This window comes from Streptomyces sp. NPDC059080 (assembly GCF_042739975.1).
Lineage (GTDB): Bacteria > Actinomycetota > Actinomycetes > Streptomycetales > Streptomycetaceae > Streptomyces > Streptomyces benahoarensis.
Map to the genome: position 1 here is coordinate 30,158 of NZ_JBHYGX010000028.1, position 46,187 is coordinate 76,344.

At 71.5% G+C, this 46,187-nt stretch carries 40 protein-coding genes and 1 riboswitch; of the genes, 10 read left to right on the forward strand and 30 right to left on the reverse strand.

The genetic code is table 11. The features are described from left to right. Nucleotides 1–169: 169 nt before the first annotated feature. The 11 genes from gatB to mnmA form a co-directional block, all read right to left on the reverse strand. A complete protein-coding gene (gene gatB / locus ACFWWQ_RS21090; protein ID WP_384598310.1) occupies nt 170–1,678 on the reverse strand; it encodes an Asp-tRNA(Asn)/Glu-tRNA(Gln) amidotransferase subunit GatB in 1,509 nt (502 codons plus the stop codon). 16 nt (nt 1,679–1,694) lie between these two features. Continuing rightward, complete coding sequence (locus tag ACFWWQ_RS21095) at nt 1,695–1,937, reverse strand: hypothetical protein (RefSeq protein ID WP_384598312.1); 243 nt, start codon at nt 1,935–1,937, stop codon at nt 1,695–1,697. Then, nucleotides 1,934–3,427 carry an Asp-tRNA(Asn)/Glu-tRNA(Gln) amidotransferase subunit GatA gene (gatA, locus tag ACFWWQ_RS21100; RefSeq protein ID WP_384598314.1) on the reverse strand — a complete coding sequence of 498 codons (1,494 nt, stop codon included), beginning with the start codon at nt 3,425–3,427 and terminating at the stop codon, nt 1,934–1,936. Before gatA ends, ACFWWQ_RS21095 begins: the two co-directional genes overlap by 4 nt. Before the next feature lie 98 nt (nt 3,428–3,525). Next, nucleotides 3,526–3,822 carry an Asp-tRNA(Asn)/Glu-tRNA(Gln) amidotransferase subunit GatC gene (gene gatC / locus ACFWWQ_RS21105; protein WP_030258164.1) on the reverse strand — a complete coding sequence of 99 codons (297 nt, stop codon included), beginning with the start codon at nt 3,820–3,822 and terminating at the stop codon, nt 3,526–3,528. Nucleotides 3,823–4,255: 433 nt separating this feature from the next. Continuing rightward, complete coding sequence (locus tag ACFWWQ_RS21110; RefSeq protein WP_384598316.1) at nt 4,256–6,364, reverse strand: putative bifunctional diguanylate cyclase/phosphodiesterase; 2,109 nt, start codon at nt 6,362–6,364, stop codon at nt 4,256–4,258. A 157-nt stretch (nt 6,365–6,521) separates the two neighbouring features. Beyond that, the gene (gene ligA, locus ACFWWQ_RS21115) at nt 6,522–8,738 is read right to left on the reverse strand and encodes an NAD-dependent DNA ligase LigA (protein ID WP_384598318.1); all 2,217 of its coding nucleotides are present in this window, start codon (nt 8,736–8,738) and stop codon (nt 6,522–6,524) included. 32 nt (nt 8,739–8,770) lie between these two features. Further along, entirely contained in the window at nt 8,771–9,820 is a 1,050-nt protein-coding gene (locus ACFWWQ_RS21120; protein ID WP_384598320.1) for a methionine synthase, read from the reverse strand. A gap of 108 nt (nt 9,821–9,928) precedes the next feature. After that, nucleotides 9,929–10,618 (reverse strand): SDR family oxidoreductase, encoded by a 690-nt coding sequence (locus ACFWWQ_RS21125; RefSeq protein WP_384598322.1) that lies wholly within the window; start codon nt 10,616–10,618, stop codon nt 9,929–9,931. Nucleotides 10,619–10,723: 105 nt separating this feature from the next. Beyond that, the gene (locus tag ACFWWQ_RS21130) at nt 10,724–11,266 is read right to left on the reverse strand and encodes a TIGR00730 family Rossman fold protein (protein ID WP_384598324.1); all 543 of its coding nucleotides are present in this window, start codon (nt 11,264–11,266) and stop codon (nt 10,724–10,726) included. Nucleotides 11,267–11,400: 134 nt separating this feature from the next. Beyond that, nucleotides 11,401–12,777, reverse strand: a complete 1,377-nt coding sequence (gene gdhA, locus ACFWWQ_RS21135) for an NADP-specific glutamate dehydrogenase (protein WP_384598326.1) — start codon at nt 12,775–12,777, stop codon at nt 11,401–11,403. Between the two features lie 236 nt (nt 12,778–13,013). Continuing rightward, nucleotides 13,014–14,141: a tRNA 2-thiouridine(34) synthase MnmA gene (mnmA, locus tag ACFWWQ_RS21140; protein ID WP_384598328.1), complete on the reverse strand. Its 1,128-nt coding sequence runs from the start codon at nt 14,139–14,141 to the stop codon at nt 13,014–13,016. A gap of 54 nt (nt 14,142–14,195) precedes the next feature. Between mnmA and ACFWWQ_RS21145 the strand changes: the two genes are divergently transcribed. After that, nucleotides 14,196–14,858 carry an N-acetylmuramoyl-L-alanine amidase gene (locus ACFWWQ_RS21145; protein WP_384598331.1) on the forward strand — a complete coding sequence of 221 codons (663 nt, stop codon included), beginning with the start codon at nt 14,196–14,198 and terminating at the stop codon, nt 14,856–14,858. 15 nt (nt 14,859–14,873) lie between these two features. Here ACFWWQ_RS21145 and ACFWWQ_RS21150 read toward each other — a convergent pair whose 3' ends face one another. Together ACFWWQ_RS21150 and ACFWWQ_RS21155 are read right to left on the reverse strand one after the other, a co-directional pair. Beyond that, the gene (locus ACFWWQ_RS21150) at nt 14,874–16,043 is read right to left on the reverse strand and encodes a cysteine desulfurase family protein (RefSeq protein WP_384598333.1); all 1,170 of its coding nucleotides are present in this window, start codon (nt 16,041–16,043) and stop codon (nt 14,874–14,876) included. Nucleotides 16,044–16,320: 277 nt separating this feature from the next. Continuing rightward, nucleotides 16,321–17,169, reverse strand: coding sequence for a thioesterase family protein (locus tag ACFWWQ_RS21155; protein ID WP_384598335.1), 849 nt, complete (start codon nt 17,167–17,169; stop codon nt 16,321–16,323). Between the two features lie 95 nt (nt 17,170–17,264). Here ACFWWQ_RS21155 and ACFWWQ_RS21160 point away from each other — a divergent pair, with 95 nt between their 5' ends. Beyond that, complete coding sequence (locus ACFWWQ_RS21160) at nt 17,265–17,894, forward strand: trimeric intracellular cation channel family protein (protein WP_384598337.1); 630 nt, start codon at nt 17,265–17,267, stop codon at nt 17,892–17,894. Between the two features lie 44 nt (nt 17,895–17,938). On the opposite strand, the gene ACFWWQ_RS21165 is transcribed toward ACFWWQ_RS21160, so the two are convergent. Beyond that, nucleotides 17,939–19,378: a M1 family metallopeptidase gene (locus tag ACFWWQ_RS21165; protein WP_384598339.1), complete on the reverse strand. Its 1,440-nt coding sequence runs from the start codon at nt 19,376–19,378 to the stop codon at nt 17,939–17,941. An 850-nt stretch (nt 19,379–20,228) separates the two neighbouring features. Here ACFWWQ_RS21165 and ACFWWQ_RS21170 point away from each other — a divergent pair. The 5 genes from ACFWWQ_RS21170 to ACFWWQ_RS21190 all read left to right on the forward strand — a co-directional run bounded on the left by ACFWWQ_RS21170 (nt 20,229) and on the right by ACFWWQ_RS21190 (nt 25,471). Then, nucleotides 20,229–21,491, forward strand: coding sequence for an IS701 family transposase (locus ACFWWQ_RS21170; RefSeq protein ID WP_384598341.1), 1,263 nt, complete (start codon nt 20,229–20,231; stop codon nt 21,489–21,491). A gap of 237 nt (nt 21,492–21,728) precedes the next feature. After that, nucleotides 21,729–22,817 carry a 50S ribosomal protein L11 methyltransferase gene (locus ACFWWQ_RS21175; protein ID WP_384598343.1) on the forward strand — a complete coding sequence of 363 codons (1,089 nt, stop codon included), beginning with the start codon at nt 21,729–21,731 and terminating at the stop codon, nt 22,815–22,817. Nucleotides 22,818–22,856: 39 nt separating this feature from the next. After that, a complete protein-coding gene (locus tag ACFWWQ_RS21180) occupies nt 22,857–24,281 on the forward strand; it encodes an iron-containing redox enzyme family protein (RefSeq protein WP_384598345.1) in 1,425 nt (474 codons plus the stop codon). Further along, nucleotides 24,269–24,598, forward strand: a complete 330-nt coding sequence (locus ACFWWQ_RS21185; RefSeq protein WP_384598347.1) for a Rieske 2Fe-2S domain-containing protein — start codon at nt 24,269–24,271, stop codon at nt 24,596–24,598. Before ACFWWQ_RS21180 ends, ACFWWQ_RS21185 begins: the two co-directional genes overlap by 13 nt. A 114-nt stretch (nt 24,599–24,712) precedes the next feature. Beyond that, nucleotides 24,713–25,471, forward strand: a complete 759-nt coding sequence (locus ACFWWQ_RS21190) for a LysE family translocator (RefSeq protein WP_384598349.1) — start codon at nt 24,713–24,715, stop codon at nt 25,469–25,471. A 68-nt stretch (nt 25,472–25,539) separates the two neighbouring features. Here the strand turns inward: ACFWWQ_RS21190 and ACFWWQ_RS21195 are convergent, their stop codons facing one another. The 16 genes from ACFWWQ_RS21195 to ACFWWQ_RS21270 all read right to left on the reverse strand — a co-directional run bounded on the left by ACFWWQ_RS21195 (nt 25,540) and on the right by ACFWWQ_RS21270 (nt 42,509). Further along, nucleotides 25,540–26,085: a methylated-DNA--[protein]-cysteine S-methyltransferase gene (locus tag ACFWWQ_RS21195; RefSeq protein ID WP_384598351.1), complete on the reverse strand. Its 546-nt coding sequence runs from the start codon at nt 26,083–26,085 to the stop codon at nt 25,540–25,542. A gap of 150 nt (nt 26,086–26,235) precedes the next feature. Beyond that, entirely contained in the window at nt 26,236–27,114 is an 879-nt protein-coding gene (locus ACFWWQ_RS21200; protein ID WP_384598353.1) for an MGMT family protein, read from the reverse strand. Then, nucleotides 27,111–27,689 (reverse strand): RNA polymerase sigma factor, encoded by a 579-nt coding sequence (locus ACFWWQ_RS21205; protein WP_384598355.1) that lies wholly within the window; start codon nt 27,687–27,689, stop codon nt 27,111–27,113. Before ACFWWQ_RS21205 ends, ACFWWQ_RS21200 begins: the two co-directional genes overlap by 4 nt. 85 nt (nt 27,690–27,774) lie before the next feature. Next, nucleotides 27,775–28,515, reverse strand: a complete 741-nt coding sequence (locus ACFWWQ_RS21210; RefSeq protein WP_384598357.1) for an MOSC domain-containing protein — start codon at nt 28,513–28,515, stop codon at nt 27,775–27,777. Nucleotides 28,516–28,517: 2 nt separating this feature from the next. Then, complete coding sequence (locus ACFWWQ_RS21215; RefSeq protein WP_384598359.1) at nt 28,518–29,426, reverse strand: alpha/beta fold hydrolase; 909 nt, start codon at nt 29,424–29,426, stop codon at nt 28,518–28,520. Nucleotides 29,427–29,510: 84 nt separating this feature from the next. After that, nucleotides 29,511–30,794: an ATP-grasp domain-containing protein gene (locus tag ACFWWQ_RS21220; protein WP_384598361.1), complete on the reverse strand. Its 1,284-nt coding sequence runs from the start codon at nt 30,792–30,794 to the stop codon at nt 29,511–29,513. Next, a complete protein-coding gene (locus tag ACFWWQ_RS21225; protein WP_384598363.1) occupies nt 30,784–31,728 on the reverse strand; it encodes an alpha/beta hydrolase in 945 nt (314 codons plus the stop codon). The genes ACFWWQ_RS21220 and ACFWWQ_RS21225 overlap by 11 nt, the downstream gene beginning before the upstream one ends. A 75-nt stretch (nt 31,729–31,803) precedes the next feature. Then, nucleotides 31,804–33,171 (reverse strand): MFS transporter, encoded by a 1,368-nt coding sequence (locus ACFWWQ_RS21230; RefSeq protein WP_384598365.1) that lies wholly within the window; start codon nt 33,169–33,171, stop codon nt 31,804–31,806. A 221-nt stretch (nt 33,172–33,392) separates the two neighbouring features. Then, nucleotides 33,393–34,436, reverse strand: coding sequence for an ABC transporter ATP-binding protein (locus ACFWWQ_RS21235; RefSeq protein WP_384598386.1), 1,044 nt, complete (start codon nt 34,434–34,436; stop codon nt 33,393–33,395). A 179-nt stretch (nt 34,437–34,615) separates the two neighbouring features. Next, nucleotides 34,616–35,719 (reverse strand): ABC transporter ATP-binding protein, encoded by a 1,104-nt coding sequence (locus ACFWWQ_RS21240; protein WP_384598366.1) that lies wholly within the window; start codon nt 35,717–35,719, stop codon nt 34,616–34,618. Further along, on the reverse strand, nt 35,716–36,726 hold the full coding sequence (locus ACFWWQ_RS21245) for an ABC transporter permease (RefSeq protein ID WP_384598368.1): 1,011 nt from the start codon (nt 36,724–36,726) through the stop codon (nt 35,716–35,718). Before ACFWWQ_RS21245 ends, ACFWWQ_RS21240 begins: the two co-directional genes overlap by 4 nt. A 76-nt stretch (nt 36,727–36,802) precedes the next feature. After that, a complete protein-coding gene (locus ACFWWQ_RS21250) occupies nt 36,803–38,551 on the reverse strand; it encodes an ABC transporter substrate-binding protein (protein ID WP_384598370.1) in 1,749 nt (582 codons plus the stop codon). 95 nt (nt 38,552–38,646) lie between these two features. Next, entirely contained in the window at nt 38,647–39,648 is a 1,002-nt protein-coding gene (locus tag ACFWWQ_RS21255) for an ABC transporter permease (RefSeq protein ID WP_384598372.1), read from the reverse strand. Between the two features lie 408 nt (nt 39,649–40,056). Then, entirely contained in the window at nt 40,057–40,842 is a 786-nt protein-coding gene (locus ACFWWQ_RS21260; RefSeq protein ID WP_384598374.1) for an enhanced serine sensitivity protein SseB C-terminal domain-containing protein, read from the reverse strand. A 58-nt stretch (nt 40,843–40,900) separates the two neighbouring features. Beyond that, a complete protein-coding gene (locus tag ACFWWQ_RS21265) occupies nt 40,901–41,707 on the reverse strand; it encodes an enhanced serine sensitivity protein SseB (RefSeq protein ID WP_384598376.1) in 807 nt (268 codons plus the stop codon). Between the two features lie 43 nt (nt 41,708–41,750). Then, entirely contained in the window at nt 41,751–42,509 is a 759-nt protein-coding gene (locus tag ACFWWQ_RS21270) for an AAA family ATPase (protein WP_384598378.1), read from the reverse strand. Nucleotides 42,510–42,931: 422 nt separating this feature from the next. Continuing rightward, a riboswitch (glycine riboswitch) is annotated at nt 42,932–43,026 on the forward strand. A 146-nt stretch (nt 43,027–43,172) separates the two neighbouring features. Between ACFWWQ_RS21270 and gcvT the strand changes: the two genes are divergently transcribed. The 3 genes from gcvT to glyA all read left to right on the forward strand — a co-directional run bounded on the left by gcvT (nt 43,173) and on the right by glyA (nt 46,160). Next, entirely contained in the window at nt 43,173–44,300 is a 1,128-nt protein-coding gene (gcvT, locus tag ACFWWQ_RS21275) for a glycine cleavage system aminomethyltransferase GcvT (RefSeq protein ID WP_384598380.1), read from the forward strand. Nucleotides 44,301–44,454: 154 nt separating this feature from the next. After that, complete coding sequence (gcvH, locus tag ACFWWQ_RS21280) at nt 44,455–44,832, forward strand: glycine cleavage system protein GcvH (RefSeq protein ID WP_384598382.1); 378 nt, start codon at nt 44,455–44,457, stop codon at nt 44,830–44,832. Nucleotides 44,833–44,900: 68 nt separating this feature from the next. After that, nucleotides 44,901–46,160 (forward strand): serine hydroxymethyltransferase, encoded by a 1,260-nt coding sequence (gene glyA, locus ACFWWQ_RS21285; RefSeq protein ID WP_384598384.1) that lies wholly within the window; start codon nt 44,901–44,903, stop codon nt 46,158–46,160. Nucleotides 46,161–46,187 lie beyond the last annotated feature (27 nt).

The window sequence follows — 46,187 nt, forward strand, 5'->3', positions numbered from 1 at the left end:
TGGTGGTTTTTTTTTTTATAATATACATTCTGTGGCTGGGCGGGCGTTCGCCCCGCTGGGCCTGGGGGCCGGGGCCCCCGCGCCCGGGGGGGGGGGGGGGGCCCCCCCGCCGCTCGTGTGCCGGGAAGACGTCAGCCCTCGACGCCCCGCTTCTCCGGGCTGTGTCCGATCATTCGCTCACGGCAAGCCGTTCGAGAATCAACTCCCGGACGCGGGCCGCGTCGGCCTGGCCGCGGGTGGCCTTCATGACCGCGCCGACCAGCGCGCCCGCCGCGGCAACCTTGCCGCCGCGGATCTTGTCGGCGATGGCGGCGTTGCCCGCGATCGCCTCGTCGACGGCGGCGCCCAGCGCGCCCTCGTCGGAGACGACCTTCAGGCCGCGCTTCTCGACGACGGTGTCCGGGTCGCCCTCACCGGCGAGCACACCCTCAATGGTCTGCCGGGCCAGCTTGTCGTTGAGGGAACCCTCGTCGACCAGCGCGGCGACCCGGGCGACCTGCACCGGAGTGATCGCCAGCGCGGCCAGCTCCACGCCGTCCTCGTTGGCGCGGCGGGCCAGCTCGCCCATCCACCACTTACGGGCGGCTGCCGCACCGGCACCCGCCTCGATGGTGGCGACGATCAGATCGACCGCACCGGCGTTGAGGATCGACTGCATGTCGTGGGCGGAGACGCCCCACTCCTCGCGCAGCCGGTTGCGGCGGATCCGCGGCAGCTCGGGCAGGGCCGCCCGCAGCTCCTCAACCCACGCGCGCGCGGGGGCGACCGGCACCAGGTCCGGCTCGGGGAAGTAGCGGTAGTCCTCGGCGTTGTCCTTGATGCGGCCGGCCGTCGTCGAGCCGTCCTCCTCGTGGAAGTGCCGGGTCTCCTGGAGGATGGTGCCGCCGGAGGAGAGGACCGCGGCGTGCCGCTGGATCTCGAAGCGCGCCGCCCGCTCCACGGAGCGCAGCGAGTTGACGTTCTTCGTCTCCGAGCGGGTGCCGAACGTCTCGGTGCCGTTCGGGCGCAGCGAGAGGTTGACGTCGCAGCGCATCTGGCCCATCTCCATGCGCGCCTCGGAGACGCCCAGGGCCTTGATCAGCTCACGCAGCTCGGCGACGTACGCCTTGGCGACCTCGGGGGCCCGCTCTCCGGCGCCCTCGATCGGCTTGGTGACGATCTCGATGAGGGGGATACCGGCGCGGTTGTAGTCGAGCAGGGAGTGGGACGCGCCGTGGATACGGCCGGTGGCGCCGCCGACGTGCGTCGACTTGCCGGTGTCCTCCTCCATGTGAGCGCGCTCGATCTGGACGCGGAAGACCTCGCCGTCCTCCAGCTGTACGTCGAGGTAGCCGTCGTAGGCGATCGGCTCGTCGTACTGGGAGGTCTGGAAGTTCTTCGGCATGTCCGGATAGAAGTAGTTCTTCCGGGCGAAGCGGCACCACTCGGCGATGGAGCAGTTCAGCGCCAGGCCGATCTTGATCGCCGACTCGACACCGATCGCGTTGACGACCGGGAGGGAGCCGGGCAGGCCCAGGCAGATGGGGCAGGTCTGCGCGTTGGCGTCGGCACCCAGCGTGGTGGCGCACCCGCAGAACATCTTGGTCTTGGTGCCGAGCTCGACATGGACCTCCAGGCCCATGACGGGGTCGTAGGACGCGAGGGCGTCCTCGTACGGCACCAGGTCAGTGACTGTCACGGTGAAACTTTCCCTCTCAGCCCAGCAGGACGTCGTCGTCGCCCAGGCGCTTCAGTTCGCGGTAGAGGATCGCCAGGCCGGTGACGATCGCCGCGGCGGAGACGCCGGCGTCGATCAGCCGCAGCGTGTCGTGCTCGTTGCGGGCCTCCCTGGCCTGCTTGAACACGCCGAAGGCGCCGAACGCGGTGGTGCCGATCGACAGGTACACGCCGGACTTCGACTTCTTGAAGTTCTTGGCCTTCTTGCCGATGTTGCTCACAGTGACGGTGCCTCCTCGAGCAGCGGGTGGCCCCACTTTTCCACGAAGGCGGCCTCGACGGCGGCTCCGACCTTGTACAGCCGGTCGTCCTTCATGGCGGGGGCGATGATCTGCAGTCCGACGGGCAGGCCGTCCTCGGGCGCCAGGCCACAGGGCAGCGACATGGCGGCGTTGCCGGCGAGGTTCGTCGGGATGGTGCACAGGTCGGCGAGGTACATCGCCATCGGGTCGTCGGCCCGCTCACCGATCGGGAAGGCGGTGGTGGGCGTCGTCGGCGAGACGATGACGTCGACCTTCTCGAAGGACGTCGCGAAGTCCTGGGTGATCAGCGTGCGGACCTTCTGCGCCGAGCCGTAGTAGGCGTCGTAGTAGCCGGAGCTGAGCGCGTAGGTGCCGAGGATGACGCGGCGCTTGACCTCGTCGCCGAAACCGGCCTCACGGGTGAGGGCGGTGACCTCCTCGGCGGACTTCGTGCCGTCGTCGCCGACGCGCAGGCCGTAGCGCATGGCGTCGAACCGGGCGAGGTTCGAGGAGCACTCGGACGGCGCGATCAGGTAGTACGCGGAGAGCGCCAGGTCGAAGGAGGGGCAGTCCAGCTCGACGATCTCGGCGCCGAGGCTCTTCAGCAGCTCGACGGACTCCTCGAACCGCTGCACCACACCGGCCTGGTAGCCCTCGCCGCGGAACTGCTTGACGACGCCGACGCGCATGCCCTGCACGCTGCCGTTGCGGGCCGCCTCGACGACCGGCGGGACCGGCGCGTCGATGGAGGTGGAATCCAGCTCGTCGTGGCCGGCGATCGCCTCGTGCAGCAGCGCCGCGTCCAGGACCGTACGGGCGCAGGGGCCGCCCTGGTCGAGGGAGGAGGAGAAGGCGACCATGCCGTAGCGGGAGACCGCGCCGTAGGTGGGCTTGACGCCGACCGTGCCGGTGACGGCGGCGGGCTGGCGGATGGAGCCGCCGGTGTCCGTGCCGATGGCGAGCGGCGCTTGGAAGGAGGCGAGGGCGGCGGAGGAGCCGCCGCCGGAGCCGCCGGGGATCTTGGTGAGGTCCCAGGGGTTGCCGGTCGGGCCGTAGGCGCTGTTCTCGGTGGAGGACCCCATGGCGAACTCGTCCATGTTGGTCTTGCCGAGGATGACGACGTCGGCGTCCTTGAGGCGCTGGGTCAGCGTCGCGTCGTACGGCGGGATCCAGCCTTCGAGGATCTTGGAGCCGACGGTGGTGGGCATCGTCCGCGTGGTGAAGATGTCCTTCAGCGCGAGCGGGACACCGGCCAGCGGGCCGAGCTTCTCGCCGCGGGCGCGCTTCTCGTCGACGGCGCGGGCCTGGGCCAGCGCGCCCTCGCGGTCGACGTGGAGGTAGGCGTGCACCTTCTCGTCGACGGCCTCGATACGGGCCAGATGGGCCTCGGTCACCTCGACGGCGGTGACCTCGCCGGAGGCGATCTTCGCCGCGGTCTCGGCGGCGGTGAGCTTGATCAGGTCTGCCATGGCCGTTGCTTCTTCGTTCGCTTCTCCGCCCGCGCGGCGCAGAGGTGCGGCTTTCGTGGTCGAGTGCGGCCCGGTGGCCGTGCGTGCGTCGCTCACGGTCACTCCTCCCCCAGGATCTGCGGCACCTTGAAACGCTGCTGCTCCTGGGCGGGGGCACCGGAGAGCGCCTGCTCGGGAGTGAGCGACGGACGGACCTCGTCCGCCCGCATGACGTTGGTCAGGGGCAGCGGGTGGGAGGTCGGCGGTACGTCTTGATCGGCGACCTCGGAGACGCGGGCGACCGCGCCGATGATGTCGTCGAGCTGTCCGGCGAAGTGGTCGAGCTCTTCGTCCTTCAGCTCCAGACGTGCCAGCCGGGCGAGGTGGGCGACCTCCTCGCGCGTGATGCCAGGCATGCAGCGTTCCTCTGCTGGTTCTCGGAGTTCTACGTGAACGTGGAAGTGTCGGAGATCTACGTGAATCTGTACGGCCCAATCCTATGGCCCCGGCGTACGGAGCCGCGCCGGCGTTCCTGCGGGGCGGACGGGCGGCACCGGCGGGGCGGCCCGGGTGCCCTCGGCGGGCGGGTGCTCCGGTGCGGTACGGGCTCGGCGCGGGCTCGGCCCGATACGGGCCCGGTGCCGCAGTGGCCCGGTGCCGCAGTGGCCCGGGGTCAGCGGTTCCCGGCGGGCGGGGCGTCGGGGTCACCGGGCGGGGTGGCTTCGGCGGGTGCGGCGGGCGGGGGTGGTTCACCGGGTGCGGCAGGTTCGCCGGACGCATCCGGCGAAGGCCGGTCGGTGTGGTCGGTGTGGTCGGAGCGGGGAGGTGGGACGGCCGGTGGCCGGGTCCTCAGTTCAGGACCTGTCCCGAAGGGCGGTCTGCCGTCTTCTCCGCCGCCAGGGCGGCCTTCTCCGATTCACGGTGCCAACCGCTCTTGCCACGGGCGCGCAGCCAGGCGGTGGTCTCGTCCGGTGGCATCGCCGCCGCCACCAGCCAGCCCTGCACGGCGTCGCACCCGAGGTCGCGCAGGCGCTCCCAGGTCTCGTCGTCCTCCACGCCCTCGGCGACGACCAGCAGCCCGAGGGAGTGGGCGAGGTCGAGGGTGCAGCGGACGATCTCGGCGTCCTCGTTGTCGACCGCGAGCCGGGCCACGAAGGAACGGTCGATCTTCAGCTCGCTGACCGGCAGCCGCCGCAGATGGACCAGGGAGGAGTAGCCGGTGCCGAAGTCGTCGAGGGACATCTTGACACCGTGCCCGGTCAGCCCGGCGAGGGTGTCGGCCGCCCGCTGCGGGTCCTCCAGCAGCACATGCTCGGTGATCTCCAACTGGAGGGCTCCGGGAGGTACGCGGTGCCGGGCGAGGCGGGCGGCGACCGCGCCCGCGAAGCCCGGGGAGTGCACATCGCGCGGCGAGACGTTGACCGCGACCGGCACCTCCAGGCCCATCGCCCGCCACCGCGCCACCTGGGCGAGCGCGGTCTCCAGTACGTACTCCGTCAGCCGGGGCATCAGGCCGGAGGTCTCGGCGATGGCGATGAACTCGTCGGGAGGCACCCGCCCGCGGTCCGGGTGCACCCACCGCACCAGCGCCTCCAGGCCGGCGACATGGCCGTCGAAGCCGACCTTCGGCTGGTAGTGCAGCTCGACGTCCCCGGCGTCGAGGGCGCGGCGCAGATCGCCGAGGAGGCCGAGGCGGTCAGGGGTGTTGCCGTCGCGCTGGGCCTCGTAGACCTCGACGCCGCTGCGGTCCCGCTTGGCCTGGTACATCGCGACGTCGGCGCGGCGCAGCAATCCCTCGGCGTCCAGGGCGTGGTCCGGGAAGACGGCGACCCCCGCGCTCGCTTCGAGTACGAGGGTCAGACCGTCGAGGTCGAGGGGGGAGCCCAGCGCGGCGACGAGGTTGCGGGCCACCCGCTGGGCGCTGGTGAGCGAATCGGCCGTGGGGAGCAGTACGGCGAACTCGTCCCCGCCCAGACGGGCCGCCTCGGCGCCGCGCGGGAGGGCGTCGCGCAGCCGGTCGGCGATCTGTAGCAGCAGGCGGTCACCGGCGAGATGCCCGAGGGTGTCGTTCACCGAACGGAAGCGGTCGAGATCGATCAGGACCAGGGCGCACCGGGCCTCGATCCGCTCGGCCTCGTCCAGCGCGGACCAGGTGCGCTCCAACAGCCACTGGCGGTTGGGGAGTCCGGTGAGCGGATCGCGCAGCTGCTCCTCGGCGCGGGCGCGGGCGATCCAGAGGGTGGAGTCGAGGGCGATGAGCGGGACGGCGTAGAGCGGCAGCAGCAGCGGGGCGTGGTCGGCGGTGACGGCGATCAGCGGGGCGATGCCGAACAGGGCGACGCCGACGAGCATCTGACGGGTCAGCGCGGTCCGGGTGACGGTGGGCAGGCCGCCGCCGCGCGGCAGCAGGGTGCACCACAACAGGCCGCGGGTGACGAGGAGATAGCAGGCGGCGGCCGCGACGACCTGTGGGAGGACGGAGAGGTCCCAGGCTTCGGGCCGCCAGGGGTGGCGGACCGCCGCCGTGCTGCCGAGGGCCGTGCTGCCGAGGGCGGCGGCCCCCACGCCCAGCAGGTCGACCGCGCCGTGCAGAACGGCCTGCCGCCAGCGGTGGCGGCGGGCCGCACCGACGAGGACGACGACGGCGAGGCTGACCAGGACGGCGGGCATCCAGCCGTAGAGGAGGACGACGGCGAGGGCGAGGGCGGCGCCGGAGCCGGTGCCGCCCCACCAGCGGTCGCGGCCGAGGGCGACGAGGTGGCCGACGATGATGCCGGTGAGGACGGCGAGCGACCAGCCGACGGTGCCGGAGGGGAAGAGCTCCCGCCGCTCGCCCAGCGTCCAGATCACCCCGGTCAGGAGGGTGAGGCTCGCGAGGACCGTGAAGGCGGCGGGCAGCGCGGGCACGACAAGCCGGCGGAGCCGCGACGCCGGAGCGGCGCTGTCGGTCGGTTTCATTCCGATCCCTCTCACAGCCGGCTGTGCCCGCGCCACGGCAGGCGCACCCCTCAACAGTAGGACGCGAAGGGCCCCTACGGGCAGCGATCGGCAGCGGTTGCCCGAATGCGACCCGGCCATCCCGATCACTCTGGTATGCGCCGAAGGGGCTGGCCTGTCACTCCTCCTCGGGCGGCGTGACTGCCACCTCACGTGCCGCGTCGGGCCCTTGTTCCAGCAGCACCGCGAAGCCGTCGTCGTCCAGAACGGGCACCTTCAGCTGCATCGCCTTGTCGTACTTGGAACCGGGGTTGTCACCCACGACGACGAATCCGGTCTTCTTGGAAACGGAACCAGTCACCTTCGCCCCGAGACTCTGCAGGGCCTCTTTCGCGCCATCTCTGGTGTGGGACGCCAGGGTGCCGGTGACGACGACGGTGACGCCTTCCAGCGGGCGCGGGCCCTCGTCGGCCTGCTGCTCCTCCTCCATACGGACACCGGCCGCGCGCCAGCTCTCGATGATCTGGCGGTGCCAGTCCACCTCGAACCAGCGCTTGAGGGAGGCGGCGATGGTGGGCCCGACGCCCTCCACGGCGGCCAGCTCCGCCTCGTCGGCCTCGCGGATGCGGTCGATGGAGCGGAATTCGCGGGCCAGCGCCTCGGCGGCCACCGGGCCGACATGACGGATCGACAGGCCGGTGATGATCCGGGCCAGCGGACGCTCCTTGGCGGCCTGGATGTTCTCCAGCATGGCCAGGGCGTTCTTCTTCGGCTCGCCTTTCTGGTTGGCGAAGAACGTCACGATCTTCTCTTCGCCGGTCTTCGGATCCCGCTTGGGCAGACCGGAATCCGGGTCCAGGACAAAGGACTTGATGGGCAGCAGCTGCTCGATGGAGAGGCCGAAAAGGTCGCCCTCGTCCTTCAGCGGCGGCTCGGCGGGCTCCAGCGGCTGACTGAGCGCGGTGGCGGCGACATAGCCGAAGTTCTCGATGTCCAGGCATTTGCGCCCGGCGAGGTAGAAGAGCCGCTCGCGGATCTGCGCAGGGCAGGAGCGGGCGTTGGGACACCGCAGGTCGATGTCGCCCTCCTTGGCCGGCTGCAGCGGCGTACCGCACTCGGGGCAGTTGGCGGGCATCACGAACTCCCGCTCGCCGCCGTCGCGCAGATCGACCACCGGTCCGAGGATCTCCGGGATGACGTCGCCCGCCTTGCGGATGACGACGGTGTCGCCGATGAGGACGCCCTTGGCCTTGACGACGTCCTGGTTGTGGAGCGTGGCGAACTCGACCTCGGACCCGGCGACGGTGACCGGCTCGACGACGGCGTACGGCGTGACGCGGCCGGTACGCCCGACGCCGACTCGGATGTCGACGAGCTTGGTGTTGACCTCCTCCGGCGGGTACTTCCAGGCGATGGCCCAGCGCGGGGCGCGGGAGGTGGAGCCCAGCCGTCCCTGGAGCGGGATCTCGTCGAGCTTGACGACCACGCCGTCGATCTCGTGCGCGACAGCGGTGCGGCGGACCTCGGGGTCGGCGTGGCGGGCGATGAACTCGCGGACGGCGGCGAGGGAGTCGACGACGCGGTTGTGCGCGGCGGTGGGCAGGCCCCATTCGCGCAGCAGGTCGTAGGCGTGCGACTGGCAGTCGATGGCGAAGCCCTGCCGGGCGCCGACGCCGTGGACAACCATGTGCAGCGGCCGGGTGGCGGTGACCTTGGGGTCCTTCTGGCGGAGCGAACCGGCGGCGGCGTTGCGCGGGTTGGCGAACGGGGGCTTGCCGTCGGCGACGAGGCGTTCGTTGAGCTCCAGGAACTTCTCCATGGGGAAGTACACCTCCCCGCGGACCTCGACCAGCTCCGGGATCCGCTCGCCGGTGAGGCGGTGCGGAATCTCGGTGATGGTGCGGACGTTGGGCGTGATGTCCTCGCCGGTGCGGCCGTCGCCGCGGGTGGCGGCGCGGGTGAGGCGGCCGTGCTCGTAGGTGAGGTTGACGGCGAGGCCGTCCACCTTCAGCTCGCACAGGAAGTGGTATCCGGCGCTCTTCGGGTCGCCGCCCAGCTCCCCGGCGATCCGCTCGGCCCAGGCGGCCAACTCCTCGTCGTCGAAGGCGTTGTCGAGGGAGAGCATCCGCTCGCGGTGCTCGACCTCGGTGAACTCCGTGGCGTACGCACCGGCGACCTTCTGGGTCGGGGAATCCGGGGTGCGCAGCCCGGGGTGTGCCTCCTCCATCGCCTCCAGGGAGCGCAGCAGCCGGTCGAACTCCGCGTCGCTGATGACCGGAGCGTCCTTCACGTAGTACCGGAAGCGGTGCTCCTCGATCTGCTCAGCGAGCTGCGCGTGCTCCTCCCGCGCCGCCGCGGGCACCTCCGATGCCACTGCGTGCTGTTCGCCAGCCACCGTCTTGTCCTCCCGTGGTCCGTGAGTGGTCGTCACTCAGGGTTGTCTGCGAGCGAGGTCGCGGCCCGGACGCAGTGGGCGAGCACGGAGCGGGCGTATGCGGGCGAAGCGCCCGCGAGCCCGCACGACGGGGTGACGACCACGGACTCGGCGAGAGTCCCCGGCGTCAGCCCCAGCCTGCGCCACAGCGTCCTGACACCCATGACGCTACCGGCAGGGTCTGACAATCGGCCGTCCACGCCGGGCACCACCCCGGCGAAGAGAGCGATGCCGCCCTCCACCGTCTCGCCGATCGCCTCCTCCTCACGCTCGGTGAGCAGGGAGAAATCGAACGAGATGCCCGCGGCACCGGCCCGGCGCAGCAGCGCGAACGGGACGGCGGGCGCGCACGAATGGACGACGACGGGGACGCCGTCCGCCGCGTCGACGACGGCCCGCAGCGCGGCCTCGACGTCGGCACGGTCGACGGCCGGGTGGGTGCGGTAACCGCTGGCGGACTTCACCCGGCCCTGAAGGACGGCGGTGAGCGACGGCTCGTCGAGCTGGAGCACGGGCCGCGCGCCGGGCACCCGGCGCCGGAGGTCCGCCAGATGGCCGCGTACCCCTTCGGCCAGGGAGGCGGTCAGGTCGCGGCAGGCACCGCGGTCGCTGACGGCGGCCTCGCCGCCGCGCAGCTCCAGGGCGGCGGCGAGGGTCCACGGCCCGACGGCGGAGACCTTCAGCGGACCCTCGTACCCCTGGGTGAACTCCTCCAGGGCGTCGAGGTCCTCGCCGAGCCAGGCGCGGGCGCGGCGGGTGTCGCGCCCGGGGCGGTCGCTGATCCGCCAGCCGCTGGGCTCCACATGGGCGTACAGCTCGACGAGGAGGCCGCAGGTCCGGCCGATCATGTCGGCTCCGGGGCCGCGGGCGGGCAGCTCCGGGAGGTGCGGGAAGTTTTCCAACGAGCCGGTGACGGTCCTGACCGCCTCACGCGCGTCGCCGCCGGGCATCGAGCCCACGGCGGTCGCCGTCCCCGCGCCCCAGGGGCGCGCGCCGCCCCGCCCGTCCGTACCACTGCGCTCACTCGTGCTGTTCTCGCTCACCCCGGAAGCGTATGACGCGGCGCGTCACCCGGTGGCGGGCGGCCCGCCCGGGGCGCACGGGGCGCACGGGGCCGCCCGGAGGCTCGTGCGTTCCCCGGGGCGCGGTGCTCAGCGCCCCGGGCGGACCGAGAGGTCGTTGATCTCGGCGTCCCGCGGCAGGTCGACGGCGGTGAGGATGGCCGTCGCGACCGACTCGGGGTCGATCCAGCGCGACGGGTCGTACTCCTTGCCCTCCTGCTGGTGCGTGCTGGCCTGCATCGGCGTGGCCGTCCGGCCGGGGTAGACGGAGGTGACCCGCACGCCGTTGCCGTGCTCCTCGCCGCGCAGCGCGTCGGCCAGCGCCTTCAGGCCGTGCTTGCTGGCCGCGTACGCGCCCCACTCGGGGTTGGCGCGCAGCCCGGCGCCGGAGTTGACGAAGACGACGTGCCCCTTGGCGACGCGGACCAGCGGCAGCAGCAGCCGGGTCAGTTCGGCGGGCGAGACGAGGTTGGCGGCGAGCTGCCGCTGCCACGCCTTGGCGCCGAGGTCACCGATCGCGCCCAGCTCGATGACGCCGGCGATGTGCATCAGCGAGTCGAGCCGTTCGGGCAGCGGCTGCTTGCCCAGCGCCCAGTCCAGCTTCTCCGGGGTGGCGAGGTCGCCCACCAGCGTCCGGGCGCCCGGGTACCGCGCGGCCAGCTCCTTGGCCCGCCCGACGTCCCGGGCCAGCAGCCACAGGTCCTCCCCGCGCTCCGCCAGCCGCCGTGCGACCGCCGCTCCGATGCCCGACCCTGCGCCCGTGATCAAGTGCGTACCCATACCCCGATCCTAACGAGCCGCCGCGGGCACTCCGCCCATACCCCTGCAGGGGCCGCATAGCGCCGGACAGCCGGTGACCTGGGCGTATGGCGCGAGCGGGCCCGGTCAGGCGGTGCTGCCCGCCTGCTCCTCCAGGTACGCCAGGGCGCCCACGCCGTCCTCGGCGAAGAAGACCAGTTCGGTCAGGGGCAGCGGCAGGAAGCCCTCGGCCTCCATGCGCTGGAACTGTGCCTTGAGGCCGTCGTAGAAGCCCGCGGTGTTCAGCAGGACGACCGGCTTGGTGTGCATCCCGTGCTTGCGCAGCTCCAGGATTTCGGTGGCCTCGTCGAGCGTGCCGGTGCCGCCGACCATGATCACGATGGCGTCGGCCCGCTCCAGCAGCTGCGCCTTCCGTTCGGCGAGATCCCGGGTGACAACCATCTCGTCCGCGCCGGAGCGCGCCTTGTGCGCCAGGAACTCCACGGAGACGCCGATCAGCCGTCCGCCGGTCTCCTGCACACCGTCCGCCATGACCTGCATCAGGCCGGTGTCGGAACCGCCCCACACCAGGGAGTGGCCGCCCTTGCCGATCAGCTCGGCGAACTGCCGGGCGGGGGTGACGTAACGGTCGTCGAGGTCGGCGGCGGAGCAGAAGACGCAGATGTTCATACGCGCCAGCTTACGAGCCGGGGTGCGGCGCCCCTCGGGCGGCCGCGCCGGGGTGGCGCGGAGGTGCCGTGCCGGGCGGGCGGGCGACCGGCACCGTCGGCCCCGCACGTCGTTGGGCGGGGCCGCCGGGCGCGTCAGATCAGGCCCTGATCGAGCATCGCGTCCGCGACCCGCTCGAAGCCCGCGATGTTCGCGCCCGCGACATAGTCGCCCGGCAGACCGAAGCGCTCGGCCGTCTCGTAGCAGGTGTCGTGGATGTGCCGCATGATCGCGGCGAGTTCACCCTCGGCCCGCTCGAAGCTCCACGCCTCGCGCGCGGAGTTCTGCCGCATCTCCAGCGCGCTGGTGGCGACGCCGCCCGCGTTGGCGGCCTTGCCCGGCCCGAACGCGACACCGGCGTCCTTCAGCAGCGTCACCGCATCCGGGGTCGTCGGCATGTTCGCGCCCTCCGAGACGGCCTTGACGCCGTTGCGGATCAACGTCCGGGCGGCGTCCGCGTCCAGCTCGTTCTGGGTGGCCGACGGCAGCGCGACGTCACAGGGGACGTCCCACACCCGGCCGCCCGGAACGTACCGGGCCGAACTGCCGCGCCGCTCCGCGTACTCGGAGATGCGGCCGCGCTCGATCTCCTTGATCTCCTGGAGCAGCGGCAGGTCGATGCCCTTCTCGTCGACGACATAGCCGCCGGAGTCCGAGCAGGTCATGACGTGTGCGCCCAGCGCCTGGGCCTTCTCGATGGTGTAGATGGCGACATTGCCGGAGCCGGAGACGGTGACCTGACGGCCGTCCAGCTCCTCGCCGCGACGCTTCAGCATCTCCTCGGTGAAGAGGACGTTGCCGTACCCGGTGGCCTCCGTACGGGCCTTGGAGCCGCCCCAGCCGAGGCCCTTGCCGGTGAGTACCCCGGCCTCCCAGCGGTTGGTGATCCGCCGGTACTGGCCGAAGAGGTAGCCGATCTCGCGGCCGCCGACACCGATGTCACCGGCCGGTACATCGGTGTGCTCGCCCAGATGCCGGTACAGCTCCGTCATGAACGACTGGCAGAACCGCATGACCTCGGCGTCGGACCTGCCGTGCGGATCGAAGTCGCTGCCCCCCTTGCCGCCGCCGATATGGAGGCCGGTGAGGGAATTCTTGAAGATCTGCTCGAAACCGAGGAACTTCACGATCCCGAGATTGACCGAGGAATGAAACCGCAGTCCGCCCTTGTACGGACCGAGTGCGCTGTTGAATTCCACCCGGAAGCCCCGGTTGACGCGGGTCGCCCCGGAATCGTCCTGCCACGGCACCCGGAAGATGATCTGCCGCTCGGGCTCGCAGATCCGCTCCACGATCCTGGCCTCGGCGAACTCCGGCCGCGCCGCGAGCACCGGGGCCAGCGTCTCCAGCACCTCCAGCGCCGCCTGGTGGAATTCCGGCTCCCCGGGATTCCGCCGGACCAGCTCCGCGTGCAGGGCCTCGTGCCACCCCGGATGCACTCCGGAGCGGCCCTCGGACTGAACAATCGACATACTTTCGGACCCCTTCCTGACCGACGAAAAGCCGCCCGCGCCCCGATTCCTGACGAAATCGAAAGGGGCGGCGGCTTACTGAACGTCCTGTCGCAGCACCGAGACTATTTGCCGCAGGGCCCCGCATCGAGAGCACTGTGGGGAAAACCTCATCCGCACCGCGGAATCCGGCCGCGTCCGGCGGAGGGGAAAGCCCCGGCACGGAACCTTCCCCTCCGGGACCGGGCGCGGAACTCCTACGCCTCTGCCGCCGTCCGGCGCCGGGTCGTGGCGATGGTGGCGGAGCCGACGACGCGGGTGTCGTCGTAGAGGACGACGGCCTGGCCGGGGGCGACGCCGCGGACCGGTTCGGCGAAGGTGACGTGCAGCTCCTCGCCGTCGATCAGCTCGGCGCGCACCTCCGTCTCGCCGCCGTGGGCGCGCAGCTGGGCGGTGTACGTGGCCGGGCCGTCGGCCGGCGGGCGGCCGCACCAGCGGGGACGTATCGCGGTGAGGGCGGTGACGTCGAGGGAGGCGGCGGGGCCGACGGTGACGGTGTTGTCGACCGGGGAGATGTCGAGGACGTAGCGCGGCTTGCCGTCGGGGGCGGGGGTGCCGATGCGCAGGCCCTTGCGCTGGCCGATGGTGAAGCCGTAGGCGCCGTCGTGGCTCCCGAGGCGGTTGCCGGACTCGTCGACGACGGCGCCCTCGGCGGTGCCCAGGCGCTTGGCGAGGAAACCCTGGGTGTCGCCGTCGGCGATGAAACAGATGTCGTGGCTGTCCGGCTTCTTGGCGACGAACAGGCCGCGCCGGGCGGCCTCCTCGCGGATCTCCGCCTTGGTGGTGCGGGTGTCGCCCAGCGGGAACATCGCGTGCGCCAGCTGCCGGTCGTCGAGCACCCCGAGGACGTACGACTGGTCCTTGGCCATGTCGGAGGCGCGGTGCAGCTCGCGGCTGCCGTCCTCGCGCAGCACGACGGTGGCGTAGTGGCCGGTGCAGACGGCGTCGAAGCCGAGGGCGAGGGCCTTGTCGAGCAGCGCGGCGAACTTGATCTTCTCGTTGCAGCGCAGGCAGGGGTTGGGGGTGCGGCCGGCCTCGTACTCGGCGACGAAGTCCTCGACGACGTCCTCGCGGAAGCGCTCGGCGAGATCCCAGACGTAGAACGGGATGCCGATGACGTCGGCGGCGCGGCGGGCGTCGTGGGAGTCCTCGATGGTGCAGCAGCCGCGGGCGCCGGTCCGGAACGATTTCGGGTTCTCGGACAGCGCGAGGTGCACGCCGGTCACGTCGTGTCCGGCCTCGGCGGCGCGGGCGGCGGCGACGGCGGAGTCGACACCGCCGGACATGGCGGCGAGTACGCGCAGGCGGCGGGGTGCGTCAGTCATAACTTCTCCAGAGTAGACGGAACCACCGACAGGCCCGTACGCGTTGTCCAGCTCATGGGGAAGACGGAACGGCCGGGGTCCGGCATCAGCAGGCGGGGGGCGCTGTGGATCGGCGGCGCCGCGGTGGTGGCCGTCGGCTCCGGCATCGTCGCGTCCCGTGACGGGCTGCTGCCGGGCGCCCCGAAGCCGCGGACGCCCGGCGCCGTCGACCAGCCGGGCGCGGAGTGGGTGGCGGCGTCCCCGGCGAACTGGCGGCGGGCCGACCGCCCGGACGACTACCCCATAGACCGCGTGGTGATCCATGTCGTCCAGGGCAGTTACACGACGGCGCTGAAGGTCTTCCAGGACCCGCTGCACAGCGCCGCCTCGCACTACGTGGTGCGCAAGGACGGCCATATCGCACAGGTCGTCCGGGAGCTGGACGTGGCGTTCCACGCGGGCAACCGCGCGTACAACGAGCGGAGCGTCGGCATCGAGCACGAGGGTTTCGTGGACCGCCCGGAGGGCTTCACGACGGCGATGTACGCCGCCTCGGCGCGGCTGACGGCCGCGATATGCCGCCGCTACGGGTTCCCCGCCGACCGGGGACACATAGTGGGGCACTCCGAGGTGCCGGGCGCCGACCACACCGACCCGGGGCCGCACTGGGACTGGGACGGCTATCTGCGGCTGGTCCGCGCGGAGCTGCGGAAGACCCCGCCCAAGGGCGCCGCGTAACGGGGCGGCCTCCGGTCAGCTCAGTCCGGCCTGCCGGGCCCGTTCGACCACCGGGCCGATGGCCTCGGCGAGCGCCGCGACATCCTCGGCGGTCGAGGTGTGGCCCAGGGAGAAGCGGAGCGTGCCGCGGGCCAGCTCGGGCGAGGTGCCGGTGGCGAGCACCACATGGCTGGGCTGGGCGACCCCGGCGGTACAGGCGGAGCCGGTGGAGCAGGCGATGCCCCGGGCGTCCAGGAGGAGGAGCAGGGAGTCACCCTCGCAGCCGGGGAAGGAGAAGTGCGCGTTGGCGGGGAGCCGTCCGGCCGGGTCCGGGTCGCCGCCGAGGACGGCGTCGGGGGCGGCGGCGCGTACCGCCTTGATCAGGTCGTCACGGAGGCCGCCGATCTCGCGGGCGAACTCCTCGCGGTGCGCGACGGCGTGGTGGGCGGCGGCGGCGAAGGCCACGATCGCGGGGGTGTCGAGGGTGCCGGAGCGGACCTGGCGCTCCTGGCCGCCGCCGTGCAGCACGGGCACGGGCGCCCACTCCCGGCCCAGCAGCAGCGCGCCGATGCCGTACGGGCCGCCGATCTTGTGGCCGGAGACGGTCATGGCGGCGAGTCCGGAGGCGGCGAAGTCGACCTCGGTCTGGCCGACCGCCTGCACCGCGTCGGCGTGCAGCGGGATACCGAACTCCCGGGCGACGGCGGCGAGTTCGGCGACCGGCTGGAGGGTGCCGATCTCGTTGTTGGCCCACATGACGGTGGCCAGCGCGACATCGGCGGGGTTACGGACGACGGCCTCGCGCAGCACGTCGGGGTGCACCCGCCCGTACGAGTCGACGGGCAGCCACTCCACGCGGGCGCCCTCGTGGGTGGCGAGCCATTCCACGGCGTCCAGGACGGCGTGGTGCTCGACGGGACTGGCCAGGACGCGGGTGCGGGCCGGGTCGGCGTCCCGGCGGGACCAGTACAGGCCCTTGACCGCGAGGTTGTCGGCCTCCGTGCCGCCGGCTGTGAAGACGATCTCGCTGGGGCGGGCGCCGAGGGCGGCGGCGAGGGATTCGCGCGCCTCCTCGACGGTGCGCCGGGACCGCCGTCCGGCGGCGTGCAGCGAGGACGCGTTACCGGTGACGGTCAGCTGAGCGGTCATCGCCTGCACCGCTTCGGGGAGCATCGGCGTGGTGGCGGCGTGGTCGAGGTAAACCATGGTGCCCCGATTCTACGGGCGGCCGTCCGGGCCCCCGGGGGCGCATGTCCGGCGCGCGGGGGCGCCGCCGCGCCGCACCGCCCGCGTGCCCGCCGGCGGGCCTCTCGACGCCTCCGTAAGGAGTCATCAGCTGGCGGTCATGACATCAGCAGGCGGAGTTCCTGGCGGCGGGGAGCGCGCCCCGGGACGTGAGCCGCCTCGCCCCGGGCCGGACGGTCGGCCGGTCCGCCGACGCGACGCTGCCGGGCATCGCGACGCCGCGCCCCGGCCCGGACGCTCAGCCCCCCAGCGGCGCCCGGGCCAGCTGGCGGGACTGGGCGACGAGGCGGTCGGCGGAGTCCCAGACCTCGGCGTCCTCCTCCAGGAAGCCGCCGGCGAGGTTGCGGGTGGTGATGGCGACGCGCAGCGGGCCCGGTGCCGGGCGGCAGCGGATGTGGCAGGTCAGCTCGACGGTCGGCACCCAACCGGAGAGGCCCAGGTCGAAGGCGGTGGGCGGCATCGCGTCGACGGTCAGCAACAGGGAGAGCGGGTCCGGGTCGCGGCCGTCGGCGAGGCCGAACCAGCCGCGCATCTCGCCCTTGCCGGAAGGCGCGCCGACGGCCCATCCCGAAGTGGCCGGGTCGAGCCGGATGTCGAGCCGGTCGGCGATGGCGGTACTGCCCGGTATCGCCGATCCGCCGCCGGGTGCGCTGTCGGTGCCCAGGCAGTGCTCATACGGGGGCAGCTCCGGGGGCTTGGCGCTGGTGCGGACGTCGTCGGGGAGCGCGGCGAGGTCGCCGTAGGAGGCGAGCACCCGCATCCGCTCGACCTCGGTGCCGTCCGGCGCGGTCTGGACGAGGGTGGCGGTGCCGGTCGACATGGTGCGGCCGGTGCGGACCACTTCGGTGCGGAGGGTGGCGGGCCCGGGGACGGACGCCGTCAGGTAGTGCGCGGTGACCGAGAACGGGTCGGGGTGCGGCAGGGCGTCGCCGAGCGCGCGGCCCATGAGGGCGAGGAGGTAGCCGCCGTTGACGGCCTGAATGATCGTCCAGCCCGCGGAGAGCTGTGCGTCGTAGCGCCCCGGGGCGCGGCGCACCACGGCCGTATCCCGGTCGAACTCACTGTTGCCAAGGGTCACCTGTGCCATGGCCGGAACGCTACACCGAAAAGTTACCGACCGGTAGTGTCGGTTTACGGCGCCCTGTGGGGAGCCGCACCGCCCCGGCCTGGGATGATCCCGGCATGCTGCACGTGCTCTACCTGTTCGGTGTCGCCGCGTTCGCCGCGAGCGGCGTGCTCGCCGCGTACCGCGCGAACATGGACCCCTTCGGCGGTCTGGTGCTCGCCTTCGCCGCCTCGATCTCCGGCGGCACGCTGCGCGATCTGATCCTCAACCGGTACCCGCTCTACTGGACGCACGACTGGGTCCTGCTGACGTTGATCATCTGCGTCGGCGTGGCCACCATGGTCTATCTCCGCTTCTGGAGCCTGCCGCGGAAGTCCCTGCTGGTCGTGGACGCGGTCGGGCTCGCCGTCGTCACCGTGATCGGGGCGCGCGCCGCCATCGACGCGGGCGCCACCCCGCTCGCGGTGATCATCCTGGCGGTGCTGACGGGCGTGGCCGGTGAGGTCATCCGCGATGTGCTCTGCGGGGAGTTCCCGCCGCTGCTGCTGCGCGAGGACGTCTACGCCATCGCCGCGCTGGCCGGCGCCACCCTCCTGCTGGCCCTGCACCATCTCGGCATCGGCGGCACCGCGGCCACCGCCGCCTCCGCCGGACTGGTCTTCGCGCTGCGGATGGGCGCGGTCTACTTCGGACTGCACCTGCCCCGACCGCACCGGCCGGCGCACCACGAGGGCGCGGACGACTGACGCGGCCGGGGCGGCGGCCTCACGGCCTGGGTATCAACAGGCCGTTACAGCTTCGGCAGCGGCGGACGGGAGCCGGTGTTCAGCCAGGCGTCGAAGAGGTCGCCCAGCCGCTGGCCGGAGATCTTCTCGGCCAGCGCGATGAACTGCGAGGTCTCGGCGTTGCCGTAGCGGTGGGCCGCGGTCCAGGCGGGCAGCAGCGCGAAGAACGCGGTGTCACCGATGCGTTCGCGCAGCGCCTGGAGGGTCATCGCGCCCCGGTCGTAGACCGCATCGGAGAACATCGTGTCCCGCTGCGGATCGGCGACCTTGATCTTCCAGAACGGGTCGTCCGCGGGATGTGCGGCGTACGCCTCGCGGAACGCGTCGTGAGCGCTCTTCGTGCCCTTGTGCTCGCCCCACAGCCACTGCGCGTAGCTCGCGAAGCCCTCGTTGAGCCAGATGTGCTGCCAGTCCTTGACGGAGACGGAGTCGCCGAACCACTGGTGGGCCAGCTCGTGGACGATGGTGGACTCGTTGCGGACCGCCGAGTAGGCGGGCTTGGACTGCACCTCCAGGGAGAAGCCCGCCTGCGGCATGTCGTCGACGATGGCGCCGGTCTCCTCGAAGGGGTACGGCCCGAACACCTTCGACCAGTAGTCCGTGGCCTCCGCCGTGACGCCGTAGACGTCGACCTTCCCGGCGGGCAGCGTCGGGTCGGTGGCGACGTAGATGGGCGTGCCGCCGGGCGTGGTGCCGGTGCGGACGTCGAACTTCCCGATCGTGGCGGTGGCCAGATAGGTCGCCATCGGGCGGCTCTCCCGCCAGTGGGCGTACGAGCGGCCGCCGCGCTCGCCGGAGTCGATCAGCCGCCCATTGGAGACGCCGGTCAGCCCCTTGGGCGCGTCGATGCGGATGTCGTACGTCGCCTTGTCGCCGGGATGGTCGCTGGAGGGGAACCACGTGGACGCGGCGTTCGGCTCGCACGCCACGAAGACGCCGTCCTTCGTCTTCATCCAGCCGTAGTCGGAGCCGAAGATGATCGGCCCGCCGAGCGGCTGGGGCACGCCGCTGTAGGTGACGGTCACCCGGAACGTCCGGCCGTCGCGCAGCATCCGCGCCGGCCGGACGGTGAGTTCGTCACCGGATCTGGTGAACCGCGCCGGGCGGCCGTCGACCCGGACGGCGGCGACATCGAGTTTCTGCAGGTCGAGGTCGAAGGCGCTGAGGTTCTGGGTGGCGCGGGCGGTGAGCGTGGTGCGGCCGTCGAGGCGTCCGGAGGAGGGGTGGTAGCTGACGCCCAGGTCGTAGTGGAGGGCGTCGTAGCCGCCGTTGCCGAGGTTCGGGAAGTAGGTGTCGCCCGCGCCGGGCGCGCCGGGAGTGCCGACGGGTGCGGCGGCGACGCTGCCGGGGGCGGCGGCCACGCCACAGACCGTGGCGGCGACGGTGCAGGCGGCGGCCAGGGAGAGCAGCCGGGGGCGGCGGAGCGCGGATACGGAGAGTGCCATGGTGAGCCCATCTCTTCGAACACACGGATGCGGGATTCGTACGGGGCACAGCGGGCCGACTCTGCACGCCGCCGCGGCTCCCGGCGCGGGACTTTGCCAACTCGTCACGCGGGCCCGGGACTTCCCGCCATCCGGGCACGGGCGGCCCGGCCGCACACGGCGCGCCCCTGGCAGGCGGCCCTGGCAGACGCCCCTGGCAGGCAGCCCGGCCATGGTGGCCGATCGGCGCCGTACGCGAACACGCCGCGGTGGGCGCCGCGTTGCGGGGCGCGGCGGCCCACCGGGGCGTACACGGGCGCGACGTGCGGGTTCGCCGCTACGGGACGGAGCCGCGGTCCGGGTGGCGGCTTCGCCCGAAGAGGGAGAAACACCGCCGGGGCACGAAGGGTTGCACGGCGCCCCGGAAAGAGATGCAGACCGGCCAGAATTCAGCCAGGATAATTGGATCACCAGAGGGAGAAGGATCGTCAATTTTACTGTTTCTTTAGTTGTCTGAATGAGCCCGGCGCCTGTTAATCTGACGTCCGTCATCCCAAGACCGCGGAGAGGGGCAAGCGGCATGATCAACTCACCGGGCGCCCGCCCCTGTCATATGGATGACGATCCTCCGGAGCCGTACTGACCCACGCGACGGAACCCTCGATTACGTCGCGAAATACGGAATCCGTTCTCCGATGCCCTCCCCGGCATTTCCTTTACCGCCACCATTCCGGGCAGGTCTTTTCCGGTCCGGAATGTGCTGACGCGCGGTTTTTCCACCGCTGAACAGGTACCACCCGTGCGCCGCCCGGCCGCACACCTCCCGCAGCATCACGAGTTCCCGCTCGCCCTACGCAACGGAGGAACGCCTGTGCCCCCGCTCGCCTCACCGCTCGCTCCCGCCCTGCCTTCGCCCGGCGCGGCGCCCTTGCCCCGGCCCCCTTTAGCCACCGCTTCAGCCACCGCGCCCGAGACCGGCGCCTCCGTCGCCGTACCGCAGCTCCCGGAGGCGGAGCGGACACCGCCCGGCGACGCCGACGCGTTCGACGCCCGGCTCGACGCGGCGCTGGACGCGCTCGGCACCCGCATCGGCCCCCTCTTCGCCCGCCCCGAACCGCGCGCCCAGGCCATGCGGTACGTCCGTGCGCTGCTCGGCGGCACCGGCGCCGGGAACAGCTGGCGGCTCGCCCACCGCGTCGGCGACGGCTCGCCCTGGCGCATGCAGCGGCTGCTCACCCGGGCCCGCTGGGAGCTGGACGCCTTCCAGGACGCGGTCCGCGGCCAGGTGCTGGAACACCTCGGGCACCCCGACGGCGTGCTGACGCTCGGCCAGATCGACACCGTCAAGAAGGGCGACAAGTCGGTGGCCGTCGCCCGCCAGTACGCCACCGCCGCCCGCCGCGTCGAGAACTGCCAGACCACGCTGCTCGCCTCCTACACGTCGCCGCTGGGCACCGTCGTCCTCGACCGTGAGCTGTATCTGCCGCCCTCCTGGGCCGAGGACGCCCAGCGCTGCCACCAGGCGGGGGTGCCCGCCGACCGCACCGCCCACCGGCCCCGGACGGAGCTGGCGCAGCGCCTCGTGGAGCGGGCCCACGCCGCCCGGGTCCCGTTCGCCTGGGTCAGCGGCGATCTGACGCGCGGCCAGGACGCGGGGCTGCGCGGCTGGCTGGAGCAGCGGGCGACCGGCTATGTCCTGCCCGTCTCCGCCGGGTACCCGGTCCGCACCGTCGGCGGCCCGGCGCTGCCCGCCGGGGTGCTGGCCCGCAGCGCCGCGGGGTCCGGTGTGCCCGACGCCCTCTCACCGTCCTGGGAGTGGTCGGCGGTGCCGCTCGGCGCGGCCGGGCCCGGCGGCCTCGTCCGTCTGCTGCTGACCCGCCGCCACCCGGGGACCGGACGCACCGGCCACCATCTGGTGTACGCGCCGCAGAACACCGCCGTGCCCGTGCTCGCCGCCGTCGCGCGCGGCGGGTGGCACACACTGCGCGCCGCGCCCGGGGCGTGCGAGAGCGTGCAGTTCACCCGTACCGAGGTCCGGACGTGGACCGCGTGGTACCGCCACACCGCGCTCGCCCTGGCGGCGCTCGGTGTTTACGCAGCCGCGGGCGCGCCGCACGGAAAAGTACCGCAGTAGCTTCCCCGTATCGCAGGGTGCACCGCATTCCATTGCGTGACGCGAGCGGAGTCTGCTTTTCTGAGAACGTGACGGTCGGCGGTATTTTCCCGCCGCACCGCATCACCACGGTGGGGAAAGGAGATGCCTTCCGCTCCCCCTCACCGGTAATCCCTGTATGTCGTTCGCACCGAAATCCTTCTCGGGTTGATTCCGACGCCGGTAAGACCCCTCACATGGGAGTGTGCGTAGACCATCATGGTAACGACCACCAACACGCCGACCGACGGATTTCCGCCCGGCGTATCCCTCGCGAACGCACCGTCGCCGATCAGGGGGGAATCCCCGGAGCTGCGCCTCGCTCTGGCCTCGCTGCAGGCCCAGGCGCAGACGCTGAACGAGCTGATCCGGACCACCGTCGACGCGCTGGCCTCCCCCCAGGCTGCGCCGGTGCCGGGCACCCGCGCCTTCGCCGAGATCGCCCGCCGCACCGTGCCCCGCTGGCACTTCGCCATGCTCAACGACACCGCGCGCAACGAGGCGCTGGCCACCGCCGTGCGCCGCGCGATCCCGCCGGGCGCCACCGTCCTGGACATCGGCTCCGGCACGGGGCTGCTGGCCATGGCCGCCGTCCGGGCGGGCGCCGCGCACGTCTACACCTGCGAGGGCAATCCGCTGCTCGCCGAGATCGCCCGGCAGATCATCGCCGAGCACGGCATGTCCGGCTCCATCACCGTGTTCACGAAGTTCTCCACCGCCATCGAGGTCGGACGGGACCTGCCGCGCCGGGCCGATGTGCTGATCTCCGAGATCGTCGACTGCGGGCTGATCGGCGAGGGGCTGCTGCCCACCGTGCGCCACGCCCGCGAACATCTGCTGGCCCCCGGCGGCGTGATGATGCCGGTCTCCGCCCGCCTCCACGGCCAACTGGTCGACAGCCCGGCCATGGTCAACCTCAACCGGGTCCACGAGGCGCACGGCTTCGACGTGTCGCTGATGGAGACCGTCGCCACCCGCGGCCACTTCCCGGTACGGATGCACACCTGGCCGCACCGGCTGCTCTCCGACCCGTTCGAGATGGCCGCGTTCGACCTGGCGCACGATCCGCTGCTGCCGGGCAGCCGCCGCCTGACGGTCCCGGTCACCACGGACGGCCGGGCGCACGGTCTGCTGTCGTGGTTCTCGCTGAAGCTGTACGACGGCCTCGACCTGTGCAATGCGCCGGACAATCCGGAATCGCACTGGATGCAGGCGCTGCTCCTCTTCGACAAACCGGCATCCGTCACCGCGGGCGAAAGCCTCGACGTGGAACTGCGGTGGACGGAAACCCAGCTCACCGTCGTCTGAACCGCACCGTCAATCTTCGGACCAGAAAGGCACCGTGACATGAGCCACGCGCCGAATGCGTACGTTCCTTTCGAGCTGCACGGCCAGGAACTCCGCGATGCGGTCGTCCGGTACGCGAGCAATCCGATCTACCTCGACAACGAGGAGTGGCAGAACAACGACAACCCGTACCGCCGCCAGCTGCGCCCGCAGGTCCTGCCGCATCTGGATTACGATGCCGTGCCCGGCCGCGAGAACATTCTCGACTACAGCAGTCTGGCCGTGCAGCGGGTCCTCACCAGCGTCTACGAGGCGGATCTGGTATTCCTCCCCAAGTCCGGCCTGAAGGACGGCAAACAGGAGGACTTCCAGCAGTTCTACAGCCCCAGCAACCGCGCCCTCGGCGAGGCGATACGACCGGCGCTGGAGAAGTACGCGTTCGGTTTCCTCGACGACGAGGTCGAGATCTCCGGAAAGTGGACGAAGGAGAGTTTCCACGCCTACATCGAGTCGCTGGGCGCGGACGATCCGGCCGAGGCGTCCCTCACGGAGAAGGCGATCCTCTCCTCCACCGACCGCGAGCGCGCCGCCCGGATGTGGCTGATCCAGTTCGCCCCGGACTTCCTCTCCGAGGCGTCGCCGATGATCCGCAACGTCCTCGGGCACTACGGCGCCACCCAGTCCGAATGGTTCAAAATCATCATCGACGAGTACGGCTACGGCGTCCATGACACCAAGCACAGCCGCCTCTTCGAGCGGACGCTGGAGTCGGCGGGGCTCGCATCCGACATCCACCGGTACTGGCAGTACTACCTCAACAGCAGCCTGCTGATGAACAACTACTTCCACTACCTGGGGAAGAACCACGAACTGTTCTTCCGCTACGTCGGCGCCCTCTACTACACCGAGGCAACGCTCGTCGACTTCTGCCGCCGCGCGGCTTCCGTCCTCACCTCGGTATTCGGTGACAAGGCCGATGTGGAGTACTTCACCGAGCACGTCCACATCGACCAGCACCACGGCCGGATGGCCCTGGAGAAGCTGATCGACCCGCTCATCGAGGAACACGGCGAGCACATCATCCCGGAAATCGTCCGCGGTATCGAGGAGTACCGCGTCATCCAGGCGGTCTCCGACGACGATTTCGCCACCCAGATCGCCTGGATGGACAAGGGGCCGGAATTCAAGAAGCTGCACGCGCCGGTGTGGGAGGCGATCGAGAGCGGCAAGGTCACCGCACCCGTCGCCGATATCGTCGAACCGTACGGCGAACTCTCCAACACCCACTGCCATGACGGCGACGAGCTGTGCCACATCGTCTCCGGCACCATGAAATTCGTCAGCGGATTCGACTCGCACCAGATCCTCGAAGCCGGTGAGGGAACCGTCATCCAGAAGAACCGGCTGCACGGCGCCATCATCGAATCCGAGGAATGCGTCTACCAGATCCACTCCGTGGGGGACTACAAGAAGTGCTTGTCCTGACGTTCGCGGCCACCGGCCGCGGGAATTGCGTGGAGGTCGACGGCACACCGTACGTGTACGTGCGGACCGCGTCGGGATCCTTCGTCATGCGTGCCGACTGCCCGCACCGCGGCGGCCCGCTCCATCTGGCCGCCGAGGGGCCCGAGGGCAAGTCCCTGATCTGCCCCTGGCACGAGCGGCGCACCGCCACGGTGCGGATGCGGCAGCGGATTCCCGCCGTCCGCACGGGGCGGACGGTGCGGGCCGTCCTCCCCCATCCGCCGCAGGCCGAGGTATCGCACCAGCACCGCCCGCTGTCACCGGCGCTGGCCTGCTGATCCGGCGGCGCGCCCCGCGCCGCCGACCGGCCGGTGCCGTGCCCGGACTCCCCATGGTCCCGGGCACGGCACCGGCCTGACCGCGCCCGCCCGCGCACGAGCCAAGGAGCGGCAGTGCCCGGCCTTCTCTTCCTCAGCACCTCCCTGCTGGTCATCGCCACCCCGGGCCCCGATGCCGCGCTGGTGACCCAGCTGGTACTGCACACCGGCGCACGGCGCCCGGCGGCGGTCACCGCCGTCGGCATGATCACGGCCGGTGCGCTGCACGGCGTGCTGGCGCTGACCGGCGTCGCCCTGTTGCTGCGCACGGATCCCCGGCTGCTGACCGCGCTCCAGTGGTGCGGGGCGGTGGTGATGCTCGTCTGGGGGCTGAGGGCGGTCCGGGCGGCGGTACGGGGGCCGGGGGCGGCGGACGTCGGCGCCGGCCAGGAGGCCGGAACCAGACCGGGAGCGGGCGCCGGGGCCGAGGCCGGGCCCGGCTCCGGCGCCCCCGGGCGCGGGCTCGGCTCCACTTCCGGGCTCGGCTCCCGCTCCCCCGCTCCGCCCGCCGCCCGCGCCGCACGCCGCTACTTCTGGACAGGGATGCTCTGCACCGGCGGCAATCCGAAGGTGGGACTGTTCCTGCTCGCGTATCTCCCGCAGTTCGTGCCGCCCGGTGCGCCCTGGGCGCTGAGCATGGGCGTGCTGACCGGCGTCTACCTGGCCCTCGCGGCGCTCTGGCTGGCCTGTGTGATCTCGGCGGTGCATCTGCTGCACGGGCTGGCCCGCTCCCGGCGGCGCGCACCGCGGGTACCGGGGCGCGGACTGCGGCTCGTCGACGGCGTGGTGGGCGTGGTCTTCATCAGCCTCGCGATCAGGCTGGCATGGCACTGAGGGGACGGCTGCGGAAGCGGGTCACGACAGGGACCGGTGGCGGGGCCGCACCGCGTCGAAGGGTCGGCTCAGGCACCCGCCTCCAGTTCGAGCAGCAGCCGCTTGGCGGCGAGCCCCCCGGCGTACCCGGTGAGCTTCCCGGAGGCGCCGACCACGCGATGGCAGGGCAGGACGACACAGAGCGGATTGGCCCCCAGGGCCACGCCGACCGCCCGCGCCCCGCCCGGCCGCCCCAGCCTCTCGGCGAGCTGGGCGTAGGTGAGGGTGTGGCCGTACGGGATGAGGCCGGTCAGGGAGAGCACCACCTCACGGCAGAACGGGGTGGCCAGCCGCAGATCCATGGGCAGGGCGAAATCGCGGCGGCGACCGGCGAGGAAGTCCGCCAACTGCTCGCGCACCTGTCCCAGTTGGGCTTGTTGCGGCGCGGACACCCCCGCCTCCTCCTCGGTGCAGCACGGCGTCACCCGGGAGAGCTGCTTACGGACCTCCTCGGGGAAGGCGAAGCCGCAGTAGAGCAGGGCCTCGTCGGAGACCGCGAGCGTCATCCGCCCGACAGCGGTCTCCTGTGTGGCGAGGCCCACGCTCTCCGGCTCGGCCTTCTTCTTCCTGGACATGACGGACTCCTTCGGGAAGCAACAACGGTCGGCGAACGGGATCGCCCCGGCGCCGCACCGGGCGGCCGCGCGACCGCGCCGACCGGCCCGGCGGAGGTGGCGCCGCCCGGCGCGGACGCGGGGCGGCCCGCGTGCGCCGCGGCGGTCAGCTCATGCGGCGAGCGGCCGACAGGACCGGCACGGTCGGTATCCGGCCCGGCGGGCATCGCGGGCGGACCGGAAGGGGACTTGGTGCCGCGGGGTGATGCGGCGGGCGTGCGCGCACAGCGGATGGCAGTAGATATGGGTGGTGTCGCTGCCGAGGAAGACGGTGTGCGTCCGCACCAGCGCACGGACCCGCTCCGGGCTGATGCCCTCCGCCTCCCGCAGCGCCGCGCCGACCACCCCGCCGTACGCCGCGTCGTGCGGCACCCCCTCGTCGTCCGTGACGCGGTGGCAGGGGATGAGCAGCTGTATCGGGTTACGAGCCAGCGCCGCGGCCACCTGCACGGTACCGTCCCGGGGCGCACCGTCCTGAAGCGCGCCGCCCGGAGGCTCGGCGTCCGGGACCGCCGCCCCCTGAAGCCCGGCCTCCCGCACCACCCAGGAGATGGGCCGCAGTTGCCCGTACGGGATCGAGCGGACCGCGTCGAGGACGGCGGACTCGGTGTCCGTCAGCCCCGCCCCCGCCAGATCGATCCGCAGCTGCCGGGCGCGGCCGGTCCGCACCGCGGGGCGGACCCCGGGCGCGGTCGCGGTGCCCGGCACCGCGCTGCGGCCCGTGACCGCCAGATGCCGTTCCTCGAAATCACGCGCCGTGCCGACCACCGCGGCCAGGACGGCTCCCGTCACCGCCGGGCCGCTCTGTGCCACATACAGCCCCCCTGCGGGGGCCTCGACACGGACATAGGTGTCGTAGCGGTCCTCGGGGATACCCACATACTGCAGCACCTTCAGTTCGAAGGGGGTCGGGCCGGTGTCCGCCAGCTCCGCCAGCGCCCGCGCAAGCGCCGGTTCACCGGTGCCCTGCCCGTTCACTCCTCCACTCACGTCCTCACCTCCCTCAGGTGTGCCGCTTCCGGCCCCAGTAATTCCCGTAACGCCAACAGGCCCCGTGACACCTGCGCCTTGACCGTGCCGACCGGGCACCCTTGCACCTCGGCGACTTCCGCATAGCTCATGCCCAGTACGTGCCGCATCACGACCGCGGTACGGAAGCGCTCGGGCAGCTTGCCGAGGGCGGCGCCCAGCATCTCCCGCTCCGCGGTCCGCGACGCCCACTCCTCCGGGCCGGGACCGGTGTCCGCCCATCTGTCGGAGTAGTCCTCCACGGAGGCGGCCGAGACCGGGCGCCGGACCTTGGACCGGATGTCGTTGCGCCACACATTCGTGGCGATGCTCAGCAGCCAGGCCCGCGGACGCAGTTCCCGGCGGCGCCCCGGCGTGTAGTCCCGCAGCGCCTTGTAGGCCCGCAGGAAGGTCTCCTGTCCCAGATCGTCCGCCTCGGTCGCCGACCCGGTCACGCGGTACAGGTAGGTGCGCACGGCCGAGCCGTGGATCCGCACCAGCTCCGAGAAGCCGCCGTCCAGATCCCGGGCCAGATGCTCGGTCAGTCGCTCAGACATCTCGTCCTTCACCCAATGGACACCGTTGACACTTCGCCAGTTCCGCGGAATGCGGGGATTGCGGTTACGCATCGGGCCCCACCGCTCAGTCGAGCAGCGCGGCCCGGTCGCCGGTGCGTATACCGCCGGGGCGGATCACTTTCGCGTAGATGCCGAAGCACATTCCGCTGGATTGCCGGAATGTCTTGAGGATGCGCCCGTCGTAGGGCAGCCCCTCCCGGTCGTGGTTGACCATGACGCAGCGTTCGGTGCGCTCCACGACCTCGAACCGCGCCTCGCCGACGGCCAGCGTCCGGCCCACCCAGGCGTCCTCCACGGGGCCGGTGGCCTCCGCGGTGTCGAGCAGGATGTTGGGGCGGAAACGGCGTACGTCGATGACGGAGTCGGGCAGCAGCGCTCGGGCGTGGGCCAGGGACGCGGTCGTCACGAGGTGGACGATGCCGGGCCCGGCGTCGAGCAGCGGGACGTTCTCCTCGGTGGCGAGGGTGACGTCCTTGCCCAGTGCCTTGGAGAGCGCCTCGTGGACGCCGGGGTCGTCGCCGCGCCACCGCTCACCGCCGGGGAAGGCGATACAGGGCACCTCGCCGTCGTACCGCGAGGAGAAAAGGCGCAGGTCACGGGTGGAGGCGAACCTCGGGGTGCTCTTCCCCGCGCCGTACTTGCCCTTCGGTGTACGGACGGCCCACAGGCGGTCGCCGACCACCCCGCGGGCATCGATGTCGAGGGCGGTGTGCCGCTCGCCGAGCATCGACTTCACCGGGAAGCGTTGCAGAAGGCTGACGGTGCCGGCGGCGGTACCCGCGCCGACGTCGGTGGTGTCCGGCACGTTCAGTGCTCCTTCCAGAACTCGCGCAGCAGAGTGTGGACGGTCTCCGGCTCCTCGACATGGCCGAACGAACCGCTGCGCTCCAGCATTTCGAAGCGGGTGCGCGGCGCCCACTCGACGAACTCCCGCTGCATCGCCGGGTAGAGCGCCCGGTCGTACCGTCCGGCCAGGACCATCAGGGGCGCCTCGATCTCCGCCAGCCGCGGCCGGAAATCGGGGATGCGGGGGATTTCGCCGCCGACGGTGAAGTCGACGTCGGCGCCGCAGAAGAGGGGGTAGAGCGCGAGGTTGCGGGCGCCCGGCTCGGTGGCGAGCAGCGAGGCGTGGTCGGGGTTGTGGAAGCGGACCGGTTTCACGGCGGCGGCGAACTCCGCCTGCATGGCCGGGTCGGTGGAGGGGACGCCCTGCTCCCGCAGGGCGGTGATCCGCGCCCACACCTCGGGGAACTGCAACTCCAGCTCCCGGTTGATGTTCTCGTGGTTGAGCTGCCACATCTGCGGGCTGTGCAGGCTGTTGGCGAGGGTGAGGGTGCGTACCGTCTCCGGCTGGTCCAACGCCAGAGCCTGGCCGAGCAGTCCGCCGTAGGAGAAGCCGTAGAGATGGACCGGGCCCAGATCGAGGGTGGTGAGGAGGGCGGCGATATCGGCGACATCGCGGGCGAAGGTCAGCTCCGTGAGGTCGTCGGGGGTGTCGGAGCGACCGCGTCCGTGCAGGTCGACGTAGAGGACGCGGTGGTCGGAGGCGAGCGCGTCGAAGTGCGGGTGGAAGACGACATGCGATCCGGCCGGGCCGAGTCCGGCGAGCAGCAGGACGGGGTCGCCCTGCCCTTCGCTCTCCACCCAGAGGCGGTGGCCGTTGACTTCGTGGTACGCGCCGTCCGGGTGCCGGACGGCCGGTGCGTCGTGGGACATGGTTCCGCTTCTTTCTGTTCCATGTGGTGCGTTGTCGCGTGGTGCGGTGTTTGGTGCGGTGCCGCGTGATGCGGTGCGGCGCCGTCAGACGGGATCCAGGCGGAGGCGTTCCTCCATGTGCCGTACCGCCCGGCAGTCGGCCTCGACCTGCTCGGGGTCTTCGTGGGCGAGGACCACGAAGCCCAGCGAGAGGGTCTGCAGCAGGTCCTGGGTGACGCCCAGACGCTGGCCGTTGCGGAGGTGGACGGCGGAGTGGTGGAGCGACGGCAGGTCCTGGACGGCGTCGAAGACCTCGGCGTTGGTGACCGTTCCGGCGGCGCGGCTGATGAGGAACACCACCCGCGTGTGGCGGTGCAGGTCGAAGCCGTCGGGTATCTGCGCGCCGGGGCCGCCGAGCACGCTGCGGACGGTCCGGTCGATCTGGCTGTCGCCGGTGGCGTGGCGGTTGAACGGGGGGTGGCCGCCGCCGTGCGGGCGGGCGTTCAGCTCGATGAGGCGGGGGCCGTCGGCGGTCCACATGATCTCGACATGGGCGGCGCCGAAGCGCATGCCGACGGCGTCCAGGACGCCGCGGGTGTAGTCGGTCAGTTCGGCGACGACCGGGTCGCCGGGGGGCAGCCACTCCATCGTCGAATAGACCGCCATATGCGGTCCGTTGTCGACCTTGGAGTAGCGGGTGACGTCGGCGACGGTGTGCCGCCCGTGGTGGCTGAAGGTGTCGACGACGTACTCGGTACCGGTGGCGTACTCCATCAGCAGCATGCGGTCGTTGATGACGTCCCACTGGTTGGGGCTGCCGAGCTGTTTCTCGAACGCCTCACGCCACCCTTCACCGCGCGGCAGGCGTTCGACGCCGTCCGTGCTGGCGCTGCGGGGCGGCTTGATCACCAGATCGCGGCCGGTCAGCCCCGCGCGGGCGATCCAGGCGCGGGCCTCCTCGGGGTCGGCGGTGCAGATCTGGGCGAGGGTGGGCAGCCCTGCGGCGGCGACGGCGGCGGCCATCGCGCCCTTGTCGCGCCGGGCGGCGGTCAGGCCGGGGACGTTGGCGGTGGCGGGCAGGAGCCGCGCGGCGAGCAGATCGGCCAGCTCCACGCCCGGGTCGGCGCCGGCCACCACACAGCTCGGGGCCAGCTCCCGCAGCCGGGCGACGACCGGCTCCCACGCGCCGTCGTACCGGATGATCTCGTCGAAGTCCTCCGGATGCCACGACGGGGCGTAGACCGGCATGACCTCGGGGCGGGAGAGGACGGCGACCGTCCGTACGCCCGCCTCCCGGAAGGCCGGGGCGAAGTACATGCCGGAGGAGTACGGGTCGACGATGACGGCGGGGCCGGGCGCGCCGCCCGCGCCGGGGTGGTCAGTGGTCATGGGGCGTGCCTCCTTCGGCAAGTGCGGCGGCGGCGTGGCAGAAGCGCTCCCAGGCGTCGTCGACCGCGGGGCTCAGCGCGCGGGCGCGGACGGCGGCGTGCACCAGGCCCTCCTCGATGACCAGGTGGACGGCGGTGCCGTGGTTCCGGAGGTTCTTGGCGTACTCCTCGGAGTCGATGCGGAGGGAGTCCATCTCGGCGCCCATGATGTAGGCGGCGGGCAGCCCCTCGAAGGTTCCGGAGACCAGCGGTGAGACATAGGCGTCGGCGGCTTGGGCGGCGTCGGGGCAGTAGCAGGCGGTGTAGTACTCCATCTCGCCGCCGGTGAGCAGCGGGACGTCCTCGCCGCCGTGCCGCCAGCGGGTGAAGTCGAGGACCGGGCTGATCAGCGCCTGGCCGCGGAGCGCGGGGCCGCGGCGGTCCCGGCTCATCATGGAGAGCACCACGGCCATGTTGCCGCCGGAGCTGTCGCCGCAGACGACGACGCGCTCCGGGTCCACATCGAGGCGGTCCGCCTCGGCGACCACTCCGCACAGGGCGCCGTAACAGTCCTCCAGCGCGGTCGGGAAGGGATGCTCGGGCGCCATCCGGAAGTCGAGGGCGATGGTGGTCAGCCCGGAGCGGGCGGCGAGTTCGGCGACGGCGGTGTGGTGGGTCTCCAGGGAGCCGACGACGAAGCCGCCGCCGCGGATGTAGAGGAGCACGCCCCGGCCCCGGCGCCGCTCGGGCCGGTAGACCCGGATGCGGTGCTCCTCGCCGCCGTGCCGCACGGTGTCGTCGGCGTGGCTGACGCCTTCCGGTTCTTCGTAGGGGAATTCGACGGTCAGGCCGTGGTAGAGGCGGCGCTGTTCGGCCACCGGGTGGCGGTAGAAGTCCGGCGGCATGGCGTTGTTGCTGCGTTCGACGAATTCCTCGATACCGGGCGCGTAGGGCATGTGCGGTCTCTCCTCACGTGCGGGCCGCTGGTGCGGCGGACGGCGGCGGTGACGGGCGGGCCGGAAGGGGCCGGTTCAGGTGTCGAGAGGCTGGGTGGCGGCGGTCGGCTGTGCGGGGAGCGCGGCGTCCGCGTCACCACCGGTGTCCGCGTCACCACCGGCGTTCGTGCCGCCGCCGTCCGCCGGGCGGGCCGGGCCGCGGAACTGGGCGCGGATGCCCTTGCGGAAGAGGACCGGCAGGCACAGGACCGTGCCGAGCGCGCCGACCCAGACGGCCGCGCTGAGGCCGAATCCGGCAATGACGCCGGAGGCCAGGGCGCTGCCCAGCGGGATGCTGCCCCACAGCAGGAAGCGCTGGACGGAGTTGACGCGGCTGAGGAGTTCGGGCGGGGAGTCCGTCTGCCGCAGGGTCTGGGAGGTGGGGCCGAAGGCGCCTTCCCCGACGCCATGGATGACGCTGCCGATGACGAGCCCGGCGATCGACCCCAGGCCGCCGGAGAGCGGCATCAGCACCAGGCCGAGGACCGAGACGGAGGCGCCGGTGATCAGCGTGCGGGCCATGCCCCAGCGCTCCACCATCCGTCCGCTGAGCAGATTGCCGACCGGGAATCCGGCGGCCGCGGCCCCCACCACCAGGCCGGTGCCGACGGCCCCCAGATGCAGTTCCTCGCGGCTGTAGAGCACCAGGGACGCCTCGACCATGGTGAGGAAGAGGACGTAGACGGTGCCGCAGAGGATCACCGGCTCCAGGCGGGGGTGCTGCAGGAAGAACCGCAGCCCCTCGCGGACGTCCCGGATCAGCCAGCCGCGCTCGCGGGCCTGTTCCTGCACCGGTTTCTTCGGTTCGCGGGTGCGGATCCACAGCACGGCGAGCACGGAGAGCGCGAAGGTGAGGGAGTTCAGCGCGACCGCCGCCGCCACCCCGACGAACGCGATCACGGGGCCCGCGATGACCGGGCCGAGCGACCGGCTGACCGATTCGGAGAAGAAGAGCCGGGCGTTGCCGCGGTGCAGCTTCTTCGTGCCGGTGAAGAGCACGGGCAGATAGGAGGTGTAGGCGACCTGGAAGAAGACCGTGCCGCATCCGGCGACGCCGACCAGGGCCAGCAGGCCGATGAGCGAGAGGGTGTCGGTCAGCGCGAGCACCGCGATCAGGGCGAAGCAGGCGGCCTGGAGGGCATCGCAGCCGATCATGACCGTGCGCCGCGGCAGCCGTTCGATGATCGCTCCGGCCGGGAGTCCGAGCAGCAGGAACGGGCCGAAGAGGAACATCGGGATCAGGGCCGCCTGGGCCGGGGTCGCGTCCAGCGCCGCCACGGCGAGCAGTGGCAGGCCCAGCACCATGACCTGGTCGCCCAGCAGGCTGGCCGACTGGCCGGCCCACAGCTTGGCGAAGTCACGGTCGGCTCCGGCCGCTTCCTCGGCAGGGGTTTCGGTGGTCATGATCGGACGCACTCCCGTCTCTCCGGACCACGGGAGGGCGTCGGCCGGTCACGGCGCCACCGGCGCCGCGGGACCGCCTGCCGTCCCGTCTCACAGAAGAAACACCGGGCGGACGCCGGGGGTTGCAAGGAATGCACAGAGATTTCGGGGCGTCGGCATCCGCTGCCGACGCCCCGAAGAACGTCCGGTTCCCGTGCCCCGGCCACCGCGGGGCACGGCCGTCACGACGTCCGGGAGGACACCTCCGAGGGCCCCGGGGCGTTCTCCGGGTGGTGGCAGGCCACCTTGTGACCGTCCTTGAGCGAGACCAGCGGCGGTTCGGTCGTCGTGCAGGTCTCGGTCGCCTTCCAGCAGCGGGTGCGGAAGCGGCAGCCGGACGGCGGGTTGATCGGGGACGGTACGTCGCCCTTGAGCAGGATGCGGTCGCGCTCGGTGCGCCGCCGCGGGTCGGGCACGGGCACCGCCGACATCAGCGCCTTGGTGTAAGGGTGCATCGGCGCGGCGTACAGGGAGGCACGGTCGGCCAGTTCGACGATCTTGCCGAGGTACATCACCACGATCCGGTCCGAGACGTGCCGGATGACGGAGAGGTCGTGCGCGATGATCACGTACGTCAGGCCCAGCTCCTCCTGGAGGTCGTCCATGAGGTTGACGACCTGCGCCTGGATGGAGACGTCCAGCGCGGAGACCGGTTCGTCGGCGACGACCAGCTTCGGCTTGAGGGCGAGGGCCCGGGCGATACCGATGCGCTGACGCTGACCGCCGGAGAACTCGTGCGGGTAGCGGTTGTAGTGCTCCGGGCTCAGGCCGACCAGCTCCAGCAGCCGCTGCACCTCCTTCTTGACGCCGCCCTCGGGCTCGACGCCCTGGAGACGGAAGGGGGTGGAGACGATGCCGCCGATGGTGTGCCGCGGGTTCAGCGACCCGTACGGGTCCTGGAAAATCATCTGGACGTCGCGGCGCATCGGGCGGAGCCGCCCCGAGGAGAGGTGGGTGATGTCCGTCCCCTCGAACTCGACTGTGCCGCCGGTGGGTTCGTCGAGCCGGGTGATGAGCCGCCCCATGGTCGACTTGCCGCAGCCGGACTCGCCGACCACGCCCAGCGTCTCGCCCGGGTACACGTCGAAGTCGATGCCGTCGACCGCCTGGACGGCGCCGACCTGCCGCTTGAGCAGGCCCTTGGTGATCGGGAAGTGCCGCGTCAGCCCGCGCACCCGCAGCAGCGGGGTGCGCACCTCGTCGGCGTCCTCCCGCGGCGCGGGCACGGCCTCGGCGACCTTCGCGGGCTCCCCGGACCCGGCAACCTTCTCGGCCTCCACGACCTCAGCGGCCTCAGCGGCCTCAGCGGTCCCCTCGGCCTCCGACGCCTTCCCGGCCTTCCCGGCCTTCTTCTCGTTCGCGTTCTCGTTCTCGTTCGTGTTCTCGTTCTCGTTCGCGTTCTCGCTCACAGCTTCGGCGCAATCTCTTCGGTCCAGATCCGCTTCCGCTCCGCCGGTGCCATGTGGCACGCGGAGAAGTGGCCGGTCGTGGCCTCGGTGAGTTCGGGGCGGACCGTACGGGTGAGGTCGTCCTTGGGCACGTCCGCGTACGGGCAGCGCGGGTTGAAGGCGCACCCGGAGGGGACGTTGATCAGGCTGGGCGGCGAGCCCTTGACCGGGATCAGCCGGTCGGTGTGGTCCCGGTCGATGCGCGGCATGGAGCCGAGCAGTCCCCAGGTGTAGGGGTGTTGCGGCGCCGAGAAGATCTTGTCGGCGGGACCGCGTTCGATGCACCGTCCGCCGTACATGACCAGCAGGTCGTCCGCGAGTTCGGCGACCACGCCCAGGTCGTGGGTGATCACGATGACCGCGGAGCCGAACTCCTTCTGCAGATCGCGGATCAGATCGAGGATCTGCGCCTGGACGGTGACGTCCAGCGCGGTCGTCGGCTCGTCCGCGATGAGCAGTTCGGGGTTGTTGACCAGCGCCATAGCGATCATCGCGCGCTGGCGCATACCGCCGGAGAACTGGTGCGGATGGTCGTCCACCCGCTTGTCCGGCTGCGGGATGCCGACCCGGTCCAGCATCTCGATCGCCCGCTTGCGCGCCGTCTTCCTGTCGACGTCGTGGTGGACGCGGTACGCCTCCACGATCTGCTTGCCGACGGTGTAATAGGGGTGCAGTGCGGAGAGCGGGTCCTGGAAGATCATCGCCATCCGGCGGCCGCGCAGGCGGCGTACCTCGTCCGGGTCGGCGCCGATCAGCTCCTGGCCGTCCAGCCGGATCTCGCCGGACATCCGGACCGTGGCGCGCTGCCGCCGCGACGCCCGGTGCAGGCCCATCACGGCGAGCGAGGTGACGGACTTGCCGGAGCCGGACTCACCGACGATGCCGAGGGTCTTGCCCTTCTCCAGCGTGAAGGAGAGGCCGTCGACGGACTTGACCAGGCCGTCGTCGGTCGGGAAGTGCACCTTCAGATCGCGGACGTCGAGGAACGCGGAACCGCCATGCGGCTCAGCGGTGCCGGTCGGGCCCGGGGCGCCGGATGCGGTGTCGTCGGAGTCGGTCACGAGAGCCTCACGCGCGGGTCGACGGCGGCGTACAGGACGTCCACCACCAGGTTGCACAGGACGATGAAGAACGCGGCGAGCAGGGTGACGCCGAGGATGTTGGGCAGGTCGTTGGCGGTGATCGCCTGGACGGCGAAGGCGCCCACGCCCTGGAGCGAGAAGACCTGTTCGGTGATGAGCGCACCGCCGAGCAGCAGCCCCAGGTCCATGCCGAACACCGTGATGAGCGGGGTGAGGGCGGCGCGCAGCCCGTGCCGGACGACGACGGTGCGCTCCCCCAGCCCCTTGGCGCGCGCGGTCCTGATGTAGTCCTCACTCAGCGTCTCCAGCATGCCCGCCCTGGTCAGACGGGCGTAGAGCGCCGAGTAGAGGAACGCCAGCGTCACCCAGGGCAGGACCAGCGTGCGGGCCCACAGGAGAGGGTTGTCGAAGAGCGGGACGTAATCGCTGCGTTCGAAGATCGGCCATTGGTACGTGAAGAGCGCCAGTGCGATGGCTCCGGTGAAGAACATCGGCAGCGACACACCGGCCAGGGCGACGCCCATCGACAGCCGGTCGAAGAACGAGCCGGGGCGCAGCGCGGAGATGACGCCGGTGGTGATGCCGGAGACGAGCCAGACGACGGCCGCGCCGAGGGCGAGCGACAGGGTGACCGGGAGACGGGACTGGATCTCCGGCCAGACCTCGATATGGGTCTTGAAGGAGTAGCCGAAGCACGGTACGTGGCAGCGCGCCGCCTCGGGGCCGAACTTGTAGTCGACGCCGGTGAAGATGCCCCTGAGGAACTCCCAGTACTGTTCGTACACGGGCTTGTCCAGGCCGAGGTTCCTCTTCACCGCCGCGATGTCGGCGGGCGTCGGCGACTTGCCGATGTACTGCTGGGCGAGCTGGTCGGTGGTCTGTCCGGCGATCTTCGGCAGCAGGAAGAAGATGCCGAAGGTGACCGCGCTGACGATCAGCAGCAGGACCACCGCGCTGATCACCCTGCGGATGAGGTACGAGAACACGGGGATGCGGCGTCGGTGCCCGCGGGGCCGAGGGGGCCGGCCGCGGGCATCAATGCCTTCACCTGCCTTCCGGGACTTACTTCTTGACGCCGATGTTGAGGTAGTCGTACTGCCCGCTGTAGGCCGAGGTGGCCACCATGTTCGTGGCCTTCGGGGAGCGGTAGTTCAGGACCTTGAAGTAGGTGAGCGGGACCATCAGGGCCTGGCTCATCGCCTTCTTGTCGATCTCGGCGTACGCCTTCTCGCGCCCGGCCTTGTCGGGGTCGGCGACGGCGGAGTCGAGGAGTTTGTTGATCTCCGGGTCGTCCGTCTCGGAGAGGTTGACGTTGCCGGAGCTGGAGATGGCCTTGCCGTTGAGGATCTGCTGGAGGTAGCCGTAGCCGGTCGGGAAGTCGGCGCCCCACTGCATCATGATCAGGCCGACGTTGTTCTTCTTGTTGAACGTCGGGACGCCCGCGTAGTCCGAGAAGTACTTGCTGCTCGGGTACTGCTGGATCTTGGCGGTGATGCCGATCTTCTTCAGCGAGGAGATGACGGAGGTCGCCGCGTCCACCTCCTCCTGCCGGTCACTGCGGGCGAGGATGGTGGTGGAGATGTTCCCGGCACCGCACTCGGCCCACTTCTTCTTCGCCTCGGTGAGGTCGAGGTTGTCGCCCGAGTACTTCTGCGGGTACAGGTCGAACTTCTCGTAGCCGGGGATGTCGGTCGGCAGGACGGTGGAGGCGATGTCGCCGCGGATCGGGCCGCCGAGAGAGGTCTGCACGGCCTTCTTGTCGACGGCGTACTGGACTGCCTGGCGGCAGGCGAGCTTGTCGAACGGCTTCACCTTGGTGTCGATCGACAGGTAGTTGAGCCGCTGGCCGAGGGCGTTGTCGGTGTTGCCCTTCTCCTTGGCGTCGGTCAGCAGCTGCGCCTGGGTCTGCGCGTCGACGCCCTTACCGGCCAGGTCGACGGTGGTGTTCCCGGCCAGCAGGTCCTTGTCGATGGTGGACTGCGCCACCTTCAGCTTCAGGACGATCTTGTCCGGCAGCTGCTTGCGCAGCGGGTCCGTCTTCGCCGACCAGTGCGGGTTGCGGACGAGGGTGAGCTGCTTGCCCTCCTGGTAGTCCTGGAACTTGTACGAACCGGAGGAGACCACGGACCTGGTGTAGTCGGCGCCCTTGTCCTTGGCCTGCGGGACCGGCGCGGTCTGCGGGGCGCTGACCAGCTGGTCGAACTCCGCGAGCGCCTTCTTGAGGTGGAAGACGATGGTGTGGTCGTCCGGCGTCTCGATCGACTTCAGCCCGGCCTTGCTCTTGTCCTTGTACGGGCCCTTGTAGCCGCCGCCGTCGTTGTCCTTGAGGAACTGCTGGAAGTAGTTGGGCCCCAGGGACAGCGTGTCGCGGGCGAAGTTGGAACGCTCGACGGCGTACTTGACGTCCTGCGAGGTGACGTCGGTGCCGTCGTCGTACTTCACGCCCTTGCGGAGCTTGTACGTCCAGGTCTTGCCGCTGTCGGAGGACTCGCCCTTGGACTCGGCGAGGTCCGGGACGATCTCGTTGCCCTTGGGGCCGGGGCCCGGCTTGAAGGTCGTCAGGGAACGCGCGTAGAGGCGGCTGAAGTTGTACACGAACGCGTAGTAGGTGTTGCCCGGGTCGAAGGACTCGGGGGCGTCGCTCATCGCGTAGGTGACCGTGCCGCCCTTCGCGTCCGAGGCGTTGACGATTCCCTCGGTGGCGGCGTTCGCCTTGCCGGAGGCGGTGGATCCGGCGCCCCCGGTGCAGCCGGCCAGCAGGCCCGCGCTGGTGATGGCCGCTATCGCCGCGACCGGAACTGACCTTCGCATGATGGTGGCGCTCCCCTTCAATCGTCGAACACTTCGAGAAATGACTTCGGAAAACTTCGGAACGACAGGACGTGGTGCGGCGGGCGGGGGCCGGCTCAGCGGCCGCCGCGGGGGTCCAGTGCGTCCCGCAGACCGTCACCGAGCAGGTTGAACGCGAGCACGGTGACGAAGATGGCGAGACCGGGGACGAGCATGTACTGCGGGTCGACCTCGTAGTACTTGACCGCCTGGTTGAGCATGCCGCCCCAGGACGCCTGGGGCGGCTGGATGCCGACGCCCAGGAAGCTCAGCGCCGCCTCGAAGAGGATGTTGGAGGGGATCAGCAGCGTCGAGTAGACGACGATCGGGCCGACGAGGTTGGGCAGCAGTTCGCGGAAGAGGATGAACGGGCCGCGCGCGCCCATGCCGCGCGCCGCGTCCACGAACTCCCGCTCCCGCAGCGACAGGGTCTGCGCCCGCACGATGCGGCCCATGTACGGCCAGTTGAAGAAGCCGATCACGAAGATCAGCACGGAGAGGTGGAGCGGCAGTCCGGTGAGGCCGAAAGCTCCCCCCTGGAGCGAGGCGGAAATCGCGATGGCGAACAGCAACAGCGGGAACGCCAGGAAGACATCCATCAGCCGGCTGATCACCGCGTCGACGCGCCCGCGGTAGAAACCGGCGATCACGCCCATGACCGTGCCGATCGCCACCGACAGCAGGGTGGCGCCGAAGGCGACGATCAGCGAGACCCAGGAACCCTCCAGCACCCGGGCGAGCAGATCGCGGCCGAACTTCGGGTCCACGCCCAGCGGATGCTCACCGCTCATGCCGCCCAGGTCGCCCTTGGGAAGCGTGGTGTTGGGGTCGATCAGCGACTGGTGGGGACTGTCGGGGTCGAGACCGAGCAGCGCCTGGAGCGGGCGGGAGAGCGCAGCGACGGCGATCAGCAGGATGACAACGATGGCACCGGCCACCGCGACCTTGTCGCGCCGGAAGCGCAGCAGCGCGATACGGCCCAGCGAGCGGCCTTCGATCCGCTTGCCCTCCACGCCCTTCAGCACCGCTTCCGGCTGCGTCTGGGCAGCCGCGCCGGTGGTCTCGATCGGTGCGGTCACAGTGCCTTTGACCCCTCTCGGCCGACGGTGGCCGGCCTCACGCCCCGCCGCGCTCGCGGCCTGGTCCCCATCGCCGCCGCACGCCCTCGTGCGGATGCCAAGGAACGTTCGCCACGCGAAACGCCGCGCGTTCACCTGGCAGGTGTCCGGATGGTGTTCGTACACAGGGCCGATGCCCTGCTGCCGGAGTCTTCATCCGATTCGCGATCACTCACCAGCCCCCAAGGTGAATGGATGCGCAACTGTGATGTGGTCTACAAGTCTCCGCTATGCGGACGGAATGGACGTCTGAGCGGAGAATTCCGTGGCGAGAAAACGCCCGTCAATTCGCGGGCAAAACAGGGTGATGTGGGGCGCAGGACCCAGAACGGCGGAACTCCGGAACGGCCCGGCGGGCGCGCCGCCGGGTCAGTAGGGGCGCGGGTAGCCGTACCCGGGGACGGACGGCTGCACCGGGGCGCCGTAGCCCTCACGGTCGAAGAAGGGGCGCGCGCAGGCCCGCATCCACATGCCGACCGGGTCGTACTCATCCTGCATCGCGACGGTCGAGACGGGCAGCCCGTCGGGGACTGCGCCGATCGACTGCTGGATCATCAACCGGGCGGCATCCACGCCCTGTTGGCCCGTGTCGTAGAGGTCCAGGCCGAGGGCGAGGTACGGCGCGCCGAGGGCGGGCTGCACCCAGGCGCGGCGCAACGACCGCACGGCGGGCGTGCGGTAGGCGTTCTGCGCGAGCAGGGCGTAGAACTGCGGGAGGTCGATGGCCGGTTCGGTGATGCGCAGCGGTCCGGCGGGCAGCCGGTCGAGGCCGCCGGCGATGCGGCGCAGATCCAGCCAGGGGATGCCGACGCCGCCGCCGGGGGCGTGCGGATTCAGCCACAGGCCCCACCGGTCGGGGAAGAGGGCGACGGCGATCTCGACACCGGTGACCAACTCGTGGTCGCGGTTCCAGCCGGAGGCGGCCAGTTCGGGCGCGGAGGTGACGCAGGGCGCGTAGCCCAGGCCGTCGACCTCCATGTTCCCGTACTGCGCGTCGGGCATCCCGGCACGGCCGTGCCAGAGCAGCATCCAGACCTGACCGGCGGCGAGCGCGTGCAGCAGCGCTTCGTAGGCGTCGTAGCGGCCGGGCGTGACCTGCCCCAGCATCTGCTCGACCCGGCCTGCCGCCGCTCCCTGATGCGCACCCGCGCTCACGTGGTCCGTCCCTTCTCCGGCGGCCGCGTGGGGTACGTCCGCCCGTCGTCCGTCCAGCTTACGAGTGGTCCCGGGAGTAGAAGGGCCGTACGCGCGCACCCATCCAGTCGGCGACCGGGTCGCCCTGGGCGACGTCCAGCAGCACCAACTGGACGGGCCAGGCCGCCGGTACCGCGCCGAGCGCGCGTCCCAGGGCCGTGAGGGCCACCTCGCGGGTGGCGTCGTCGAAGGGGTCGGCGAGGGTGGTGTCGATCTCCACGCCGACGAAGAGCGCGGGCGTGTCGCCCTCCACACTTGCCAGGGCACGACGGGCAGTTCGGACAATACCGATGCCGGAGAACTCCAGCCCGGCGGCCGCGAGGAAGTCCACCGGCTCCTCCTGCCAGTCCGGCTCGAAGAGCCGCACCCGGCCGCCGACGGGCGCGGGCATCCCGGGCACCGCCTCCCGGCACAGCTCGGCCACCGCGGGCGCGGGCAGCATGGTGCCGACCGTGCCGCCGGGGTTGACGGCGATCCCGAGCAGCGGCGGCAGCCCGCGGGCGAACTCCTGCGCCGGGGCGACGGTGAAGGACAGGTGCGTGCCGACGGTCCGCAGGAACTCCTGCTCGGAGCTGAACACCGGGACGTACGCCACGTCGTCGATCTGGACGGTGGGCAGATCCAGGCCCCGGCCACCGGGGCCGGCGGCGTCCGGACCGCCGCCGTTGGGCAGCGGCACCCACACCCGGCTGCGGCCCAGCACCTCCACGATCCGGCCGCCCGCGCCGGGGTGGCCGACCGAGGCCCCGAGGACCTCTTCGAGTTCGTTGGCGGGCCACGCCATCTGCGGTATTCCCTGCTCGATCCCCTGCTCGGGAAAGTTCATGTCCATCCATCCGCTTCCGTACCGCGCGCTCTGGCCGATGAGCCTAGACGAGTGGCGGCGGCGCCGTGTCCGCCGCCCGGGCCGCGGGCCCTCCCCCGTCGAAGCGGAGCGCGCGCAGCCGGTCCGCCGCGTCCCGGTCCAGCAGGACGGCCGAGACGAAACCCCGGGGCGGGCGGCCCGCCGCAGCGTCCCCGATCAACCGCCGGGCGGCCGCGCGGTGCCGGGCGAAGGCGTAGCCGGACACCCCGCGCCCGCGCGAGCGCTGACCGCACCGCGCCACCTCGGGCGGGACGTCGAGCAGCAGCAGGTGGGGGCGGCGCCCGCCGCGCCGCGCGGCGCGGGCGATCCAGCGGCGCACCCAGGTCTGCGTGCCGCAGTCGTGCACCACCGCGCCCCGGCCCGAGCGCAGCACCCGGCGCAGCCCGAGGTAGTGCGCCACCCGGACGAGTGGCCGGTAGAGGGCGTACGGCATCCGGCGCAACCGGCCGCGCTCCCAGCGCGCGCGCACGTCCTGGGAGTCGACGCGGTGGACGGGCGCGCCCCCGTCGTCGGCCGCCGGTACGACGCGGCGCATCAGGGTGGTCTTGCCGCTGCCGGGCAGCCCGGAGACGACGACCACGGCGCCCGCGGGGAAGCGGAGTTCGGGCGGGAGCGTGGCGGTGGGGCGGGCGCGGAGGTCGGTGACGGCGGGGGTGAGGAGGGACGCGGCGGGGGCGCCGCCCGGGGCCGGGACGCCGCCCGAGCCCGAAGTGCCGTCCGGAGCCCGGGCATCGCCGGATCCCGGGCCGCTCGCCGAGCCCAAGGCATCGTCCGGGCCCGGGGCACCGCCCGGCCCCCGCCCCGCCCGCGGCCCCCAAGGCGTACGTGGCCCCGGCACCAGCCCGGACGGTGCGGCGCCCCCGCCCCCGCCCCCCGGTGCGGCCGTGCGCGTGACTTCGCTCTGCACCGTGATCGCCCCTCCCCCTTCGGTGGGGCCGGGCGGCGGCCCGTCCCCATCCCCCGCACAGTGTCAAGAAAAGGTAATGCCCTTCAAGGCGTCGGGTGTTCGGGTGCCATGGCGTCCGGGCCGCACGGGGCGGCGCGGGGGCGGGTGGAGGCGCTCCGTCCGGCCCGTCCCGTGGGTTCCGGGCCGGGGCTCCTACGTGCAGCGTTCCCATGCAATGATGTCGGCGCCACGTGCACTCCTGTGTTCCGCCGTGCACGGTCAACTCCATACCGGCCGCTTGAATCCGCGCGGGAGAGTCCCCGGCCGCACGCCGGGGCGCCGAAGGAGCAAGTCCTCCCTTGAATCTCTCAGGCCCCTATACCGCGCGGGCGAGGCAGATCTGAAAAGCGAGACGCGGCCCGGTCCGGGAGCGGCTCCACCCAAGGTGCAAACCGGCCCGTTCGCGGGATTCCGGTGAACCTCTCAGGTTCCGATGACAGATGGGGAGACACGTCCTCTCATCCTGTCCGGGAGCCCACCATGACCGATGCCCCCCGCCGCACCGCGCTCGACGCCGTCCACCGCGCGCTGGGCGCGACCATGACCGACTTCGCCGGCTGGGACATGCCGCTGCGCTACGCCAGCGAGCGCGACGAGCACGTCGCCGTCCGCACCCGCGCCGGTCTCTTCGACCTCTCCCACATGGGCGAGATCACCGTCACCGGCCCGCGCGCGGCCGACCTCCTCGACCACGCGCTGGTCGGCAACATCGGCTCCGTGAAGCCGGGCCGCGCCCGCTACACCATGATCTGCCAGGAGGACGGCGGCATCCTCGACGACCTGATCGTCTACCGCCTGGGCGAGCAGGAGTACCTGGTCGTCGCCAACGCCTCCAACGCCCAGACCGTCCTGGACGCGCTGACCGCCCGGGCCGGTGGCTTCGACGCCGCGATCCGCGACGACCGCGACGCCTACGCGCTGCTGGCCGTGCAGGGCCCGGAGTCCCCCGGCATCCTCAAGGCCGTCACCGACGCCGACCTGGACGGGCTGAAGTACTACGCCGGGCTGCCCGGCACGGTCGCCGGGGTGCCCGCGCTGATCGCCCGTACGGGATACACCGGCGAGGACGGCTTCGAGCTGTTCGTACGGCCGGAGGACGCGGCCGCGCTCTGGACGGCGCTGCTGGCGGCGGGCAAGGACGTGGGCCTGGTGCCGTGCGGTCTGTCCTGCCGCGACACGCTGCGCCTGGAGGCGGGCATGCCGCTCTACGGCCATGAGCTGACGACGGCGACCACGCCGTTCGACGCGGGTCTCGGCCGGGTCGTGAAGTTCGAGAAGACGTCCAACGGCGGCGCCTTCGTCGGCCGCGCCGCGCTGGAGGCGGCCGCCGCGCGCGCCGAGGAGCAGCCGCCGCGCACGCTCGTCGGCCTGATCGCCGAGGGCCGCCGCGTGCCGCGGGCGGGCTACGCGGTGACCGACGCCGAGGGCACCGTCATCGGCGAGGTGACCTCCGGGGCGCCGTCGCCCACCCTCGGCAAGCCGGTCGCGATGGCGTACGTCGACGCCGCGCACGCCGCACCGGGCACCGCGGGCGTCAAGGTCGACATCCGTGGCAGCCACGAGCCGTACGAGGTCGTCGCGCTGCCCTTCTACAAGCGGGAGAAGTAACCCGTACCCGCATGCGGGCGACGTACCCGTAGCGGGACACCTCACCCCGGGTGGGGCCGCCGCGCCGGGCCCGCGCGGCCCGGCCGCCGCCGGTGTGTCTCACTGTGCAAGACCCCTTTCACCACCACACCCTCGCGTACAGGAGAATCGACCCATGAGCAACCCCCAGCACCTGCGCTACAGCAAGGAGCACGAGTGGCTGTCGGACGCCGAGGGCGGCGTCTCGACGGTCGGCATCACCGAGCACGCGGCGAACGCGCTCGGCGATGTCGTCTACGTGGAGCTCCCGGCGGTCGGCACCACGATCACGGCGGGCGAGACCTGCGGTGAGCTGGAGTCGACCAAGTCGGTCAGCGATCTCTACGCGCCGGTCGACGGCGAGATCACCGAGGTCAACGAGGGTGTCACCGACGACCCCTCGCTGGTGAACACCGCCCCGTTCGAGGGTGGCTGGCTGTTCAAGGTGAAGATCACCGCGGAGCCGGGCGACCTGCTCTCCGCGGACGAGTACACCGCCTTCACCACCGGCTGAGTCCGCCGCTCGGCCGCCGCCCGTACCGGAAGCGCTCCGCGCCCCCCTGACCCTCCAGGAGAAGACCCATGTCGCTTCTCGACAGCTCCCTCCATGAGCTCGACCCCGACGTCGCCGCCGCCGTCGACGCCGAGCTGCACCGTCAGCAGTCCACCCTCGAAATGATCGCCTCGGAGAACTTCGCTCCGGTCGCCGTCATGGAGGCGCAGGGCTCGGTTCTCACCAACAAGTACGCCGAGGGCTACCCCGGCCGTCGTTACTACGGCGGCTGCGAGCACGTCGATGTGGTCGAGCGGATCGCCATCGACCGCATCAAGGAGCTCTTCGGCGCGGAGGCGGCCAACGTCCAGCCGCACTCCGGTGCGCAGGCCAACGCCGCCGCGATGTTCGCGCTGATCAAGCCGGGCGACACCATCCTGGGCCTGAACCTCGCCCACGGTGGTCACCTCACCCACGGCATGAAGATCAACTTCTCCGGCAAGCTCTACCACGTGGTGCCCTACCACGTCGACGAGAAGACCAGCCTGGTCGACATGGACGAGGTCGAGCGCCTCGCCCGTGAGCACCGCCCGAAGCTGATCGTCGCGGGCTGGTCCGCCTACCCGCGTCAGCTGGACTTCGCCGCCTTCCGCAAGATCGCGGACGAGGTCGGCGCGTACCTGATGGTGGACATGGCGCACTTCGCCGGTCTGGTCGCCGCGGGTCTGCACCCCAACCCGGTGCCGTACGCCCATGTCACCACCACCACCACCCACAAGACCCTGGGCGGTCCGCGCGGCGGCGTGATCCTCTCCACCCAGGAGCTGGCCAAGAAGATCAACTCCGCGGTCTTCCCGGGTCAGCAGGGCGGTCCGCTGGAGCACGTCATCGCGGCGAAGGCGGTCTCCTTCAAGGTCGCGGCGTCCGCCGAGTTCAAGGAGCGCCAGCAGCGCACCCTGGACGGCGCCCGCATCCTGGCCGAGCGCCTGGTGCAGCCGGACGTCACCGAGGCGGGCGTCTCGGTCCTGTCCGGCGGCACGGACGTCCACCTCGTCCTGGTCGACCTGCGCAACAGCGAGCTGGACGGCCAGCAGGCCGAGGACCGCCTCCACGAGGTCGGCATCACGGTCAACCGCAACGCCGTCCCGAACGACCCGCGGCCCCCGATGGTCACCTCGGGTCTGCGGATCGGCACCCCGGCGCTGGCCACCCGCGGTTTCGACGCCGACGACTTCCGCGAGGTCGCCGACATCATCGCCGAGGCGCTGAAGCCGTCGCACGACGCCGAGTCGCTGAAGGCGCGGGTCGCCGCCCTCACCGCGAAGCACCCGCTCTACCCCACTCTCTGAGAGGGGGCGCGCGGCCCGGATGTTCGC

What these genes read in the sequence shown, in the direction of transcription:
- gatC (WP_030258164.1), bottom strand. Translation starts at nt 3,822, where the DNA reads ATGCCTGGCATCACGCGCGAGGAGGTCGCCCACCTCGCCCGGCTGGCA.
- mnmA (WP_384598328.1), bottom strand. Translation starts at nt 14,141, where the DNA reads ATGACTGACGCACCCCGCCGCCTGCGCGTACTCGCCGCCATGTCCGGC.
- ACFWWQ_RS21265 (WP_384598376.1), bottom strand. Translation starts at nt 41,707, where the DNA reads ATGAACTTTCCCGAGCAGGGGATCGAGCAGGGAATACCGCAGATGGCG.
- ACFWWQ_RS21160 (WP_384598337.1), top strand. Translation starts at nt 17,265, where the DNA reads ATGCTGCACGTGCTCTACCTGTTCGGTGTCGCCGCGTTCGCCGCGAGC.
- ACFWWQ_RS21250 (WP_384598370.1), bottom strand. Translation starts at nt 38,551, where the DNA reads ATGCGAAGGTCAGTTCCGGTCGCGGCGATAGCGGCCATCACCAGCGCG.
- ACFWWQ_RS21195 (WP_384598351.1), bottom strand. Translation starts at nt 26,085, where the DNA reads ATGTCCAGGAAGAAGAAGGCCGAGCCGGAGAGCGTGGGCCTCGCCACA.
- ACFWWQ_RS21215 (WP_384598359.1), bottom strand. Translation starts at nt 29,426, where the DNA reads ATGTCCCACGACGCACCGGCCGTCCGGCACCCGGACGGCGCGTACCAC.
- ACFWWQ_RS21175 (WP_384598343.1), top strand. Translation starts at nt 21,729, where the DNA reads ATGGTAACGACCACCAACACGCCGACCGACGGATTTCCGCCCGGCGTA.
- ACFWWQ_RS21110 (WP_384598316.1), bottom strand. Translation starts at nt 6,364, where the DNA reads ATGAAACCGACCGACAGCGCCGCTCCGGCGTCGCGGCTCCGCCGGCTT.
- ACFWWQ_RS21205 (WP_384598355.1), bottom strand. Translation starts at nt 27,689, where the DNA reads ATGTCTGAGCGACTGACCGAGCATCTGGCCCGGGATCTGGACGGCGGC.
- gatA (WP_384598314.1), bottom strand. Translation starts at nt 3,427, where the DNA reads ATGGCAGACCTGATCAAGCTCACCGCCGCCGAGACCGCGGCGAAGATC.
- glyA (WP_384598384.1), top strand. Translation starts at nt 44,901, where the DNA reads ATGTCGCTTCTCGACAGCTCCCTCCATGAGCTCGACCCCGACGTCGCC.
- ACFWWQ_RS21230 (WP_384598365.1), bottom strand. Translation starts at nt 33,171, where the DNA reads ATGACCACCGAAACCCCTGCCGAGGAAGCGGCCGGAGCCGACCGTGAC.
- gdhA (WP_384598326.1), bottom strand. Translation starts at nt 12,777, where the DNA reads ATGTCGATTGTTCAGTCCGAGGGCCGCTCCGGAGTGCATCCGGGGTGG.
- ACFWWQ_RS21225 (WP_384598363.1), bottom strand. Translation starts at nt 31,728, where the DNA reads ATGCCCTACGCGCCCGGTATCGAGGAATTCGTCGAACGCAGCAACAAC.
- ACFWWQ_RS21130 (WP_384598324.1), bottom strand. Translation starts at nt 11,266, where the DNA reads ATGAACATCTGCGTCTTCTGCTCCGCCGCCGACCTCGACGACCGTTAC.
- ACFWWQ_RS21180 (WP_384598345.1), top strand. Translation starts at nt 22,857, where the DNA reads ATGAGCCACGCGCCGAATGCGTACGTTCCTTTCGAGCTGCACGGCCAG.
- ACFWWQ_RS21150 (WP_384598333.1), bottom strand. Translation starts at nt 16,043, where the DNA reads ATGGTTTACCTCGACCACGCCGCCACCACGCCGATGCTCCCCGAAGCG.
- ACFWWQ_RS21145 (WP_384598331.1), top strand. Translation starts at nt 14,196, where the DNA reads ATGGGGAAGACGGAACGGCCGGGGTCCGGCATCAGCAGGCGGGGGGCG.
- ACFWWQ_RS21220 (WP_384598361.1), bottom strand. Translation starts at nt 30,794, where the DNA reads ATGACCACTGACCACCCCGGCGCGGGCGGCGCGCCCGGCCCCGCCGTC.
- gcvH (WP_384598382.1), top strand. Translation starts at nt 44,455, where the DNA reads ATGAGCAACCCCCAGCACCTGCGCTACAGCAAGGAGCACGAGTGGCTG.
- gcvT (WP_384598380.1), top strand. Translation starts at nt 43,173, where the DNA reads ATGACCGATGCCCCCCGCCGCACCGCGCTCGACGCCGTCCACCGCGCG.
- ACFWWQ_RS21155 (WP_384598335.1), bottom strand. Translation starts at nt 17,169, where the DNA reads ATGGCACAGGTGACCCTTGGCAACAGTGAGTTCGACCGGGATACGGCC.
- ACFWWQ_RS21165 (WP_384598339.1), bottom strand. Translation starts at nt 19,378, where the DNA reads ATGGCACTCTCCGTATCCGCGCTCCGCCGCCCCCGGCTGCTCTCCCTG.
- ACFWWQ_RS21125 (WP_384598322.1), bottom strand. Translation starts at nt 10,618, where the DNA reads ATGGGTACGCACTTGATCACGGGCGCAGGGTCGGGCATCGGAGCGGCG.